At 53.2% G+C, this 57,671-nt stretch carries 49 protein-coding genes (1 of these 49 running past the window's edge); 30 read left to right on the plus strand and 19 right to left on the minus strand.

What is annotated here, in order from left to right; all coding sequences use genetic code 11:
* The 17 genes from LBO03_08840 to LBO03_08920 all read left to right on the plus strand — a co-directional run.
* The coding region (locus LBO03_08840) for a hypothetical protein (GenBank protein ID MDR3349678.1) at positions 1–709 on the plus strand (709 nt) is incomplete at its 5' end.
* A 23-nt stretch (positions 710–732) separates the two neighbouring features.
* A complete protein-coding gene (locus LBO03_08845) occupies positions 733–1,629 on the plus strand; it encodes a YicC family protein (protein ID MDR3349679.1) in 897 nt (298 codons plus the stop codon).
* Positions 1,630–1,660: 31 nt separating this feature from the next.
* Positions 1,661–1,930 (plus strand): DUF370 domain-containing protein, encoded by a 270-nt coding sequence (locus tag LBO03_08850; protein MDR3349680.1) that lies wholly within the window; start codon positions 1,661–1,663, stop codon positions 1,928–1,930.
* Between the two features lie 33 nt (positions 1,931–1,963).
* Positions 1,964–2,578, plus strand: a complete 615-nt coding sequence (gene gmk, locus LBO03_08855; GenBank protein ID MDR3349681.1) for a guanylate kinase — start codon at positions 1,964–1,966, stop codon at positions 2,576–2,578.
* Between the two features lie 49 nt (positions 2,579–2,627).
* A complete protein-coding gene (gene rpoZ, locus LBO03_08860; protein MDR3349682.1) occupies positions 2,628–2,834 on the plus strand; it encodes a DNA-directed RNA polymerase subunit omega in 207 nt (68 codons plus the stop codon).
* Positions 2,835–2,846: 12 nt separating this feature from the next.
* Positions 2,847–4,052, plus strand: a complete 1,206-nt coding sequence (gene coaBC, locus LBO03_08865; protein MDR3349683.1) for a bifunctional phosphopantothenoylcysteine decarboxylase/phosphopantothenate--cysteine ligase CoaBC — start codon at positions 2,847–2,849, stop codon at positions 4,050–4,052.
* 218 nt (positions 4,053–4,270) lie between these two features.
* The gene (locus tag LBO03_08870; protein MDR3349684.1) at positions 4,271–4,720 is read left to right on the plus strand and encodes a hypothetical protein; all 450 of its coding nucleotides are present in this window, start codon (positions 4,271–4,273) and stop codon (positions 4,718–4,720) included.
* Positions 4,721–4,748: 28 nt separating this feature from the next.
* The gene (locus tag LBO03_08875) at positions 4,749–5,966 is read left to right on the plus strand and encodes an MFS transporter (protein MDR3349685.1); all 1,218 of its coding nucleotides are present in this window, start codon (positions 4,749–4,751) and stop codon (positions 5,964–5,966) included.
* A gap of 32 nt (positions 5,967–5,998) precedes the next feature.
* Positions 5,999–7,513, plus strand: coding sequence for a polyphosphate:AMP phosphotransferase (pap, locus tag LBO03_08880; GenBank protein ID MDR3349686.1), 1,515 nt, complete (start codon positions 5,999–6,001; stop codon positions 7,511–7,513).
* A 16-nt stretch (positions 7,514–7,529) separates the two neighbouring features.
* Complete coding sequence (locus tag LBO03_08885) at positions 7,530–9,203, plus strand: radical SAM protein (GenBank protein ID MDR3349687.1); 1,674 nt, start codon at positions 7,530–7,532, stop codon at positions 9,201–9,203.
* On the plus strand, positions 9,200–10,015 hold the full coding sequence (gene pgeF / locus LBO03_08890) for a peptidoglycan editing factor PgeF (protein MDR3349688.1): 816 nt from the start codon (positions 9,200–9,202) through the stop codon (positions 10,013–10,015). The genes LBO03_08885 and pgeF overlap by 4 nt, the downstream gene beginning before the upstream one ends.
* Positions 10,016–10,167: 152 nt before the next feature.
* Positions 10,168–10,863, plus strand: coding sequence for a YggS family pyridoxal phosphate-dependent enzyme (locus tag LBO03_08895; protein MDR3349689.1), 696 nt, complete (start codon positions 10,168–10,170; stop codon positions 10,861–10,863).
* A 24-nt stretch (positions 10,864–10,887) separates the two neighbouring features.
* Positions 10,888–11,406, plus strand: a complete 519-nt coding sequence (locus tag LBO03_08900; GenBank protein ID MDR3349690.1) for a cell division protein SepF — start codon at positions 10,888–10,890, stop codon at positions 11,404–11,406.
* 4 nt (positions 11,407–11,410) lie between these two features.
* Positions 11,411–12,217 (plus strand): pyrroline-5-carboxylate reductase, encoded by an 807-nt coding sequence (proC, locus tag LBO03_08905; protein ID MDR3349691.1) that lies wholly within the window; start codon positions 11,411–11,413, stop codon positions 12,215–12,217.
* Complete coding sequence (locus LBO03_08910) at positions 12,214–13,002, plus strand: RNA-binding protein (GenBank protein MDR3349692.1); 789 nt, start codon at positions 12,214–12,216, stop codon at positions 13,000–13,002. Before proC ends, LBO03_08910 begins: the two co-directional genes overlap by 4 nt.
* 35 nt (positions 13,003–13,037) lie before the next feature.
* Positions 13,038–13,784, plus strand: a complete 747-nt coding sequence (locus LBO03_08915; GenBank protein ID MDR3349693.1) for a DivIVA domain-containing protein — start codon at positions 13,038–13,040, stop codon at positions 13,782–13,784.
* 14 nt (positions 13,785–13,798) lie between these two features.
* Entirely contained in the window at positions 13,799–14,425 is a 627-nt protein-coding gene (locus tag LBO03_08920; GenBank protein ID MDR3349694.1) for a histidine phosphatase family protein, read from the plus strand.
* A 715-nt stretch (positions 14,426–15,140) separates the two neighbouring features.
* Here LBO03_08920 and LBO03_08925 read toward each other — a convergent pair.
* The gene (locus tag LBO03_08925; protein ID MDR3349695.1) at positions 15,141–17,729 is read right to left on the minus strand and encodes a hypothetical protein; all 2,589 of its coding nucleotides are present in this window, start codon (positions 17,727–17,729) and stop codon (positions 15,141–15,143) included.
* A 273-nt stretch (positions 17,730–18,002) separates the two neighbouring features.
* Positions 18,003–18,377 carry a hypothetical protein gene (locus LBO03_08930; protein MDR3349696.1) on the minus strand — a complete coding sequence of 125 codons (375 nt, stop codon included), beginning with the start codon at positions 18,375–18,377 and terminating at the stop codon, positions 18,003–18,005.
* Between the two features lie 333 nt (positions 18,378–18,710).
* On the opposite strand from LBO03_08930, the gene LBO03_08935 reads away from it, so the two are divergent.
* The 12 genes from LBO03_08935 to LBO03_08990 all read left to right on the plus strand — a co-directional run bounded on the left by LBO03_08935 (position 18,711) and on the right by LBO03_08990 (position 37,649).
* Positions 18,711–20,372: a ribonuclease J gene (locus LBO03_08935; GenBank protein ID MDR3349697.1), complete on the plus strand. Its 1,662-nt coding sequence runs from the start codon at positions 18,711–18,713 to the stop codon at positions 20,370–20,372.
* A gap of 54 nt (positions 20,373–20,426) precedes the next feature.
* Entirely contained in the window at positions 20,427–22,895 is a 2,469-nt protein-coding gene (locus tag LBO03_08940) for a DNA translocase FtsK (protein MDR3349698.1), read from the plus strand.
* A gap of 175 nt (positions 22,896–23,070) precedes the next feature.
* Positions 23,071–23,952, plus strand: coding sequence for a helix-turn-helix domain-containing protein (locus LBO03_08945; protein ID MDR3349699.1), 882 nt, complete (start codon positions 23,071–23,073; stop codon positions 23,950–23,952).
* Between the two features lie 48 nt (positions 23,953–24,000).
* Entirely contained in the window at positions 24,001–25,845 is a 1,845-nt protein-coding gene (locus LBO03_08950; GenBank protein ID MDR3349700.1) for a YgiQ family radical SAM protein, read from the plus strand.
* A gap of 13 nt (positions 25,846–25,858) precedes the next feature.
* Positions 25,859–27,199 (plus strand): 30S ribosomal protein S12 methylthiotransferase RimO, encoded by a 1,341-nt coding sequence (gene rimO / locus LBO03_08955; protein MDR3349701.1) that lies wholly within the window; start codon positions 25,859–25,861, stop codon positions 27,197–27,199.
* Between the two features lie 89 nt (positions 27,200–27,288).
* A complete protein-coding gene (locus tag LBO03_08960) occupies positions 27,289–28,542 on the plus strand; it encodes a competence/damage-inducible protein A (GenBank protein MDR3349702.1) in 1,254 nt (417 codons plus the stop codon).
* An 8-nt stretch (positions 28,543–28,550) separates the two neighbouring features.
* The gene (locus LBO03_08965) at positions 28,551–30,131 is read left to right on the plus strand and encodes a DEAD/DEAH box helicase (protein ID MDR3349703.1); all 1,581 of its coding nucleotides are present in this window, start codon (positions 28,551–28,553) and stop codon (positions 30,129–30,131) included.
* Between the two features lie 2 nt (positions 30,132–30,133).
* Positions 30,134–31,924, plus strand: a complete 1,791-nt coding sequence (gene hflX, locus LBO03_08970) for a GTPase HflX (GenBank protein ID MDR3349704.1) — start codon at positions 30,134–30,136, stop codon at positions 31,922–31,924.
* 6 nt (positions 31,925–31,930) lie between these two features.
* Positions 31,931–33,163 carry a methionine gamma-lyase family protein gene (locus LBO03_08975; GenBank protein ID MDR3349705.1) on the plus strand — a complete coding sequence of 411 codons (1,233 nt, stop codon included), beginning with the start codon at positions 31,931–31,933 and terminating at the stop codon, positions 33,161–33,163.
* Positions 33,164–33,233: 70 nt separating this feature from the next.
* Positions 33,234–35,156 carry a hypothetical protein gene (locus LBO03_08980; GenBank protein MDR3349706.1) on the plus strand — a complete coding sequence of 641 codons (1,923 nt, stop codon included), beginning with the start codon at positions 33,234–33,236 and terminating at the stop codon, positions 35,154–35,156.
* Positions 35,157–35,210: 54 nt separating this feature from the next.
* Positions 35,211–36,017: a PRC-barrel domain-containing protein gene (locus LBO03_08985; GenBank protein ID MDR3349707.1), complete on the plus strand. Its 807-nt coding sequence runs from the start codon at positions 35,211–35,213 to the stop codon at positions 36,015–36,017.
* Between the two features lie 234 nt (positions 36,018–36,251).
* The gene (locus LBO03_08990; GenBank protein MDR3349708.1) at positions 36,252–37,649 is read left to right on the plus strand and encodes a VanW family protein; all 1,398 of its coding nucleotides are present in this window, start codon (positions 36,252–36,254) and stop codon (positions 37,647–37,649) included.
* A 261-nt stretch (positions 37,650–37,910) separates the two neighbouring features.
* Here LBO03_08990 and LBO03_08995 read toward each other — a convergent pair whose 3' ends face one another.
* From LBO03_08995 to cysK, 17 genes are all read right to left on the minus strand, one after another.
* The gene (locus LBO03_08995; protein MDR3349709.1) at positions 37,911–38,366 is read right to left on the minus strand and encodes a GNAT family N-acetyltransferase; all 456 of its coding nucleotides are present in this window, start codon (positions 38,364–38,366) and stop codon (positions 37,911–37,913) included.
* A gap of 8 nt (positions 38,367–38,374) precedes the next feature.
* Positions 38,375–39,523 carry a M20 family metallopeptidase gene (locus LBO03_09000; GenBank protein ID MDR3349710.1) on the minus strand — a complete coding sequence of 383 codons (1,149 nt, stop codon included), beginning with the start codon at positions 39,521–39,523 and terminating at the stop codon, positions 38,375–38,377.
* Between the two features lie 33 nt (positions 39,524–39,556).
* The gene (locus LBO03_09005; GenBank protein MDR3349711.1) at positions 39,557–40,276 is read right to left on the minus strand and encodes an ABC transporter ATP-binding protein; all 720 of its coding nucleotides are present in this window, start codon (positions 40,274–40,276) and stop codon (positions 39,557–39,559) included.
* Positions 40,276–41,055 (minus strand): ABC transporter ATP-binding protein, encoded by a 780-nt coding sequence (locus LBO03_09010; protein ID MDR3349712.1) that lies wholly within the window; start codon positions 41,053–41,055, stop codon positions 40,276–40,278. Before LBO03_09010 ends, LBO03_09005 begins: the two co-directional genes overlap by 1 nt.
* Positions 41,056–42,207: a branched-chain amino acid ABC transporter permease gene (locus LBO03_09015; protein MDR3349713.1), complete on the minus strand. Its 1,152-nt coding sequence runs from the start codon at positions 42,205–42,207 to the stop codon at positions 41,056–41,058.
* A 15-nt stretch (positions 42,208–42,222) separates the two neighbouring features.
* Positions 42,223–43,146 carry a branched-chain amino acid ABC transporter permease gene (locus LBO03_09020; protein ID MDR3349714.1) on the minus strand — a complete coding sequence of 308 codons (924 nt, stop codon included), beginning with the start codon at positions 43,144–43,146 and terminating at the stop codon, positions 42,223–42,225.
* A 31-nt stretch (positions 43,147–43,177) separates the two neighbouring features.
* A complete protein-coding gene (locus LBO03_09025; protein MDR3349715.1) occupies positions 43,178–44,344 on the minus strand; it encodes a branched-chain amino acid ABC transporter substrate-binding protein in 1,167 nt (388 codons plus the stop codon).
* Positions 44,345–44,711: 367 nt separating this feature from the next.
* A complete protein-coding gene (gene nifJ, locus LBO03_09030; protein MDR3349716.1) occupies positions 44,712–48,215 on the minus strand; it encodes a pyruvate:ferredoxin (flavodoxin) oxidoreductase in 3,504 nt (1,167 codons plus the stop codon).
* Between the two features lie 305 nt (positions 48,216–48,520).
* The gene (locus tag LBO03_09035) at positions 48,521–49,531 is read right to left on the minus strand and encodes an ABC transporter substrate-binding protein (GenBank protein ID MDR3349717.1); all 1,011 of its coding nucleotides are present in this window, start codon (positions 49,529–49,531) and stop codon (positions 48,521–48,523) included.
* 16 nt (positions 49,532–49,547) lie between these two features.
* A complete protein-coding gene (locus LBO03_09040; protein ID MDR3349718.1) occupies positions 49,548–50,417 on the minus strand; it encodes an ABC transporter ATP-binding protein in 870 nt (289 codons plus the stop codon).
* Entirely contained in the window at positions 50,411–51,352 is a 942-nt protein-coding gene (locus LBO03_09045) for an ABC transporter permease subunit (GenBank protein MDR3349719.1), read from the minus strand. Before LBO03_09045 ends, LBO03_09040 begins: the two co-directional genes overlap by 7 nt.
* Before the next feature lie 12 nt (positions 51,353–51,364).
* Positions 51,365–51,721: a hypothetical protein gene (locus LBO03_09050; GenBank protein ID MDR3349720.1), complete on the minus strand. Its 357-nt coding sequence runs from the start codon at positions 51,719–51,721 to the stop codon at positions 51,365–51,367.
* Between the two features lie 5 nt (positions 51,722–51,726).
* Positions 51,727–52,095, minus strand: coding sequence for a YezD family protein (locus tag LBO03_09055; protein ID MDR3349721.1), 369 nt, complete (start codon positions 52,093–52,095; stop codon positions 51,727–51,729).
* A gap of 21 nt (positions 52,096–52,116) precedes the next feature.
* Positions 52,117–53,628 carry a hypothetical protein gene (locus LBO03_09060; GenBank protein ID MDR3349722.1) on the minus strand — a complete coding sequence of 504 codons (1,512 nt, stop codon included), beginning with the start codon at positions 53,626–53,628 and terminating at the stop codon, positions 52,117–52,119.
* Between the two features lie 10 nt (positions 53,629–53,638).
* Positions 53,639–54,979 carry a hypothetical protein gene (locus tag LBO03_09065; protein ID MDR3349723.1) on the minus strand — a complete coding sequence of 447 codons (1,341 nt, stop codon included), beginning with the start codon at positions 54,977–54,979 and terminating at the stop codon, positions 53,639–53,641.
* Positions 54,980–55,152: 173 nt separating this feature from the next.
* A complete protein-coding gene (gene nifH / locus LBO03_09070; protein MDR3349724.1) occupies positions 55,153–56,010 on the minus strand; it encodes a nitrogenase iron protein in 858 nt (285 codons plus the stop codon).
* Positions 56,011–56,120: 110 nt separating this feature from the next.
* On the minus strand, positions 56,121–57,089 hold the full coding sequence (gene cysK / locus LBO03_09075) for a cysteine synthase A (protein ID MDR3349725.1): 969 nt from the start codon (positions 57,087–57,089) through the stop codon (positions 56,121–56,123).
* 381 nt (positions 57,090–57,470) lie between these two features.
* Between cysK and LBO03_09080 the strand changes: the two genes are divergently transcribed.
* Positions 57,471–57,671, plus strand: partial view of a type I restriction-modification system subunit M gene (locus LBO03_09080; GenBank protein ID MDR3349726.1) — the start only. Its footprint extends 1,371 nt past the window's final position; only the first 201 of its 1,572 coding nucleotides appear in the window; the start codon lies at positions 57,471–57,473; its stop codon lies off the right edge, out of view.

The following is a 57,671-nucleotide window of genomic DNA, read 5'->3' on the forward strand; positions in this document are numbered from 1 at the left end:
GGAGGATATTCCCGACTTTGCCAAACCTTGGTGCGTTTATGAGGAGACGAGCAAGGTTCTTGATCTTTTCGGCGAACGGGTGTATATTTATACCCCGTATTATCTTGTGGCGCTTAACGCCAGGGAACGCCTTCTGGCAAGCCAGACAATCAATATAGTCGACGGCGAGATGATCGCGCAGGAATTCAACGATATTCTGCCGGTATGTGTCGTCCTTTATACCGAAGATGTCGGCGGGCTGAAAAACAAAATCTTCGCTTTTATCCGGCAAGACGATAAAGTAATTGACGCTTATGAGATGGAACTCCAGGACACGGCGGTAGCCAAGACGAAAGTAGTCAGAGAAAAGCAAGCTCCCACCGAAAAGAAAAGCGAAGGCAATGTTTCGCGCCCGGCAGATGAGCCGATCGACAAAAAAGACCGGAAAAAACCTGAAAAAGGCAATATCGGCCAAGGCCGGCCGGACAAAGGTGGCGGCGACAAAGACAAGGAAAACCCCGCCAATACGGAAAAACAAGAGGATGCAGCCGCCGCGGCTGAACCTGAGCCGGTTTTCCTGGAAAAAACAATACCGCTGCTTTACCGGGTGCAATTGTTTTTTTATTTTGACATGCGGCGGATAAAACTGTCCGGGACGGCATCCTTGGCCGTAAACATACCAAAAGAGCGCGAACGCCGATTTAATTTCAATCTCAGCGCCATTGATTAGTTTGGGGAACTGGAGGCTATGATTTGTTGAAAAGCATGACAGGGTTCGGGCGCGGGGAGTATGTCAGCGAGAAACTTTCTTTGACGGTGGAAATCAAGACGGTGAACCATCGCTACAATGAGATAGCCCTCAGGATGCCGCGTGCGCTCAATCCCTTGGAGGACAGGGTAAGAAAACAGATAACTGACGTTATAAGCCGGGGACGGGTGGACGTCTTTGTAAATATGGCGGACAGTTCCGCCAATGCTTATGAAATGAGCGTTGATAAAGAGTTGGCGGCATCTTACAACAATGCTTTGAGTGAGCTGGCGCGGACACTGGAACTGGAAAGCGATATGAGCGGAGCAATGCGGCTTGCGTTTTTGCTGCGCTTCGCCAGCGTCATAAATGCTAAAGAAACGATAGGAGACGCTGATTTTTATCTGCCTTTTTTGTCCGGGGCAGTAGCCGCCGCGCTGGCAAATCTGATGAAAATGCGTCTGGCGGAAGGCGCCAATATATATAAAGACCTTCTGCCCAGGATAAAAACGATCAAGGATAAACTGGCCGAAGTGCAAGAGCGCGCGCCGGCGGTAACGGCGGAGTTCCACGCCAAAATACGCGAAAGGGTGGCGGAACTTTTAAAAGATTACGAACAAGCGGTTGACCAGGATAAAATCCTGCATGAAGTCGCGCTTTTTGCCGACAGGACAAATATTACCGAGGAAATTGTGCGGCTGGGAAGCCACATAAAGCAATTTGAAGAAACATTCGCGAAAAAAATCCCTGTCGGCCGCAAACTTGACTTCATTGTGCAGGAATTTAACCGGGAAGTAAATACTATTGCCTCCAAAGCCAACGATTTTGCGATTGCGCAGATGACGGTTGAAATGAAAAGTGAAATAGAAAAAATTCGCGAACAAATACAAAACATTGAATAATTTTTAATTTGCGCTTGACGCGGGGAGAAAAATGGATATAAAATTGATAAACATCGGTTTCGGCAATATTGTGGCCGCAAACAGGATCATTTCGATCATTAGCCCGGAATCCGCGCCCATCAAACGAATAGTCCAAGAAGCGCGCGAAAAGGGGAAATTGATTGACGCAACTTATGGGCGCAGGACGCGGGCGGTGATTGTAGCCGACAGCGGGCACATTATCCTTTCGGCGGTTCAGCCGGAAACGGTTGCCAACCGATTAGGCGGCAAAGACGCCGCCAAAGATGCGCCTGAATGTTGATTGCGCGCCTGAGTGGGGGGAAGGATCTGGCAGATGAAGAATAAAGGCATTCTATTAATTGTTTCCGGCCCGTCAGGGGCGGGAAAGGGGACTATTTGTTCAGCCCTTTTAAATAAATATCAAAATATTTATTATTCCGTTTCGTTGACCACGAGGGCGCCGCGTACGGGCGAAATGAACGGGCGCGAGTATTTTTTTATAACCGAAAGCGAATTCAAAAAAATGATCAGCAAGGATCAGTTGCTGGAATACGCCGTGGTTTATGGCAATTATTACGGTACGCCGCGCGAAAATATATTGGAACAATTAGAAATGGGCAACGATGTGCTTTTGGAAATAGAAATGGACGGGGCGGAACAAATACGCGCCAAATTTGCCGAAGGGGTGTTTGTTTTCATCCTGCCGCCTTCATTGGCCGATTTGGCCGCGAGGCTGAAGGGGCGGGACAAAGATGACGGGACTTCCATTAAGAGTCGGCTGGAAGCCGCCAAAAGTGAAATCTGCCGAGCGACGAAATACGATTATGTCATAGTGAACAACAAAGTGGAAGAAGCCCTGGAAAAACTGTCTTTTATACTGAACGCGGAAAAAAGCCGCGTTGCGCGCAATTTGCGAACGATAACGGATCTCTGCGGCAAAAATAAGTAAGGCGGGTGTTTTTGGCCTGCGGACAAAACCTGAAGGGGGAAATGTTCAGATGATTCAACCGTCTTTGGACAAATTGCTGGATCATGTTGACAGCAAATATACTTTAGTGGTGCTGGCGGCCAAACGCGCCAGGGAAATAGTCGATGCGGATTTGCCGCCATCCGCCGGCAAATCGAACAAACCGGTAACAATATCGCTTTACGAGGTATTCTCCGACAAGATCACTTATGAGCGTACCAAAACCGGTATAAAGTAGGGGGCCTTTATTGTGCTTGCCGCAAAAAAAATACTGCTGGGCGTTTGCGGGGGAATAGCCGTTTATAAGGCGGTGGAGCTTGTCAGCAGGCTGCGCAGGGAAGGCGCGGCGGTCAAAGTCATCATGACCGAATCGGCGCTTAAATTTGTTACGCAGCTTACCTTCCGCGAGATCAGCGGCAACCCGGTGGCGGCTTCTATGTGGGCCGATATTTCGTCATATAACGTGGAACATATAGCGTTGGCGGAATGGGCGGACGTCTTCGTCATCGCGCCCGCCACCGCCAATGCGCTGGCCAAGTTGTCTTGCGGCATAGCCGACGATATGCTTACAACTACGGCTTTGGCCGTAAAAGCGCCGATAATCCTTTGCCCGGCGATGAATACCAATATGTATGAAAACCCGATAACTCAGAGCAACCTGGGAAAGCTCGCGGCTCTTGGCATGAAAGTCGTCCGGCCCGCCTCCGGGCGCCTGGCCTGCGGCAGTTATGGCACCGGGCGGCTGCCGGAGCCGGTTGATATCGTGAAAGAGATCGATGGCTGTTTGCGCGGCGAAAGCATGTCCGGCCTGAAAGTTGTAGTTACGGCCGGGGGCACGATTGAGCCGATAGATCCTGTGCGCTATATAGGCAACCGCTCCAGCGGCAAGATGGGCTATGCCATAGCCGGGGAGGCCGCGCGCCGGGGCGCGGCTGCCATACTCATTTCCGCTCCGTCCCCTTTGCCTGTCCCGCCGGGCGTTACGGCGATTAAAGTCGAGACAGCCGAAGAGATGCAAGAGGCGGCCCTGTCGGAATACGGCGACGCCGACATATTGATAAAAGCCGCCGCCGTAGCCGACTATCGGGCAAAAGATATATGCGCCGCCAAAATAAAGAAAAAAGAGAAAACATTGACGCTTGAACTGGTGAAAAACCCCGATATCCTGAAAGAACTCGGCCGGCGGAAAACAAAGCAGTATCTGGTGGGATTTGCGGCCGAGACGGATAATTTGGTGGAAAACGCCATGATTAAGATCAAAGAAAAAAATCTCGACATGATCGTGGCCAATGACGTTTCAATGCCGGAAGCGGGGTTTAATCATGACACCAACATAGTGAAATTCATCTACCCTTCAGGGGAGATTGTAAGCATAGAGAAAGCATCCAAGCAGGAAATAGCGGGCAAACTGCTTGACCGGATCTGCGCCGGCATTTGTGCCCGCTTGGGGAACTGAGCGACAAATAGGACAAAATAAGTTATTTTGGCAGGGAGAAAGCAATGACGGCGGGTCAAACATAAGGGATCATCCGTCCGCATGAAATTTTTTCGCCGCAGTATCCGCAGGCAGTTAGCCGGAGGTTCCCGCAATCGTACGATTTTGCGCTTTAACGCCGCCGCGCCTTCAAACAGGCTGTTTAAGCGTCCGGCGGCGATCGGAGGGGGATTTGCCATATGAGGAAATTTCCGGCGGTAAATGCCGGCGGCAGCCGGGCAATGCTTGACGCGCTGTGCGAGGCGGGTTTCGTTGAGGTTTTGCCGGAGGATTTTGACGGCGAGGACAGGTTTTTTTGTATTGTAACAAAAACATCCGGGGACAATGACCGCTTGTGGGTGAAATGGCGTCCCAAACTGGTTTTTGCCTATGAACGCGAAGGAAACAACAGCCATCTTTACACTTGGCGGGAGATAATCCTTAACGGCGACAGGATACATATAGGGGCGCTCTTTGATCCTTTGGACATACCGGACGATTGGCATGTTGACTACGGCGCGCGGGCGGGCGATATGTCGCTTTACGCCAAAGTGGTCGCCGATTATAGCTACAGGCGCATACTGGACGAATTGATTGAAGAAACGGCGCAGTGGTGCGGCCACATGTCTTCCGTCGTGCACAGGCTTTAGTTGGACGGCTTTTAGGGATGAGTTGTTTATGCTGGAAAAATTAAAAAGAATTTTTGGGCGCAAAGAACCGCTGAAAGTCCTTTTGGCTTGCATGTTGTCCATGTCGGCGCTCGGATTTATATATATCTGGTCTGTTTTCATCATACCGTTGGAAAACGAGTTCGGTTGGACGCGGGCAGACATTTCGCTTGTCTATACTTGCGTCATGTTCTCTTTTGCGGTAGGGATGGCGGCGGGCGGTTTTTTGAACAGTTTTTTCAGCATGGACAAAACTATTTTTGCGGCCATGCTTATAATCGCCGCGTCTTTTATGATAGCTTCTTTCAGCGGCAGCTTGCTTTTGCTATTGGTGTCTTTCGGCATATTTGCCAGCGTGTTTATGGGGGTCATTTACAATACCATGCTTTATGCGGGCAACCTTTGGTTTAACGAAGACGGGCCTTCCGTTTCCGGTCTCCTGCAAACCTGCCTGGGCATAAGCACCGTAATTTTGGGCTTTTGCGCCGCCGAATTGCTGCGGATGTATGATTGGCGTTTTGTCTTTCGGTTAATGGGTTTAATTATCGCGCTAAGCCTGTTTATCGGCTCAAGGGTCATCAAGGTCCCTTCCGCCGGCGCCGGCCGGGCGGAAAAGGCGCGGGAAGAATATGGCGGCGTCAACTGGCGGCAAATGCTGGCTACGAAAAATTTCTGGTTTTTATGGACAATACGGCTCATCATCGTCGCGGGCGGCATAGGCCTTATCGGACACGCCGTGCCGGCGGCGCTGGAGCTTGGCGTAAGTTACGATACGGCCGTGTTGTCTTTGGGCATACTGTCTTTCGCGAACGCTTTTGGGCGGATGCTTTGCGGTTTGAGCTGGGAATATATGGGATTCAGGAAAACTATGGCCTTGAGCTGTTTGCTGTTCATCGCTTCATTTTCTATTCTGAGCGCGGCCTACAGCTTCAGCGGCGGCTTTGCGGTCGTTTTGGCCTGCGGGCTGTGCGGGCTTTCCTATGGCAGCGTGAACCTGATCGGCGTATCGTTTACGCGTGATTTTTTCGGCATGAAACATTTTTCCGAAAACTATGGGATCGTTACAACGCCCATGCTGCTTTCATCTTTTATCGGCCCTTACCTCATGGGGGAGATTAAGATGGGCACAGGGCATTATTATTCCTCTTTTGTTATTTTTATTTTTCTCGGGCTTGTGAGCCTTGTCTTGGTGATGCTCGTTAAAAAGCCGGCGGCGCGGCAAAAATAAATCTGTCGAATATTTTAAAAGGGGTGTTTTCTTTGCTTAATACACTTGATCTTAGCCTGAAAATGGACAAAAAAATTTTTTCCAAGGCGCGCGGCGCGCGGATGGAAAAACTGGGCGAACTGCAACGGTCTTTGCGCGCGGCGAACGTACCGGTGGTGATAACTTTTGAAGGATGGCACGGCGCCGGCAAAGGCGTCATCATCAACTCCCTGGTGCAGGCCATGGATCCGCGCGGCTTTAAAGTTTACACAGCCTACTATCCTAACGACGAAGAACGCCGCAAACCATTTTTTTGGCAATTCTGGAAAAAACTGCCCGCCAAAGGCAGCATTTCTATTTTTGACCGTAGTTGGTACGGACAAATAGTAAATAAAGCCGTCGGCGGGGAAATCAACTCGGAAGAAACCGAACGCGCTTTCAATGACGTCAATGCGTTTGAGCGCTTGCTGTTTGACGACAATCATGTCATCATCAAGTTTTTTGCGCATATATCCGAAAAAACGCATAAAAAGCGCATAAAGGACAATATACAAGTTCTGGATAAAAACATGCGGACAACTACCGAAGACTGGAAAGAGATAGGCCTCTACAAGCAGCTTTTTGCGGCCTATGAGGACATGTTCAGCAAGACGGACACCGCTTACGCCCCGTGGATCGCGGTAGAGGCAGAAGATGAAAATTACGCCCAGATAAAGGTTTTGGATTATATAATAAATGTTTTGGAGAAAAAACTCGCGCAGATAGGCTTCGCCGAAGAAAACAAAGGCGAAGCGGCGGAAAAAAACGATCCGACCGCCGTTTCCCCGGCGGGTTCCGCCGGCCAGGCCTTCGTTTCATCCGTGCTTAGCAAGGTCGATTTGAGCAAAACCATGGAAAAAAACGATTACAAAGACAAATTGGAAGAATACCAGAAAGAAATCAGGCACCTGCAATACAAGCTGTTCCGGCGCGAGGTAGCGACGGTAATAGTTTTTGAAGGTTGGGACGCGGCCGGCAAAGGCGGCGTAATCAAGCGCGTTACCGCAAACATGGATCCGCGGGGCTATTATGTGACGCCGATAGCGGCGCCGGGGGCGGTTGACAATTCTTATAACTATCTTTGGCGGTTTTGGAAAGAAATGCCCGTTAAAGGCATGGTGGCCATTTTTGACCGCAGCTGGTACGGCCGCCTCATGGTTGAGCGGGTGGAGGGGTTTGCGACCGAAGGGCAATGGCGGCGCGCCTACCGCGAAATTAATGAGATGGAAGAACAATTAATTAACAGCGGCAGCATAGTGCTTAAATTCTGGTTGCAAATAGATAAAGACGAACAGCTGAAAAGGTTCGAGGAAAGGCGCGACAACCCTTTGAAAAATTGGAAAATTACCGATGAGGACTGGCGCAACCGCGAAAAATGGGATAAATATGAACCGGCGATCAACGAAATGCTTTTCCGTACGTCCACCATACATGCGCCTTGGACGATTGTCGAGGCAAACTGCAAATTTTACGGCCGGATAAAGACAATGAAAACTATTATTGACGCAATGAATGGCCGGCTGAAGTGATTTTGAGGTATGCTCTTTGACTTGGAACGCGCGCAAAAAAAACATCGAAATATTGGAAAAAGAAAGCGGCGCTTTTGTTTTTGCGCCGGGCGCCCGGGCCGCGTGTGCGCTTGTGTATCCCAATGCCTATAGTGTGGGCATGTCAAACTTGGGATTTCATATTATTTACCGCCAGCTCAATCAGCGCGGCGATATAGCGTGCGAGCGGTTTTTCCTGCCGGAGGGCGAAGGCGGCGCGCCGCTTTTGAGCGTAGAAACGCAAAGGGAATTGGCCGATTTTCCGATTATCGGCGTCATGCTGTCATTTGAACTGGATTATTTTAATTTGCTGGCAATGCTTAAAGCGGGCGGCATACCGCCCGCCGCCGCCGAACGCGGCGGACAGGAGCCGCTGCTGTTTGCCGGCGGTCCTTGCGCTACTTTCAATCCCGAGCCGCTGGCGGAAGTCGTGGATGCTTTTGTCATAGGCGAAGGCGAGGAAGCGGCCGGGGCGGTTGTGGATTCCTGGCGGCAAAGCCGGGATTGGCCGGATAGGGCGGCCAGGCTGAAAGCCCTGGCGCAAATACCTGGGGTATACGTGCCGGCCTTTTACTATCCTGCTTACGGCGAAAGCGGAAAAATCGTTTCCATGCGCCATGATCCGTCAGTTCCCGCGAAAGTCCGGCGGCAGTGGATAAAGGACATCGACCGCTACGCCGGGCATTATCAAATAATAACCCCCTTGGCGGAGTTCGCCAATATGTTTGTAATCGAGGTAGCCCGCGGCTGCGGGCGCCACTGCCGGTTCTGCATGGCCGGATATTGTTTTCGCCGCCCGCGCAGCCGCGATCTCGAACTTATCTGGCAAGCGATAACCGAAAGGCCGCCGAGCGCCGCCAAAGTTGGACTGCTGGGCGCGGCCGTGTGCGACTATCCCTATATCAGGGAGCTGACCGGCCGGCTGGTTCAAGCTTCCATACCCTTTTCCATCGCTTCCCTGCGCGCCGACGCTTTTGACGGCGCATTGGCCAGGGCGCTGGCCGGCAGCGGCCAGAGGACTTTGACCATCGCCCCGGAGGCGGGCAGCGAAAGGCTGCGCAAAGTCATCAACAAAGGCGTAAGCGAAGACGACATACTGCGCGCCTTGTCCCTGGCGGCTGACGCGGGCATGACCGGCGGCAAGCTTTACTTTATGCTCGGGTTGCCGACCGAGACAGATCATGACGTTATAGAATTGGCAAACCTTGTTTTGAAAGCGAAAAAATATATTCCCGGCAAACTTTCTTTAAGCATCAATTATTTTGTCCCTAAGCCTTTTACGCCTTTTCAGTGGGATGAACCGGCGCATACCGGCGCGCGCCTGAAACAGTTGCGGGAATTGTTGCAAAAGGAAAAAAATATAGAAATAAAGGCGGAATCCCTGCGCGCCAGCATAGCGCAGCAAATTTTGTCCCGTGCCGGCCGCCGGGCGGGAGAATTTCTGCTTCATGCCACCCAAAACGGCGGGTTAAGCGAGTTTGTCCGCCGTTTTAAAAAAGAAAAACCAGAAATTTATGATCGGGCGGACTGCTTGCCATGGGATCATCTTGACATGGGTTTCAGCAAAGAATATTTGTCGGGCGAACGGGAAAAGGCCGAACGGATGGAGGACACGCCGCAGTGCTTTGCCGGTTGCGGACGCTGCGGCGTATGCGGGGGGGCAAAAGGTTGAAAAGTGAATTTGTTTTGAAAAACATTGACGGAATATGGTTCGGCCTCGTGCCTGCATTGTACGAACGCGGCATAAAACACGCCTTTACTTCCAAATTTTACGGGGAAAGCGTGCTTGAGGACAAAAGATTGAACATGTCTTTTAACGTAGGCGACAGCGAGGATTGCGTACTCGCCAACAGGCGGCGCGTCTGCGCCGCCCTGGGGATTGATTTTGAGCGGCTGACTGCGGCGCGCCAGGCGCACGGCGACAACAGGGTATATGTTGATGAAGGACTTTTGGGCCGCGGCAACAAAAATTTTGCGGGCGCCATAGCCGCCGCCGACGCGTTGGTTACCGACTTGCCCGGCGTGCCGCTGCTGCTGCTTTTCGCCGATTGCGTGCCGGTCGTCTTGGCCGATCCGGCAAAAAAGTTGGTTGCCGTGGTGCATGCCGGCTGGCGCGGCACGACGGCGAATGTTTTGCGCAAAACCGCCGAGGCCTTCCGCGACGAGTTTTCATCCAGGCCAAAAGATTGCGTGGCGGTTATCGGGCCGTCGATCGGTCCTGAATGTTATAAAGTAGGCCGGGAAGTATACCGAGCGGCCAGGGACAATTTGTCTGACTATCAAAAGTTCTTTCAGCCGGCCGGAGAAAACGAATGGCAGTTTGACTTGTGGCAGGCCAACAAAGCTCAGTTGGAAATGGCGGGAGTGAAAACGGAAAACATATTTATAAGCGGCATCTGCACAAAGTGCCATCGGGAGCTTTTTTTTTCGCACCGGGCGGAAAAAGGGCGCGCCGGCCGGTTTGCCGCCATAGCATGGTTGTGACGGGGCGCGCTGCGCGCGCGGACGCAATTGCGGCGTGGCCGTAGCCGCTGTTTTAAATTATTTTGCCCATTATTTGTTGCCGGAAGATGTATTTTCCCTTGCATAGATTATATAATATAGCTATGATTAAGATAATAACAGGGGAAGCTGCCATGATTGGGGAAAACATAGCGCAAGCGCGTGAGAAGATAAGCCGTGCGCTAAGAAGGCGCACGGCGGAAAAAATTACCGGCAATGACATTGCGATTGTAGCCGTTACAAAGACATATCCAGTTGCGGCGGTAAAAGAAGCGCTAAAAGCCGGCATAACTGTTTTTGGCGAAAACAAGGTGCAGGAAGCGGCGGGAAAAATACCTTGCGTCAATGGCTGCGCGTGGCATTTGATCGGGCATCTGCAGACAAACAAGGTAAAAAAGGCCGTGAATTTGTTTGATCTTATTTGTTCGGTCGACAGTCCGCGCCTTTTGGCGGCAATTGAGCGGGAAGCCGCAGAGCGCGGCAAGCGGCAGGACGTTCTTTTGCAGGTCAACGTTGCGGAGGAGGAGAGTAAATTCGGCATTTCGTCCGCAAATTTGCCTGACATGGCAAAACAGGCAAAGACATTTTCCCATGTCCGCCTGCGTGGGCTTATGGTCATAGCGCCGGAAACCGGCGATGCGGAATCTGTCCGGCCAGTATTCAAAAAAGGCTATGAATTGTTTTGCGCTTTGAAAAATTCTTGGGCGGCTAATAATGACATAGACACTCTTTCCATGGGCATGAGCGGCGATTTTGCGGTTGCCGTCGAAGAAGGCGCCAATAACGTAAGGCTTGGGACCTTAATATTCGGCAAACGCGATTATTTGTGAAACGATTTTTAAGGGGGGGCGGCTGTGAAGCTTTTTGAAAAGATTTGTAATTTCCTCGGGCTTTATGAGGAAGTTGAGATAAACGAAAACGAAGAAGCTGGACCGGAAAGAATAAAACCCAAAAAGCCCGAAGAAACGCGCCGGCCGACGGCGAAAAGAGATTCGGCGGAAGATGCGCCGCCTTGGCTGGCCAAACCAAGGCCGACGGCAAATGTTGCGGACGCAAATAAAGTTGTTTCTCTGCCGACGGCAAACAAGCAGATAAAAGTAATGTTAGTCGCTCCCAAAACCTTTGACGACGCGCAGATCATCGCCGATCACGTAAAAACAGGCAAGCCGGTGGTGGTCAATTTTGAGGAAACGGAAGAGAGCGTCATGAAACGCATAATGGATTTTATCAGCGGCACAGTCTACGCTTTGAACGGCAATATAAAAATGGTGGGCAGCAAAAGCAAAAGCATGGTTTGCGCGCCTAACAATGTTGACATTGACCTAAACAAGGAATTTTCATCTGGAAAAGATTTTGGCCCCTGGAGGCAATGAACCTATGCGCAAGGATTTGGTTTTTATCGGCGGCGGCGTTATGGCGGAAGCCATAATAAAAGGAATATTGGCAAAAGGCCTGGCCGCGCCGGAAAAAATTGCCGTTATTGAGCCTTTGGCCGGACGCCGCCTTTATCTTGAAGAAACATACGGCGTACGGACAAGCAATGAAAGCGCCACGCTGAAAAGCGCGGAAACCGTTGTGCTGGCGGTCAAACCGCAAATACTCGAAAGTGCCCTCAATGGCGCGGCAACTGCATCGATACCGGCTGACGCTCTTGTCGTGTCGATCGTGGCGGGCAAGCGCCTTGCCGATTTGCGCGCGCTTTTGCCTTGCCAGCGCCTCGTCAGGGTCATGCCCAATACGCCCCTGGCGATAGGGGAGGGCATGGCTGTTTTTGTGTGCGACAAGAGCGCGGGCGAGCGGGACGCGGAATTTGTCCGCGATATTTTCGCCTCCTGTGGGCTGGCCATGGAATTGCCGGAAAGCCAGTTGGACGCGGTTACGGGACTGTCCGGCAGCGGCCCTGGGTATATATTCGTTGTCATTGACGCTTTGGCGGACGCGGGGGTGATGGCCGGACTGCCGCGCGATACCGCGATAAAACTGGCCGCCCAGACGGTGGCGGGCAGCGGCCGGATGGTGTTGGAAACAGGAAAACACCCGGCGCAACTGCGCGATCAGGTAGCTTCCCCCGGCGGCACGACGATCGCCGGGATTGCCGCCATGGAAAAAGCCGGAGTGCGCGCGGGCATTATGGAAGCGGTATTGGCCGCAACGGAGAAATCGCGGAGTTTCAGCAAAAAATGAACAATGCGCGTGAAAAAATAATCAGATATTATAAAGCCGGCGGCGATGAAATGCTGGCGGCGCGCTTGTGCGATCTGGCCGAAGCGGCGGCTAAGAACCATAAATACAAAACAAGCGGTTTTCTTGATCCATACGGATTGAGCGTAGCGGAGACGGTGGCTGCGCATTTTGCCGTGTTGCGGCTGGAGTTTGAGGGAGGGTTTGCCGGCGCGGAACGGATGAAGGCCGCTTTTATCGACAATGAATATCAGGGCGCGGCCGTTTATGATATAATTGGCTTGGATATAAAATGGGACGGGCGTTTTTGCTCGCTCTCGCACCGCGATGTTTTAGGCGCCGTGATAGGGCTCGGCTGTGAACGCGAAGCAATCGGCGACATCGTCGTTGGCGGTGGATGGGCGCAGTTGGCGGCCAATCAAGCGGCGGCGGATTTCTTGCTCGGCAGTTTGTCCACGGTAGGCGCGGCCAGCGTTACGGTGTCGAAGATTGACCTTTCCGCGCTTAAACAAAAAGAAGAAAAAATCAAAGACATAAAGGCGACGGTCGCGGCTTTGCGGCTTGATGCCGTGGCGGCCGCCGGGTACGGCGTGTCGCGCTCATATATGGCGGAAGAAATAAAGGCGCAAAGAGTCAAAATAAACTGGAAAGCGGCGAAAAACGCGGCTCAACCGGTACGCGCCGGCGACGTGGTTTCCTTTCGCGGCCGTGGCCGGGTAGAAGTCGCCGAAATAGGCGGGACGACCAAAAAAGGCCGAATAAGCGTTTGTTTGCGCAGGTACACGTAAAAATTCGCTTGTTTAAAATAAGGGGGAAGGGTAAAATGTCGAAACCTTTTGTTGTAGTGGGCAAAAAATTTAACAAGGAATTTCGAGGGTACAGCTCGGCAGAAGTTGACAATCATTTGCAAAACGCGCAAAAATATATTGACGAACTGTATTCGGAAAATACCCGGCTGACAGAAACCGCCGCCGATGCCCAAAGCAAACTGGAACAATACCAGCAGATGGAAAAAACCATGCAGAGCACGCTTTTTGTCGCGCAGGAGACGGCAGAGGAAATAAAGGTGAGCGCCCAGAAAGAAAAAGAACTCATTCTTGACGAAGCCAGGGAAAGCGCGCGCCAAACAGTTTCCGGGGCGGAAGCGGAAGCCGCCCGGCTCAAAGCGCGGCTGCAGGCTGATTTAGAAGAAGCGCGGGAAGAACACGCGCGGGTAAAACTGAGAACGGAGCAGATCATTGAGAAAACGCGCGGCCTCTTAGAAGATGGGCTAAAACTCTTAAACGGCAATGCGCTTGCTCAGGAAACGGCCGAAGAAAGCGTGGCGAAGGCGGTCTTGGCAGAAGCGGCCGACAAAGAAGCAAACGGCGGCCAAACGGCTGGGCAAGAGGCAGCTGTTCCCGGTCCCGAAACCTTGCCCGCGACTGATTTGGCGGCTTTGCCGGAAGTTGAACCGAGCAGCGAAGAATCTGGCGAACAGGCGGAAATCAGAAAAAGAATGGAAGAAGTCTTGCGGCAATCGAAAGAAATAAAGGAACTGCTCAAGAAGAAAAGCAAAGTTTCGTCTTGAGCGCGGAGATGGCCGTGATTATTTTGATACGCCACGGGGAAGCAGGGCATCACGTCGATGGCTTGACCGGCGGCTGGACGGATTCATCCCTCACGGCAAAAGGCATAGCGCAGATTGAGCGGGCGGCCGGTTGGGTGGAGGAGCTTTGTTTTGGCCAAAAACCGCAGGTTGTAACAAGCGATCTTCTGCGGGCAAGACAATCTGCCCGGATCATCGCCGAGCGCATAGGGGCAGAAGTCGCGAGCCGCGCGTTTTTGCGCGAGAAAAACAACGGGCAGGCCGCCGGCAAAACTGTGCGGGAGGCTACGGCCATAAGACTTCGACGGCAGGCCGAGGAGCCTGACAACAGAAATTATCCGGGCGGCGAGACCAGGCGCGAATTTTTCGACCGGGTAGCTATAGGCATGGAAAGGCTGTCTTTGGCTGACGGACCCTTTGTTATCGTCGCGCACAAAGGCACAATCCAAAACATTTTGTTTTGGTGGCTGGGCTTTTCAATTGACGAAGTCTGCCGCCGCGCGGTGTCTTTCGCGGTCAGCGTTGCCGGCATGTCGGTGTTGACGGTCAATGCCTGGAAAGAACGGGAGATATCCGTGCTTAATTATGGCGGGATTGTTGCCGGTTTCGGACGGACTTGTTGAAAAACATTTGCTTAAATAAAGCAGCGGCAGCCGCAAGAAGCGCAAAGGCGAGAAAGTGGCCGTCCGGCCCGGGCGGGTTGCGTTGCCGCAGTACCCGCTTGCTTGTTGGGAAAAACCGTTCAAACAAATGGCGTCCCTTGCAAGCGCGTTTGCCGTAGCGCCGAGGCTTTTTCATGTCCGGGCGCGGTAAAGACACCTGCCGTCCGCCGCTTGGACGCGGCCGTGATTTGGCCTCGAAGTATTGGAGTAGGATGAGTTTTCAACCGGCCGGGGAAAGGATCGGCATATATGTCATTAGAAAAGACCTGGGCAAACATGAAGCAGGAAACGGCTGAAATTTTGCTGGGAACGGACGACTTGGTGTCCGCCATATCGCAATATTTTTTGCGTTATACCTGATTTTATAATTATTAGACTGAATTACTATATTTAGCCGATGCATAAAACCGGACGTTAAGCCCGAACATTAAACCCGCCCCGCCAGGCTGGAAACAGTCTCGCGGGGCGGGTTTGGCGCGCTGTGCCTTTTGGCCGCAAAGGAAGCGGCGCGTTTAGCGCAAGCTTATGACGGAGGTTGTTCCGATGGCCGCATTTCGCGTTTGGCTGCTTGCGCTCTGTGCGCCAAGCGGTCGGCGCGCTGGCCGGTGGCGTCATTGGTTTTCAAAAAGCGGGGATTGCCGCGCCTTTGTGTTTTGCCGCAGGGGGCTGTCCGCCTTCAGAAGAACCATTTGAACTGCGCGGCGAAGCCCACGCCTTTGCGCTTGCCGGCGTAGCCTTCCGCTTTGAGGTTAACCAAGCTGTTCTTTCCTTTGAAGATCACCCCGATTTCCCCTATGCCGGTGCCGCCTTTCATGCCCGGCGCGTCTATCGCCATGCCGTTGCCTACGGCTTTGGCCTTGCCGTCAAATTCGTGGTCGTAGGCAAGGCCGGCGTAAAATTCTTTCTTTTCCCCTGACGCCTTGGCGTACCTTAGCCCCGCCCGCCAGCGCAGGGAGTTCACGGCGTCAAATTCCAACGGGTCGTTGCCCAGCACGGCCGTCGATTCGCTGCCGGTGCGCGTGTAGAGAATTTTGCTGTAAAGATCGAGCGAGCCGCCGCCCTTCAGTTCCTTTATCCAGCCCGCGCCGACATGCAGGCCGCAGTAGACGGATTTGGCGTCGTAGCGGGCGTTCTGGCCGGAAATTTTGAGGTCGGCGCTATTAAAGTTGGTCTTGACCTGCCCTAAGCGCAGGGAGCCTTCGGCGTAGAAGCGGCCGGAGCCGCGCTTGGCGTTTTCCCGCCGCGCCAAAAAGCCGAGGCCGCGGTAGGTGGTGTCGCCGTTGCCCCTTGCTTCGTCCGCGCCGCCGAAGTTGTTGTAGCTGTCATAGCTGCCCCAGCCGGCTTCGAGGAAGGCGCCGTAGGTGAGGTGGGCGCCGCTCCCGGTTTCTTTGGCAAAAGACAGCCCGGCGACCAGGGAGGGGCCCTTGACGTCGACGTGGGAGCCGGTGTCGTGGCGCACGTCGCTGTAGCTTAAGGCGGCGAAGACGGCCGGGCCTTTTTCCGCCCAGGCCCTGGCGGCGGCTTCCCGGAAGCCTTCGCCGGCGAGCAGGTCCGCGCCTTGGTTGAGGAAGGCGGGGCCGGCCAGCCAACCTTCGGAGACGGCCTTGGCCTTCGGGTTGGCGCGGGCGGAGGCAACCTCGGCGACCAGCTCGTTGGAGCTTCTTTTCTTGACGTTAAAGTCGTACAGGACAAAGATGCCCTGGCTGCCGTCCATGGGCACGCCGCCATCGTATTGGCCAGCGTCCGAGAAGGTGGACGCTGCTTTAATCAGGCCTACCTCGTCGCCGACGTTTAGCTTGCCGCTGCCGGTGATTTCGATGCCCGGAAGGACCACGGCAGCGCCAAAGTCCACGGTGTTGGCTTCAAGGGCGAAGGCGTCGCCGCGGATGACTTTGAATTCATAGGTGTCGAAGCGTTCAACGGTGGCGAAAGCGCCATCTTGGTCAAGGCTGTAAAGGCGCAGGGCATTGCCAGTGCCGCCGGAGCTTTCGTAGCCGCGCAAGGAGCCTCCCCCAAAAGCAATGGCGCCGGCCAAGGTAACGGTATTGTTGTTGGCTGTGCCGCTTCTTACGTAGCCGCCAGCGATATCTCCCCCCACCGAGCCGCCGTCGATCAGTACTTCGTTGTTGGAAGCTTCACCACTGCTGCCAACATAGCCGCCGTAGACGTTGCCGACAATCTCCGAGTTTTTAATGGTTACTTTGTTGCCGGTAACGGTGCCGTTATAGCCAATCCAGCTGCCGTAGACAATAGAGGCAACGCGGCCGCCGATTATCACTACGCGGTGGTCGGTGGCGGTGCCGCTCATATCAATTTCTCCGCCCGCAACCCGGCTGCCAATCGCGACATTCTCAAGATAGATATCCGGCCGGCGGTCGTCGCCACCGCCGACAGTTGTTCCCGCGTAGGCATAGTTAGCGTAGACATCGCCGTCGGTAGAAATGCTGCCGCCGCCTTTGTTGACAATGCTGATGCGGTTGCCTTGGGATGTGCCGCTGGTGCTTCTAAACCAGCCGCCGACGACAGTGCCGGCAAAGGTGAGGTGGCCGGCGCCGGTATTGACGATCGCAACCGCGTTGCCGGAGCCGACGACGCTGGCGCCGACGTCGCCCGAGGCAAGTATCATGGCGCCGCCGGCGACGTTGCCGCCGATGGTATAGTCGGCGCCATCGTCAAGGGCGATATTGACGACGTTTCCATTGACAGTTCCGCCGCTCTCGGAGACCGCGCCGCCGAAGATGCCTATCTTTTCGCCATCGTCGCCGCCGGGCGTCTCGTATGTTACGATGCCTGAAATGTTTCCGCCCCGGTAGTTTACGGTGTTGCCTTCGGCGATGCCGTGCTGGACGAAGCCGCCGATGATGCCGCCTGTGCCGTCGCCGCTTATGTAGTTGACTTCGTTGCCGCGGACGGCGTTGGAAAGGACATCAGACGTGATACCGCCGAAGACGAAGTGCGGCGCCAAAGCCGTATTGCTGCCGAAGTCGATAGTCAGCCGGTTGCCGTCAGATGCGCCCGATGGGTTCCAAATGCCTTGGCTGCCGATGGGGAAGGCGCCGTCGGGGTGGGGGTAGTTGCTGTACGTTGTGTAAAACCATTCGCTGCCGGTTACAGGCGCCAGATCAATGTAACCGGGCCCGGATGAGGCGCCGTCATAGGTGTAATCCGCCGCCCGCGCCGGCGGCACGCCGAGGAAGAGGGACGCTATTCCCGCCCCCAGCGCGAGGGTTTTCATTTTACGCGGCATTTTGCCAAGTTTTCTCATGTGATGAGTCCTCCCTTTGTTTTGCGTTTTTTGCTGTATATTTTGCTATTGTTATGGATGCGGGGAGGAGGGCCGTTCCGGCCAAGGTAACGGAATTGGGTAAAGTGTTACCTGCATTGGGAGCGAAATTTGGCCTGCAAAGCCGCTTGACCATTGTGGGCAGCAATGCCCGCCCGCCCCGAGGCAAAATTAAAAATGCCGGAAACCCGGCATTTGACGCGAAAACAAAAAAACGGCAGGTAACACTTCACCCAATTCTGTTACCCACACGGCTCATCGCCGGCCAAACCCTTTGCGGATATGGCCAAATCGGCGATAAATCCAGCGGGTAACACAATTGTAGAAAATGTTACCTGACGTACGCTCGCAAGCCGCCTGTAAAGCTGTCCGGCTTCTTTCAAGGGGAAAGGGGCCCCGCGCAAACAAGCAAAATAAAAATACTGTAACGCCCGTATTTGCTGGCGAAAGGAAAAGACAGCAGGTAACATTTTCTACAATTTTGTTACCTGCTGCCGCCCGCCGGCCGTTTTCGTTTTGCCGTTTTACATTCACTCTATTATCAGCGGCATTTTCACCATAATACATACAAATTACGCCGTTGTCAAGTAAAAATGGCATAGCCAATACGTCAATTGCCACGTTTTCCATAAAGCCCCCTCGCCCAATGGCCATCCGGCCTCGGACGGTCCTTTCAGCGCTTGCGGTCTTGGGCAATTAAACCGACGATTTGCGCGAACGGCGTCCAGCCAATTATTTTGTTGCAAATCCCGGCAAAACGGAGTATACTTAATTTCGAAGTTTGCGAGCGGCGTATTTTTCCGTCAAGTGTAAAATTGTGCGGCGAACAAGATACTTTTTTGGTATCCTGGCTGATGTGGGCCGGGAAATTTGTGTTGATTTCATGCTTTGAATATGGGGCGCATATTTTATGTTTGCAAAATTAGGAAAGGCAAATAAAAAATTAAAAACGGAGGTGTAATTTTGTCCGACAACGGAAAACTTCAGATAATTCCCTTGGGCGGCTTGGGGGAAATTGGGAAGAACATGACGGTAATAAGATTCCAGGACAATATTCTTATTATCGACGCCGGCTTGATGTTCCCGGAAGACGATATGCTCGGCGTGGATCTGGTCATTCCCGATTTGACTTACATTTTTGAAAACAGCGATAAAATCAAAGCCGTTGTCCTCACTCACGGCCATGAGGACCATATCGGGGCTTTGCCTTATTTGCTCAAAAAGATTGACGTGCCGGTGTACGGAACGCCCCTTACGCTCGGCATATTGGAGGGCAGGCTGAAAGAAAACGGTGTTTCTTCTTCCAAATTGAAGACTATCGAGGCTGGGCACAAATTGCGATTGGGCTGCTTTAATCTTGAGTTTTTGCGGGTCAATCACAGCATCGCCGATTCCGTGGCGGTCGCCGTCCACACGCCGGCCGGCGTCATTGTCCATACCGGCGACTTTAAGATCGACCAGACGCCGGTGGACGGGCAGATAACCGATTTTACCAGGTTCGCGGAATTAGGCGACAAGGGCGTCCTAGTAATGATGTCCGACAGCACGAACGCCGAGAGGCCGGGCTATACGCAAAGCGAGAAGACCGTCGGCGTAAAGTTTGACGAAGTTTTCCGTACCGTGCAAAGCAGGATAATCATCGCTACCTTTTCTTCCAATGTGCATCGCATACAGCAGGCGGTCGACAGCGCCGCCAGATACAAGCGCAAAGTCGCGGTAATCGGGCGCAGCATGGTGAATGTCGTCAGCATAGCGATGGAACTTGGGTATCTGAAAATGCCTGAGGGCACTTTAATCGATATAGAGGATATCAATAAATATCCCGCTTCCCAGCTTGTCATAATAACCACCGGCAGCCAGGGCGAGCCGATGTCCGCCCTTACCAGGATGGCGATGGCCGATCATAAGAAGATAAGCATATTGCCAAGCGACACGGTCATAATTTCCGCGACCCCCATCCCCGGCAACGAAAAGCTTGTGTCAAGGACGGTCGATTTGCTTTTCCGGCTGGGCGCGGACGTGATTTACGACCGCTCGTCCGGCATACATGTTTCCGGGCACGCCAGCCAGGAAGAATTGAAGCTGATGCACAATCTTATAAAACCGCAATTTTTCATTCCCGTTCACGGCGAGTACCGGCATCTTATCCAGCACAAAAAAATCGCCATGGAACTTGGCATGCCCAAAGAAAATATTTTCGTGGCGGAAAACGGCTCGATAATCGAAATAAATAAAAACAAGGGCGCCATTACGGGCAAGGTTACGGCCGGCAAAGTTTTGGTGGACGGGCTTGGCGTAGGGGACGTCGGCAATATCGTGCTGCGCGACCGCCGGCAGCTGTCACAGGACGGTATATTGATTGTCGTGGTTACCATCGACAAACAGGATTGGATCGTGGTAGCGGGGCCGGACATTGTTTCGCGCGGCTTTGTTTATATCCGCGAGGCGGAAGAGCTGATGGACGAGGCGAAAGATAGGGTCCAGGTGGCGCTTGACCGTTGCAAGGAAAATTGCGTTTCCGAGTGGTCGGCGATAAAGTCGGCGGTGCGCGATGCGCTGGGACGGTTTTTGTATGAGAAAACGCGCCGTCGGCCGATGATTTTGCCGATTATCATGGAAATTTGAAAAACTGCCCGTCAGCGTCTTTTTCTTTTGCGTTTGGCTTGGCGGAAAGGATTTTTGGCCATTAAGGTAGAATATCAACAGGCAGAGGTTTCCGATAATTCAGAGGTGATCCGTTTGTCCAATCGGCAGGTAAAAGCCGAAGGAATGTTAAAAAATGAGATATACGGCGTATTGTCCATCGGCGCGGCCATACTGTGTTCTTTCAGCATAGCCGGCGTTGGCTTGGGCGTTTTGGGTGGCTTGATAGCGAAGGCGCTCGCTTACGCTTTGGGGAGAGGCGCTTTTTTGCTGCCGGCATTGCTCCTTGGCAGCGGCGTGAAACACATATTGCGGCCCGAGGGCAAGCTATGCACGCGGGAGTCTTTGGCCGTCAGCGGTTTTTTCCTTGATTTGTTGGTTATTTTCCATCATTGGGCGGCGCCCGCCGGCAGCGAGCTTATGCCGGAATATTTGCTTTCCGGCGGCGGCGCGGCCAGCGGCTTGGTTCTGTTTTTGTGCAGGAAGGCGCTAGGTTTGGCCGGCACGTGGGTTTTGCTGGTGGCCGCCGCCCTTTGCCTGGCCATACTGGCTTTTAAGCTGTCCTTGAAAAAAGTCGCCGTAAATACCGGAAAAACTGTCGGCGCGGCCGCCGCCGTGATGACGAATCCCGGCAAGCGGGCGAGGAAAGATTCTTTTTTCGATTATGAAGATGTTTTGAGCAAAGATGTTTTTTCCCAAGCGGAAGGCAAAAGCGCACGGAAGGAGCCGACCGGTACGGTTGGCGCGGAAGTAGCCGGCGAGCCGGACGATATTTATAAGGCGGAGCGCCCGGAAAGCCCGGCGCCGCTCCTTGAGGCGGATGCCGGCCGGGATGCGCCGGACGGGCGCGCCGAACGCGCCGAAATGGAAATGGGGCAAAGCGCGCCGATTTCGCAATGCCCTGCCGAAGCGGAAAACGGCGCTATGGTTTTTGCGCTGGATCTGGGCGATCCGGCGGACGCGCCGACGATCAACGCGGCCGGCGGCGGGGAAAAGGCGGCGCCGGCGGACGGGATTTTTGCTGCGGCGGATGGCGGGGAGAGCTTTTATAAATTTCCGCACCTTGGCCTTTTGCAACACACGGAAAGCGCGGGCGGGAAAAATTTCGCCGAAGAATCGGACAAGCAGGCGGCTGTTTTGGAACAGACGCTGGCCGATTTTAAAGTGGCGGCCAAAATTGTCAATATCGTTACCGGCCCTTCCGTAACCAGGTTCGAGCTGGAGCCCGCGCCCGGGGTGAAGGTAAGCAGGATTACGAGTTTGACGGATGACTTGACTTTGCGCCTTGCGGTTTCCGGGATAAGGATCGAAACTTCCGTGCCGGGCAAATCCGTGATGGGCATCGAAGTGCCCAGGGCAACCGCCGATCCAGTGCTGTTTTATGACGTTGTCGCCTCCGGCGAATTCAAAAATGCCCATTCCAGGCTGGCAATGGCTTTGGGCAAGGATATCGCCGGCAGGACGGTTGTGGCGGATATCGGGAAAATGCCGCATCTTTTGGTGGCAGGTTCGACCGGTTCGGGCAAAAGCGTTTGCATCAATACCATCATAAATAGCATTTTGTTCAAAGCGTCGCCCACAGAAGTGAAATTTATCATGATCGATCCCAAAGTGGTTGAACTAAACACTTATAACGGCATACCGCACCTTTTGACGCCGGTCGTTACCAACGCGAAAAAAGCGGCTTCGGCCCTTTGCTGGGCGGTCGAGGAAATGGAGAGGCGCTATGGGCTGTTTGCCGAAACCGGCGCGCGCCAAATTTCCGGCTATAACGATATCAGCGCGGAGAAGCTTCCCTATATTGTCGTTATAATCGATGAATTGGCCGATCTTATGATGGCGGCGCCCAGCGACGTGGAAAACGCCATCTGCCGTCTGGCCCAGAAGGCCAGGGCTGCCGGGCTGCATCTTATTTTGGCTACGCAGAGGCCGTCGGTCGATGTCATAACGGGCATAATCAAGGCCAATATACCGTCGCGCATCGCTTTTGCCGTTTCCTCGCAAATTGATTCGCGGACAATATTGGACGCCGGCGGCGCGGAGAAGCTTTTGGGCAGGGGGGACATGCTGTATTACCCGTCCGGCGCCGGCAAGCCTTTGCGTTTGCAGGGGGCTTTTATTTCCGACCGGGAAATAGAAAATATTGTCAGCTGCATAAAAGAGCAGTCTATTCCCGTGGAGTACAGCGACGATGTGACGGAATTTTCCCTGCCCAGCGATAAGGCCGCCGATTCTCCCCTTAGATATCAGGACAATATGGGCGCGCAGGATGAGCTGTTGAAAGAAGCCGTGGATTTGGTCATGCAGACAGGACAGGCGTCCGCTTCTTTGTTGCAGCGGCGTCTGCGCATCGGCTACGCAAGGGCCGGGCGGCTGGTGGACATTATGGAAGAGATGGGCATAGCCGGCCCGGCTACGGGCAACAGCAAACCGCGGGACCTGCTGATGACGCATGAGGAGGCAATAAGAGCCATAGGCGCTTGCGGCGGCGATGCGGACAAATGATGCGGCTTTAAGGTTAAAATCATAAGGCCTTCGCGGTCGGTTTATCGCCTTGCTTTCCTAAAGCCTCGCCGATGCGAGCCCGCGTTTTGCGCCGCGCCGGACGGTAAATTATCGCGCTCCTATCCGTGTTTTAATCTGAGAACAGTATAAATTGCGACAAGAAGGAGGGGCAGGGTTGCCTAAAGTTGGAGAATTACTTCGTGACGAGCGTGAACGCCAGGGGATTACGCTGCGCGATATTGAGACGGCGACGAGCATAAGGCTGCGCTATCTTCAGGCTATCGAAGGCAGCGATTATTCGGCTTTGCCCGGCAATGTCTATGCCAAAGGATTTGTGCGCAATTACGCGATAACTTTAGGCTTGGACGAGACGGAATTTGTAAATATGTATAAATTGGAATTGGACGCTTCTTCGCAAAAACAGGGAGATGCCGCCGCGATAAATGAGGCGCCATCGGCCAAGAAGGCGCGCGCGGCTAAAAAGGCGCCGCCGGACAAAGACGGGGACGGCTCGGAGTTGGAAAAGCTGTATCTTGTGCCCAAGGAACAAATACAAAGCAAAAAACCTGTTGCGGCGCAAAAAAAGAGGATTTGGCCTTTTTTGACGCTGCTGCTGCTTTTTTTCTCGCTCGCCGGCATGGTGGCTTACGTCCTTTCGACTTTTTCCGGCAGCGGCATGCCGCCCGTTGCGCGACCTGCGCCCAATAATCAGCCTGCCGCGCCGCCGCCGGCTGAGCCGCCGCGAAGGGTGCCGGTGCGCCTTTCTTATGAAGAGAGCGGCAGGATAACGATTGTGCCCGGCGACAATGTAGTTGACGCCATTACGGCGGTCGTGGAAAGCGCCGGCAACTGCTGGGCGATGGTGGTCGCCGATCGCGCCCAAGTTTACGAGGGAATTTTAAGCGGCGGACAAAAGATGAATTGGCATGCCAAAGAAGAATTATACGTCAAGTTCGGCAATGCCGGCGTGATAAAAATGTCCGTAAACGGCATGCCGGTCGCTTTGCCCGGCGCAACCGGGCCGGTGACGGAGCTGACCGTCAGCATAGCAAGGTAAGAAAGCAAGAGGCGCTGTCAGGATAAGATGTGTCGCGATTTTTTGGTTATGGACAAAGAGGATATGGAAAAAAGAGGCTGGCGGCAGTTGGACTTTCTTTTTGTAAGCGGGGATGCTTATGTTGACCATCCGGCTTTTTCTACTGCGGTAATCGGCCGGGTATTGGAAAGGGAAGGGTACAAGGTCGGCTTGATCTGCCAGCCCGACTGGCGCTTTGTCCAAGACTTTAAAAGTCTGGGCAGGCCGCGCCTGGGGGTACTAGTATCGGCGGGCAACCTTGATTCCATGCTGAACAAGTACACGGCGGCCAAAAAAAAGCGCGCCGCAGACGATTATTCGCCCGGCGGACAGCCTAACCGCCGCCCGGATCGGGCAACTATTGTTTATTGCAACAGGATAAGGCAAATCTGGAAAAACATCCCTTTGGTCGTTGGCGGCATAGAAGCCAGCCTGCGGCGGTTCACGCATTACGATCACTGGTCGGACAGCATCAGGCGTTCGATCCTGATTGATTGCAAGGCGGACCTTCTGGTTTACGGCATGGGCGAAAGGCAGGTCGCCGCTATTGCCGATTGCTTGGCGGGCGGCATGGCGCCGGATCAGATCAGGCATATCGACGGGACGGCTTTTGTGGAAAGCGACATTGCGGCGCTTGACGGCGACCATGTGCAACTGCCTTCGCACGAGGCGATTGTCAATGACAAGGCCGCTTTCGCGGAAGCTTTTCGGTTGCAGGACGGGCAGCAGGATCCCATCAGGGGGAAAATGCTGGCGCAGAAAACCGGCGGCGTTTACGTTGTGCAAAGAAAGCCGGCTTATCCGCTTAACGCCGCGGAACTTGACGCCATATACGATCTGCCTTATCGAAGGGCTTGTCATCCTTCTTACGAAATATACGGCGGCGTTCCGGCCATACAAGAAGTTTCTTGCGGCATAGTAAGCCATCGCGGCTGTTTTGGCGGCTGCGCGTTTTGCGCCATCCACGCCCATCAGGGGCGGATAGTTCAGGCAAGGAGCCACGGCTCTATTTTGCGGGAAGCGCGGGCGATTGCCAAATTGCCTTGCTTCAAAGGCTATATCAACGATTTGGGAGGGCCGACCGCCAATTTCCGGCACGCTGCCTGCAAAAAGCAAATGCAACAGGGCAGCTGCCTCAACCGGCAATGCCTTTTCCCGAGGCCATGCGCGAACCTTGACGCCGACCATAGCGATTATCTGTCGCTTTTGCGAAAATTGAGGGAAATTGACGGGGTCAGGAAGGTATTCATCCGTTCCGGTGTCCGGTACGATTATCTTTTGGCGGATAAAAACGAGGATTTTTTGCGTGAGCTTTGTCAGCATCATATCAGCGGGCAGTTGAAAATAGCGCCTGAACATGCCAGCAAAAAGGTTTTGGCGGCCATGCGCAAGCCGGGAAGGGAAAAATATCTCCAGTTTGCCGAAAAATACGAAAAGGTGAACACAGAACTCGGCAAGCGTCAATATCTCGTGCCTTATTATATGTCCGGGCATCCCGGCGCCACTTTGGAACACGCGGTGGAATTGGCCGAATTTATCAGGGATACGGGACAATTCCCCAAACAGGTGCAAGAGTTCATTCCTACGCCGGGCAGTTGCGCGACGGCCATGTACTATGCGGAGGCGGATCCATTCACCGGTCAGGAGCTTTATGTCGCAAAAGACGCCATAGACAAGGCTATGCAGAGGGCGCTTTTGCAGTACAAAAATCCGAAAAATTACTCTTTGGTTTTGCGGGCCTTGGAAAAAACGGGGCGGCTTGATTTGGCCGGGCCGGGCAAAAATTGTTTGATCGGTCCGCCGCCAAAGAAAACGAGGCAAAAACCGGCTTCGGCAAAAAAGAAAGCGCCATCGCGGCGGATAATGGATAAATGAGGTATTTTGCTCAATGCGCGTAAAAGTAGGGCTGATAAGCCTTGGCTGCCCCAAAAACCTCGCCGATTCCGAGAATATGCTGGGAATACTTGAGGAGAGCGGCTTTGGCATTACAGGCAACCCGGACGAGGCCGATGTTATAATAGTAAACACCTGCGGTTTTATTGAACAGGCCAAAGAAGAGTCGATTGAAGCGATTTTGCAGATGGCCGCCTGCAAAAAAACCGGAAAATGCCGCGCCCTTGTCGTTGCCGGCTGCTTGGGGGAACGGTACGCCGATGAGCTGTGGGCGCAAATGCCGGAAATTGACGCGATAACGCGCGCTCACGGCTGGGTAGACATAGCCGGCGTGATCGCGCGGGTTTTAAAGGGGGAAAGGGTCCTGCTCAACCCGGCGGCGGCGGTTACCGTCCGCCAGCCCAGAAAACTTACCGCGCCGGGCGTGTCGGCTTATCTTAAAATTGCCGAAGGCTGCGACAACGCTTGTTCCTATTGCGTCATCCCGCGCATACGCGGGCCTTACGCCAGCAAACGGATGGAGGCGGTACTGGCGGAAGCCCGGGATTTGGCGGCGGCCGGCGTCAAAGAGATAATTGTAGTTGCGCAGGACGTAACAAGATATGGCGAAGATTTATATGGCAAGCCGCTTTTGCCGGATCTGCTTTCGGAAATAGCGAAATTGCCGGAAATTGAATGGATACGGATATTATACGCCTATCCCCGGCATATTACCGATGATTTGCTCGACGTTATGGCTGGCGAGAAGAAGATTTGTAAATATATTGATATTCCTTTGCAGCACGCCAGCGATTCGGTACTGGCGAGAATGAACCGCAAGGACAGGAAAAGCGACATAAGGCGTATTCTGGCGAAAATGCGCGAGAAAATGCCGGAGATTGCCGTAAGGACGACTTTTATCGCCGGGTTTCCGGGCGAAACCGCCGCAGAGTACGCCGAATTAAAAGATTTTCTGCTGGAACAGAGGTTTGACAGAGTGGGAATATTTGCTTATTCGCGGGAAGAGGGAACCGCCGCCGCCGCGATGCCGCAGGTGAAGAAGAAGGTCATGGGCAGGCGCTATGATGAATTAATGTCTTTGCAGGCGGAAATATCCGAAAAAATTAATAAAGGCGCGGAAGGCAGGGAGTTGACTGTATTGGTGGAAACCGCCGGGCAAGCCGGCGGACAAAGGGTGGCTGAAGGGCGCTCTTACCGTGAGGCGCCGGAAATAGACGGGGTGGTTTATTTGGAAAAAGCCGGCGGATGCCAGCCGGGAACGTTTGTCAGGGCAAAAATAACGCAGGGATTTGCCTATGACGTTTTGGCGGAAGTTGTTCGCGGTGCCCCCGGCTAAAACACGGATAATGTTCAAGGGCCGATTGGCCGCAAGGTCGGGGGGGCTTTGACCGGGGAGGGTAGAGTCTTGGATAGAAAGGATTGTTTATGCGAGTAGAAATCGTAAGTACGGGCACGGAGCTCTTGCTGGGGGAAATAGTCAACGCTAACTTTCGATATCTGGCTGAACGCTTAAACGCGCTGGGCTTTGACGTGCTTTATGAAACCACGGTCGGCGACAATTGGGAAAGGATGAAGGAGGTCATAAGCCGCGCCGCAGAACGGGCCGACATAGTTGTAACCACCGGCGGATTAGGCCCTACGCCGGGAGATATTACCAAAGAAGTTACGGCGGAAGTGCTGCAAAAAAAACTTGTTCTCAATAAAGGGGTTGAGGATAAAATCAGGGGCATATTTGCCGCCCGACAAATGGAAATGACCGCCAACAACATTAAGCAGGCCATGGTTCCCGAAGGTTGCGAGGTCATTGACAATGAGCGGGGGACCGCGCCGGGAATTTTCGCGGCGGACGGTGCGCGTGTTATAATAAATTTGCCGGGGCCGCCGGGCGAGTTGGCTTATATGTTTGAAAACAAGGCCGCGCCTTTATTGCTGGAGAAATATGGGGCGCAGGGCGTCAACTATTCGCGTGTCCTGCGGCTGGCGGGCATGGGGGAGTCTATGGCCGCGGAAAAGCTCCATGACCTGATAACGGGCCAGAGCAACCCGACGATAGCTTTGTACGCGCGCCAGGGCGAATTGATAGTAAGGCTTACCGCTAAAGCCGCCGATACCGCTAAGGCCGATCTGCTGCTTGACGGCATGGAACGGGAGGTGCGCAAAAGGGTAGATGCTGTTTACGGCGTAAACGATGAAAGCCTGCCTGCCGTTTTGGGCAAATGGCTGAGTGAGCGCCGCCTGACAATCGCTTTGGCCGAATCTTGCACCGGCGGGCTCGCCAGCAGCATGTTGACGGACATACCGGGCAGTTCGGGGTATTTCCTGGGGTCGGTAGTCAGTTACAGCAACCAGGCGAAAACCGGCGTAATTGACGTAGACGGCGGCGCCATAGCCGCAGAAGGCGCGGTGAGCGAAATTGTGGCCAAGCAGATGGCCGAAGGCGCCGCCCGTTTGTTTGCCGCCGACGTTGGCGTGGGAATAACGGGCATAGCCGGACCTGGCGGCGCCAGCGCGGAAAAGCCGGTGGGAACCGTGTATGTGTCCGTGTTTTTTCAGGGGACTGCCGCCGCGAAGAAATTTTTGTTTGGCGGCGGCCGCTTGGAGATAAAATTAAGGACAGCAAAATCCGCTATTTTTTATGTATTGGCTGAATTAAAAAAATATAATTTTGAAAGGAAATGAATAAATAAATGTCTACAAATCAAACCGGGGTTTTTGGGGATATTACCCTTGACCGCAAAATTGTGGCGGCTTTGACCGAAATGGGTTTCGAGGAGCCCTCGCCCATACAGACGCAAACGATACCGCTGGTCCTGTCAGGGGTCGACGTGATCGGCCAGGCGCAGACCGGCACAGGGAAAACTGCGGCCTTTGGCATACCAATAATCCAAAATCTTATTGATACGCGCAAGATACAGGCTTTGATCATGACGCCTACCCGTGAGCTGGCCATCCAAGTAGCGGAAGAATTGGGGAAAATAGGGCGCTTGCGCCGAGTCAAGGTTTTGCCGGTTTACGGCGGGCAGCCGATTGAGCGGCAAATACGTGCGCTGCGCCTGGGAGTGCAGATAGTCATCGGTACGCCGGGCCGTCTGCTGGATCACATCCGGCGGGATACGATAAAAATTGACAGCATAAGGCATCTCGTGCTGGACGAAGCCGACGAGATGCTGGACATGGGTTTTATCGACGACATTGAGTCAATCATCAAAAATACGCCCGAAGACAGGCAGACCCTGCTTTTTTCCGCCACCATGCCAAAACCTATCGTGCGCCTAGCGGAAAAGTACATGCACAAGCCCCAGCTTGTTACGGTAAGCAAGGAGGAACTTACCGTTCCTTTAATTGATCAATTTTATTATGAGACCAATGACAAGCTGGACGGGCTTTGCCGGGTTCTGGACGTTGAAAACACGGTAAAAACAATTATTTTCTGCCGCACGAAAAAAGGCGTGGATGAATTGGCGGTCGCGCTTGGCAACAGGGGATACTTGGCGGAAGCGCTGCACGGCGATCTTAGCCAGAACCAGCGCGACCGGGTAATGAAAAAATTTCGCGAAGGCCGTTCGGATATCCTGATTGCCACCGACGTCGCCGCCCGCGGCTTGGACATAGACAACATAACTCATTCCATTAATTATGACATACCGCAGGACCCGGAAAGTTACGTGCACCGGATCGGCCGGACCGGGCGCGCCGGCAACAAGGGCACTGCCCTGACTTTTATCACGTCGCGCGAGTTTCGCCAGTTGAAAATAATCGAAAAGGTCATCAATACCCGCATTACGCGGAAAAACCTTCCTACGGCCGTAAATGTGCTGGAACGGCAGCGGGAGACGATCTTGTCGCGTATGTTCGCCGTCCTGGAACAGGGCAAATTGGAAAACTATAAACCCATACTCGAGGAACTGCTTGATTCGTATGCGGCCGAGGACATAGCGGCCGCCGCCCTGAAACTGATGCAGGAAGGGGCAAAGGCCCTGGTGCCGGAGGACAAGCCGTCTTTCGCCGGTACCGGCGCCCGGGGCGGGATGGTGCGCCTGTTTATGAATGTGGGGCGCCAGCAGAAAATAGCGCCGGAGGACATTGTCCGCACGATCGCGAGCGAAGCCGATATCCCGGGCAGCGTCATCGGCCTGATAAACATTTACGATAAATTCACTTTTGTCGAGATACCGGAAAACATGGCGGAAAAAGTGATAAACGTCATGCACAGGGGAAACATCAAAGGCTACAAGGTCAATGTCGAACTGGCGCGCGGACGCGATTGACCATGCCCGAAGTCGCCGGAAATGTCAAAGGCCTGAAAAACGGCATAATCGATGAATTGGGCAAACTGTATGAACAGCCGATAAGCGAAGGCAATTTTGCCGACAGGGCGTTGCTGGACAAACTGGCCGCGTTGACGGGAAAGATCAACCGGGAAATTGCCGTGTACGTAAACAGGCGGGGGAAAGTGGAAAGCGTTTCCGTGGGGGATTTTGCCACGGTAGAATTGCCGCCCGTCGATAAACGGCGCGCGGCTAACCGTTTAAGCGGCGTAACCTGCATACATACGCACCCGTCAGCCGACAGCGCGCTTAGTGAGCTCGATATTGCTTCTTTGAAAAAAAACCGTTATGACATGATGATTGCCGTTGGCGTTTGCGCTTGCGCTTTCAGCGATTTCAGTATAGGCGTGATCGCCGGCATTGGCGAGGGTGGCGAATACTTGCATGAAACATTCGGCCCTTTTGCCGCTGCGGACGTTTTCGATTTCACGCAAGCGGTAAAACAGGCGGAGAAGGCCATTTCCGGCGCCGGCGCGGACAAAAATACCGATAAGAGCGAAGAAATAGCGTACATCGCCGGCATAGACCGTCCGGACGCCGACCTGCCGGCGGATGAATCTTTGGCGGAGTTGGCGCGGCTGGTTGAGTCCGCCGGCGCTGCCGTTGCCGGGAGCGTTACGCAAAAGCGCGGCAAGGCGGATGCCGGCTGGTACCTGGGCAGCGGGCGGATAATGGAGATGGCTATGGCCTGCCAGGAGAAAGCCGCCACAATGGCAGTCTTTGACGATGAGCTTTCACCCGCCCAACAAAGGAACATAGAAGAAGCCCTGGGGATAAAAGTCATTGACCGCGCCGCGCTTATATTGGATATTTTCGCGCAAAGGGCCAATACTTACGAGGGAAAGCTGCAAGTGGAGCTTGCGCAGTTGAAATATACCCTGCCGCGGCTGGCCGGGCAGGGGCTTGTCCTTTCGCGTACCGGCGGAGGGATTGGGACAAGAGGGCCGGGGGAGACCAAGCTGGAAACTGACCGGCGGCATGTACGAAACAGGATTGCCGAAATAGAAAAAAGCCTCATAAAAGTGAAAAATGTGCGTCAATTGCATATAAAAAACCGAGTTGCGGGCGGCCAGCGGCTGGTTGCCCTTATCGGCTATACCAACGCCGGAAAGTCAACCTTGCTCAATGCCCTGACCAACGCCGGCGCATACGTGGAGGACAAACTTTTTGCCACGCTTGATACTGCTACCCGCAGGTTGTCCCTGCCCTCGGGCAGGGAGGCGCTGCTGACGGATACGGTCGGGTTTATCCGCAAACTACCGCATCAATTGGTCGCGGCTTTCCGGGCTACCTTGGAAGAGGTTGTCCAGGCCGACTTGCTCCTTCACGTGGTCGATGCCGCCAATCCTTTTTATCGGGAACAGAGCGACGCTGTTTATAAAGTGCTTGAAGAGCTTGGCGCGCACGGAAAAAAAATCATTACCGTATTCAATAAAGCGGACAAGCTGACGGACGGCAACGTGTCCGCCCGACTGGCGAGGGAAGAGGCGAGCGTTGCCGTTTCGGCCGTCAACGGGGACGGCCTGGCGGAATTGTCGTGCCTTATTGACAAAACCTTGGAAAATTTCGCCGTGGAAGCGGAGTTTCTTGTTCCCTACGACCAAAGCGCCGTAGCCGCACATTTGCATGAATGTGCGCAAGTGCTGGCGAAAAAATATACGGTGGGCGGCGTTTTGCTCAAAGTTTCCGGCGCGCCGGAAATATTGGACGCTTTTATAGAGTACAGGAGATAAAATTATTTGGATCTGGAAAAATTGGACAGGCAAATACGGGACGGCCTTTCTGAGACTTTCGCCGGGCAGGAAAAAAAGAGCATCGCAAATACCCGCAAAATATTGCGGGAGTTCAAAAAAAATCGAGTTTCCGCCCATTGTTTTCATCCGGCCGGCGGTTATGGATACTCTGATTTGGGACGCGACCTGCTTGACAATATCTACGCCGGCGTTTTCGGGGCGCAAAAAGCGATCGCGCGCGCCCAGTTTGTTTCCGGCACACACGCTTTGTCTACCGTGTTGTTCGGCGTGCTGCGCCCGGGCGACGAAATGCTGTCGGTAACCGGGGATCCCTACGACACTTTGCGCACGGTAATTGGCGCTCGCGTACCGCAAAAAGGTTCGCTTGCCGAACATGGGATAATTTATCGGCAAGTGGATTTTAAGGAAAACGGCGAGGTTGACTTTGAGCAGATAAAGCGCGCGGTCGGCGCCAAGACAAAAATAGCGCACATACAGCGCTCCTGCGGCTATTCCCTGCGCAAAACTTTGCTGGTGGAAGAAATTGGCCGTATTTGCGAGACGGTGAAAAAAGCAAAGCCTGACTGTATTTGTTTTGTGGACAATTGCTATGGCGAATTCGTGGAAGAAACGGAGCCGACCGAAGCCGGCGCCGACATAATGGCCGGTTCGCTGATAAAAAATCCAGGCGGCGGTCTTGCGCCTTCCGGCGGCTATATAGCGGGGCGGGAAGAACTGGTGGAAATGGCCGGCTACCACTATACGGCGCCCGGCCTTGGCAGCGCGATGGGGTCGGTGGGCGGCGACGCCCAAAAACTCTTGTACCAGGGACTTTTCCTTGCCCCGCATATAACTTTGCAGGCTCTTAAAACAGCCGTATACGCGGCGGCCCTTTTTTCGCGGCTGGGCTACGATGTGTCGCCGGGCGAGCGCGCGGCGCGCGGGGACATAATACAAAGAATCAGCTTGAAGACGCGCGCGGCGCTTATAGCTTTTTGCCAGGCCGTACAGGAAAATTCCCCCGTCGATTCTTACGTGTTGCCGATGCCGGGGAGGATGCCGGGCTATCAGGACGACGTGATAATGGCGGCAGGGACGTTTGTGCAGGGCGCTTCGATCGAACTTAGCGCCGACGGGCCGTTGCGCCCGCCCTATACCGTCTATTTTCAGGGCGGCCTGACTTTTGAACACGGCGTTCTGGCTCTTTTGGCCTGCGCAAAAAATATTGCTGAATCTTAATTGAATAAAGGATATTTTACTTTTTTCGAGAAATAACAACATTATTCATGTAACGGCAGGGGAAAGGGCTATGTATTTAGGATTGCCATTGACGGCTGTTATGGCGGTAATAATAATAGTATATTTTTTGATCAACAAACTTGGAATCGCGATCAAGTTCCTCCCGCTTTTGATATGCGGGGTAATGGGGCTTTTTTTGGGTCTTGTGCTGCCGAGGTTTCTTGTGCCGCAGCTGAGCATGGCGGGGACTATTTTGTTGGTTCTTTTTTCCATGTTTTTACTGTCGGTTGTTTTGGCGTGGATTTTTGGCAAGGAAGAATATTCCGGGCGGCAGGACAAATCTTGCCGCGCCGCTTATAAGCCTGATGGCGCGGACGCTGTTTTGTTGCCGGAGGAAGATAGCGCTATGCAGCCTACGGCGGCAGGGCCGGAATTGTCGGCAACGGCGGCCGTCTCTGCCTTTTTTGCGGACGCCGACGAGAAGCGGGACAAAGATGATGGCGTGGCAAATGACTGCTTTGAGCCCGCTTTGTTGAACGCGCCCAGTTTCAACGTCCTGCGGTATGCCGAACCGGCGATCGAAAAAATCGCGGCGAAAGTTTTTCCCGCCCAAGGTAAAATACGGCCTTCCGGCTTCGTCAAGAGTTTCAAGGAAGACGAAGCCGCGATTGGCGCCGTCTGTAAGTACGATCTGGCCTGCGACGGCGTGGCGGCGTCCGGCAAGGAGGCATCCGCCTATGGCGGCGGTTATGGGGATGGTTGGTTTTCGCGCGCCGGCGAAAAGATCGCAACCGTTTTGGGCGATTGGAAGTTGCCTGTGGCCGTTGGGCGTGAAATCAGCCCGGCAAGCGCAGAAGAACCGAAGCCGGCGAACGGCGGCAATCGCGGGGGAGAAAAGTTGCCCGGGCATTGTAATCTGCCGCCGCAAAGCGCTGTTATAAACAGCGGACCGTTCACGGACGAATGTTTTGCGGCTGACAACGGCGTTTGCGTATACGCCGGTTGTTTTGCCGATGTCCCTGTCCCTTCTTCCCGGGCGGCGGATGATGCAGTGGCCGTCGGCTGCCGGGAACGGTACGATATTGACGGACAGCTTGCTTTTGCCGGCTGCTCTGACGGGCAATCGGATTGTTTCGGTATCGGCGAGACGTATTTCAACCAAGATGCCGGCGCTTGGAACGATTATGCGGAAAAAACAGAGGACGCAGTTATGGGCGCTGCGCCAATTTATCCTTGTTTGGCGGCAGACGGGGATGAACAAGGGTCAATCCCGGCGGCCGACGAGACCTGCGGCAGGGCAAGCGCCGAAGAAATTTTTGCGCAAGGCGGGCAGGAATCTTCGCCCGCCGCTGAAACACATCGGGTTTCACTTGCCGGCGAAGCGCGCCGTTTGGCGCCGGAGAAAGAACCCGGCTCTGCTTTGGCTGAAAAGGCTTTCGCGGGCGGGGCGGGACAAGAAGGCGCATTGATTTACGAACCGCGCTGCGCATATGCGCAAAAACATTGCGAGGAAGATGAATTGCCTTACAGGCGGCAGGAGGATGAAAAAATAAAAGTGGTGGAAAAAAAGGCGCAATGGCCATTGCCGGCTGAACAAATACCCAAGTCCGATTCCTTTGACGACCTTTTGGATTTTGCCTTTACGCAGAAAGAACAGGGCAATTGGGCAAAAGCTTTACATTCTTTGCAGATGGCCTATGCTATGTATCCCATGAATGATTTCGCTTTGCTCATAATAGTGGAAACGGCGAACATATACAAGCAAATGGGCAATTATGACATGGCTATTGCCGAATTGCAAAAAGGCATCGAAAAAACGACCGTTGCCAACATGCGGCATGACTTCATTCTTAATATAGGTTATTTGCGCATAATCAAAAATATTTTAAAAACTCACAACATTGCCTTATTGCCTTATAATCAAATACCTGATAAAGTAAAAGAGGACATTGAAAAGGAGTATCTTGACTGGAAAAATTCATCGCAGCAATAGCGGCCGGTATTTTATTGACAATAATATATCAATTATGCGGGAGGGAATTTTTAAATGAAAGAATCTGCTAAAATAATCGGCTTGCCGATTGTCAGCCTGGTAGACGGCAAAGAAGTCGGCACTGTAAAATCGTTGTTGATTGACGCCGCGGAAGCTGCCATTGCCGCGATTGCCGTTGAGGACGGCACATCCTACAAAGGCGCGAAACTGGTCCGTTTCGGCGATATTTTGGGTATTGGCGAAAGGGCTTTGACCATTGAGGATAAAAGCATCGTTAATGAATGGTCAAAAGTTCCCGAACTGGAAAAGTTTTTGGAAGCGAACGTCAATGTCATCAATACAGAAGTGTTGAGCAAAAAAGGCCATATAAAAGGTAAGATCGTCGAGGTATATTTTGATCTGGAAACAGGTAAAATCGTCGAATGTCACGCTAAAACCGCAAAAGGCAATGATTTTACCATAACCGCAGATCGGATTTATACGCTCGCCGCCAAAAGAACCATCATTGCGGAAGAAGATGAGGACATTGGCAGCAAGCCCGTATCCGCGCCGGTCCCTGCGGCGAAACCGGCCGCCGCATTGTCCGCTTTTGGCGTCCCTGACGCTCCGCCCGATGTCTCGCCGGCAACGCCGCCGGCCGCTGCTGACGAGGAAAACTCCGGCGATGCCGCTGTTAAAGATGCCACAAAGAAATTTGAAGATCGCCAAAGGACGTTTATGATCGGCAAAAAGGCCAATCGGAAAATTGTAACAGATAACGGCGTTGAAATAATTAACCCGGGCGAAGAAGTTACCGACGAAGTCATTCAAAGGGCAAAAGCCGCCGGTAAATTCGTGGAGCTTTCGATGAGTTTGCAATAATAAAGCGGTTTTTGCTTTTCAATATGGATAACCTCTGATAACTGTTCGCGGCACTATGCCGGATATTTTCCCCTTGGGAAAGCGGCCGGTTTTTTGCCTGTCAGGGCAAATTTGCCGCTCGCCCTCCATTGGCCGCGTTGCCGGAAGGCGCGGGCGGCATTGGTTTCTATGTCTTTGCCGTGCGAAAAATCTCCTGCCGCGTTATTCGCCGGCAATTATTAGAGGTTGCCGAGGATGAGAAAATTGCCGAAGCTTGCGAAAATAAACCTCAAATTTTTCGCCATAATATTTTTGTCTTTGTTTTTGGTAGCCGTTACAGGCATAGTTGCTTTAAACAGCAGCTATGCCTTGAGTAATTCTATATGCGGCGGCGTAAGGGCGGCCGGCGTCGAGTTGGGCGGCCTTGCGCCGCCGGAAGCGGAAACGGCCGTTGCCGCAAAAATCAAAAAAATGTATTCGCAGCCCGTCCTCACGCTTAGATATGACGAACAAGCCTGGCCGATTATGGCGCCGGACATTGATTGCCGGGTCGATGTCAAAGGCATTGTCGGCAAAGCCTACTTGGCCGGGCGGGAAGGAACCGTCATGGAAAGGTTGCGGCAGCGTTTTTACATCTACAACAACGGCAAAGACATAGCTTTTGAATTTTTATATGACCGGGGGAAATTAAAAAAGATAATTTCCGACATTGTCAGGGCTTGCAACAAGAAGCCCCAAGACGCCGCAGTAAAGATTGTTGACGGCAAGCAGGAAATCACTCCGGAAATAAAAGGCGTTGCGATAAACGAAGCGGAGGTTTTTGCCCTGGCGGCCAAAGCTGTTTCCGAAAAAAAGCCTTTTGTTTCCTTGCCCGCCGTTGTTACGCAACCGAACGTTACGCAAGATGACCTCGCCAATATTCGCGATGTTTTGGCTTCATATACTACCTATTTTGAACCGTCGGCCGCCGACCGCACGCATAATGTCCGTCTGGCGACCAGCTACCTTGACGGCGCGTTGGTGCGCCCGGGCGACATATATTCTTTCAATAAGGGGATAGGGCCGCGTACCCTTGAGCGGGGCTACCGTGACGCGCCTGTGTATATCGGCGAAGATATTGTGCCGGGGGTCGGCGGCGGAATATGCCAGGTAAGCAGCACTTTATATAATGCGATATTATTGGCCGATCTGGAACTGACCGAGCGCGAGAACCATTACCGTCCGGTGCCTTATGCGCCCTTGGGACGGGACGCTACCATTGCCGGCGATATAATTGACCTCAAGTTCAAAAACACCTCGCCCGGCAATATTTACATTCGCGGCATTGTGGCGGATAATAACATGACGATAGAAATATTGGGGGAAAAAGCCGCCGTGGTCCCTTCAATTAAAATAGTTACGGACAACATTCGGGTAATCAAATACAAGACGATTGTCCGGAAAAACACCAAAATGGACCCTGACGAAGTCAGGGTGGAAAGAACAGGGGCAAATGGTTACCATGTAACGACATACCGGCTGAAGTACCGGGACAATAAAATGATTGCCCGCGAGAAACTTTATGACGATTATTACCCGGTTGTAGATGAAATTGTGCAGGTAGGCGACAAAGGGACGGACAACGATTTAATTGCCGCCAGGCCCAATCTGTGAGGGTTTTGTGGCGGCTATGCGATTGTTTCAAGTGAAAAACGGACTTGCCGGCAAAACAATACTGTTCATATGATTAAAACGCCCCTTAAGATTTACGGGATGATTTGCCGCCCTTAGCGGCGCAAAACGCAGGACAACCTCTATGTTCGGCGAGGCTTTAGCGCAAATCGGGGCGATAAATCGGCCGCAAGGAAAGACAGCATGATTTTAATCTGAGAACAGCTATGACTGCTTGAACCTTTTTCAGCCGGGAGCAAGCAGTCATATTTTTTTTTGCAAAACGACAAGATTGGTTTTTTGCCAGTTTGTTTTATGATAAAAGGCTAGGGCGTCCGCGTTGCCCTTGTCTGCCGCCAAGTCAAGCCTTCTGGCGCCGGCGGCCTTCGCCCAATCGCCGGCGGCGGCCAGCAGCTTGCGCCCCCATTGTTTGCCCCGATGCCCGGGCGCGACCGCGACATCTTCAACGAGCGCCTTGTAACCGCCTTCCGCAGTTGAAATTATGAGTTGGGCGGTACACATTCCGACCGGCAAATTGCTGTGCCTGAGTACGAAAACGCGGGAGTTGCTGTCCGCAAGGAGCATTTTCAGCCCTGCGGTTTGTTTTTGCCTGTCGGCGCGAAAATCCTTTTCCAAAGAAAAAACAAGGGCGACCAAGTCCGCCAGCGCTTCTATATCGTCAGGTGCGGCCGCGTTTATGCTGTATCCGTCTTTTGGCATATTGGCAATCAGATTTTAAAGTTGCGGACGAAATTTTTGTAAACTTCTATCGCGTCGAAATACTTTTCCAGTTCTATGTGTTCGTCAGGCTGATGCGCCTGTTTGTCGTCGCCCGGCCCGTAGATGGCCAAGGGAAGGACTTTGTCGCCGAGCAGGGTGGACGCGTCGGTATAATAATTCACGCCGCGTTTAAGCAATGGTTTGCCGGCGGCCGCCTCCAGCGCCTGAATGATATGGTGCCCTTTGGCGCCTTCCACCGGCAGGGCATTGGTCAAAAACTCATACTGCGCACAGAAACCGTCGTCGCCTTCCGCCGCTTTTGACAAGGCGGCATCAATGAAATCCCGGATATCTTTTTCCGTTTGCCCGGGAATTATCCTTATGTCAATTGTACACACGCAGGAATCGGGCACAACATTTATCGCCACGCCGCCCTGAATGGTGTTGACGCTGAGTGTCGGGACGCCCAGCAGCGGATTGGGCTGGCAGGCGAAAGTTTGCGCGTTCAGCATGTTAATGAATTTGGCCATGCCGCTGACGGCGTTAACGCCCAAATGCGGCATGGAGCCGTGGGCCGTTTTCCCGCGCGTGGTAACTTTCAGCCACATGGCGCCTTTATGGGCGAGTAAAATATCGCCGTTGCTCGGTTCTCCCACCAATATGGCGCCGATGTCGGACATGCCGCCGCTTTTGACAAAAGCTGCCGCTCCCCGGCGTGAAACCTCTTCGTCGGCCGTTCCCAGAAAAACAACGTCCTGTTTGGGGGGCAAGCCTTCCCGTCGCAAAAGTATCAGGGCGTACAGCATGGCGGCCACGGAACTTTTCATATCGGCAATGCCCCGCCCGTACACCAAGCCGTTTTCGCTTTCGCAGGCAAACGGGTCATGCTGCCATTTAACTTCGCCAACTGGAACCGTATCAAGGTGCCCGGTCAGCAAGAGGGCAGGGGAGGCCGTTTCGCCCTTGATGCGCAGTACCAAATTGGCGCGCCCGGGGGCGAATTCATCGACCGCCGCGTCTATTTTGTTTTCCGCCAAGAAAATTTGCAGTTGTTTAGCCAAGGCAACTTCGTTGCCCGGGGGATTAACCGTATTGCATTTTACTGTTTGCCTAAGCAGACCAAAAGCCTCGTTTTCATCAAATTTATAATTGCCCATGCCGGTCAATCCTTTCACCTATAGATTATATAGCTATTGCGTTTGTTCGGTTGATTTTAAATAAATATCTTTTAGCCTGGCTTTGGCTTCCGGCGTATTTTCCGTACAGGAGGCCAGTACCTGGCCTTTTTGCAACAGATACGCCCTATCCGCCATAGCGAGCGCTTTGAAAGCGTTCTGCTCAATCAGCAGAATGGTAGTTCCGTCTTTGTTGATTTGTTTGATTGTCGCGAAAATATCATTTACGATCAAAGGCGCCAGTCCCAGGGACGGTTCATCCATAAGGACTATTTGCGGGTCGCTCATTAAGGCGCGGCTGATGGAAAGCATTTGCTGCTCGCCGCCGCTCAAGGTCCCGGCGTTTTGCGAGCGGCGCTCGGCGAGGCGCGGGAAGGTCGTATAAGCGCGTTCAAGGTTGCGGGCTATGCGGGTTTTGTTCTTGTTGCAGGACGCGCCTACCAAGAGATTCTCCTCCACCGTCATTTTCGGGAACACCCGCCGTCCTTCAGGCACCACGCCAATGCCGCGGCTTACGATTGTTTCCGTCGGCAAAGCGCGGATGCTGGCATCATTAAAGAGAATGTCGCCTGCGGACGGCTTGACAAAGCCCAAAACCGTATTGATGGTTGTAGTTTTGCCGGCGCCGTTGCTGCCAAGCAGGCAGGTTATGCTGCCCTTGGGTATTTCGATGATCACGTTTTTAAGAACAGGCACGGAACCGTAAAAAGTGGAAACATCAATGAGCGTCAGCATCAGCGACCGTCCTCCTGTCCCAGGTAGGCGTTGATCACCTGTTCGTTGCCGGCGATATCGGCAAAAGTGCCGTAGGCGATGTTTTCCCCGTAATTTAAAACCATTACCTTGTCTACCAGCCCTTTGATAAAGCCCATATCGTGTTCAACGACAATTATTGACAAATCCGGCAGGGATTTTTTTACTTTCAGCAAGTCGTTCATCAGGCGTTCCGTTTCCAGGCTGTCCATACCGGCGGACGGCTCGTCCAAAAGCAGCACTTTCGGCCCGGAAGCTATGGCCCGGCAGATTTCCAGCCGCCTGCGGTCGGCGTAGGGCAGATCTTTGGCCAGTTTGTCGGCCTGGCTTACCAACAGGGAGCCAAAAATGCCCATTATTTCCATAGCTTTCTGTATGGCCTGCGTTTGCAAAGCTTTTTCTCTGGCGGGAGCGAAAATCGCGCCGAAAATGGAAGCCGCCCGGGATTCTTCCAGGCCTATGATAATGTTTTCCACCACGTTTAAGTTCCAGAACAGCCGGCCGTTTTGAAAGGTCCTGGAGATGCCGAGATTAAAAATTTTATTGGCAGGCAACCCTTGGATAGGCGCCCCGTTTAAGGCGATGGTCCCGGCGGACGGCTGATATATGCCTGACAGCAAATTGAACAGGGTAGTCTTGCCGGAACCGTTCGGGCCAATGATGCCGAGCATTTCGCCGGCGGCAAGCGAAAAGCTGACCTTGCTGACCGCAGTTACGCCGCCGAAATTTATCGTGAGATCCTTTACTGACAAAAGTTCCATTTATCCGGCCTCCCGCGGGAAGGCTTTAAAAATGCGGCGCTTAAAGGGGACAAGGCCTTCGCGCATAAACAACAGGCACAAAACAATTATCAGGCCGTAAAAAAGCACCCGGTAATCCTCAAAAGCCCGAAATTTTTCAGGGAAAATAGAAAGGGCAAAGGCGCCGAGCAAAGCGCCTGGAATAGAATCCAGCCCTCCTAAGATGATCATGCTGATAATGATGATCGACAAAGAATAACCAAAATTTTCCGGCGCGATGAAATTGATCATGGCGGCGTATAACCCGCCCGCCAAGCCGCCAAAAAAGGCGCTGATGGCAAAAGCGTACAATTTGTAGCTGATAAGGTTCATGCCGTAACATTGCACGGCCAATTGGTCTTCGCGCATCGCGTTCAGCGACAGCCCTAAAAAAGAGTTGCTGAGTTTATACAAAACGACTGTGGAGAAAATCAAAACTGCCAGGCACAAATAATAGAAATTGGCCAAATAACTCATGGAAACAAACCCGAGATCCATTGCCGTACCCAGATCATAACCGAAAATAACCGGCGACGGTATGTCGATCAAGCCGTTTGTCCCGCCGGTAACGCTTTCGGTATTCAGGATAAGTTCCTGGACGATAAGGCCGAAAGCAATGGTTACCAAAGCCAAGTAATGGCCTTTGACCCTTAGCGCCGGCAAACCCAAGATAATGCCGAACAGACAGGCCATGACGCCGGACAGGGGCAGGGCGAGCCAAAAACTTACGCCAAGTTTCAAAGTGAGAAGGCCGACGGTATAAGCGCCTACCGCCTCAAAAGCGGCGTATCCCAAGCATATAAGCCCGGCGCGCCCGGTCATGAAGTTAAGGCCAACGGCCATTATGGCGTGCAGCATGGCAAAATTGATGACCTGCAGCCAATAGGGATCGCCATTGACTACGAAGGGAAAAGTCAGGGCGAGCAAAACGGCGGTCAGGCCAACCTGTTTGATGTTGTCGGCGTAAAGGGATGACAGGCTGCGGACGTGCAAAGGGAATTTCTTTTTATAAACAATCGCGCCAAGGAAAAGCGCCAATAAATAACCGGCTACCGCCAAAGGATCTTCGATAACTACAAAAGCAAGAAAAAGTGCGTAAACGAAAAGTTCCGACAATAGTATATAAACATTCACCGCTCAATTTGCCCCCTACACTTTTTCATAAGCGCGTTCGCCGAACAGTCCCGCCGGACGGAAAACAAGGCAGATTATCACGATCAGGAAACTGATGAGGTCCTGATAGCTTGAGCCGTCGGGAACGACGCTTACCACTAATATTTCCAGAAAACCCAGCAGGAGGCCGCCCACGATCGCGCCGTAAATATTGCCCAAACCGCCTACGACTGCGGAAGCGAAGCCTTTGATACTGGCGGCGAAACCCATGTTGAACTTTATAATGCCGTACGCCATGCCGTTCATCAGCCCGGCTACCGCGCCCAGCGCCGAGCCGAGAACAAGCGTTACAACGAAAACAAGCTTGACGTTGACGCCCATCATCATGGCGGCCTCCCGGTCTTGGGCGGTAGCGCGGATATATCGGCCAAACACGGTTTTTTCGATAAAATAATACATGCCGCTTATGAGCAGCGCGGACAAGAAGATGCACAGCAAGGTCTCCGCCTTGATCAATACCCCGCCGGCCGTAAAGCTGCCCATAAAAATCAATTGCGGAAAGGGCTGGGGATTTCTTCCGTTCGGAACAAAAAGCATTACCGCTTCGCGCACTACTATGGACGCGCCCAAAGTTATGAGCAAAGTCATAATGTCGGGCGTGCCGCGCATCGGCCTGACGATGAATTTTTCCAGCGCGGCGCCGAACAAGGCCCCGACGATCAGCACTACGGCCAAAACGAGCAATACAAACAAGAACGTGCCGGGGGCAAAGCCGGCGGCGGCGAAAACGCCGCCGCCGATCATTGCCGCGAAAGCTCCCAGCATGAACACTTCGCCGTGGGCGAAGTTTACTACTTCAATGACGCCGAAAAACAACGTAAACCCGACGGCGATCAACGCGTACATGATGCCTAAGCTCAAAGCGTTAAAAAACTGCTGGACAATTACTTCTCCCGCCATTTTTACCCCCGAAAATTTTAAAAGGACCTTTTTATTTCTTTATCTTTTTATCAACCACTTTAATAGTTGCCTTGTCATAAGAAACCCATTTGCCGCCATCGGAAATAAAGGTCGTGATCAATTTGGTGGTAGTTTGCCCGTTTTCGTCAAAAGTGGTGTCGCCGATTACGCCTTTGTAGTTTTTGGTCGTCCTTATGGCCTCAATTACCTTGGCGTGGTCGGTGGACTTCGCCCTGGAAATAGCGTCCATGATCACGCCCATAGTATCATAAGCGAACTGTCCGTAAGCCTCGTAAGGCTCGGCGTACTTGGCCGCTTCATAGTCGGCTTTGAACTGTTTGCCGCCGGGCAGCTCTTCCAAAGGTTTGCCGATATTGAAAGCGATCATGCCGGCGGCGGCATCGCCCGCGATTTTATTGAAAGTATCGGAAATTATGCCGGAATCGCTTAGAAACAGGCAATCCATCTTCAGATCGGCCATCTGGCGTTTAAGCAGGGCCGCTTCCGTCGCCACGCCGCCAAAATAAACGGCATCGGGGTTTTTGGCTTTTATGTTGGTCAAAAGGGCTGAAAAATCCTGCTGCCCGACCGCTATGCCGTCTTCCGACAAAATCGTCGCGCCGTTTTTCTTGGCCGCCTCGCCGAACTGCGTGGCGTTTGTCTTGCCGTAATCGGTACGGTCGTTGATAAGGCAAATAGTCTTTACGCCCCATTCTTTGGTCGCCAGTTCGCCGGCATATTCGTTTTGCACGTTGGCGGCCGTCATGACGCGGGTGACTTCTTTGAAGCCTTTGCCGGTGATGTCGGGATGAATCGCGGCCGTGATTACTATCGGCACTTTGCTTCTGTGGAAAATAGGCACGGTGGCCAGAGCGCATCCGCTGTTAAAATGCCCGCCGACAGCGACAATATTTTTATCGGCGATCAATTTGTTCGCGGCCGATACGGCGGTGGAAGGATCCCCTGCGTCATCGGCGAAGACCACTTCAAATTTGTAAGGATATTTGCCTGATTCGTTCGCTTTTTTAACTGCCAAGTCAGCGGAATTTTTCAGGCCGACCCCGGTTGCGGCATTGCCGCCCGTGAGCGGCGCCAGAAAGCCAATCTTGACCACCTCGGCTTTTTTCTCCCCGCCGCATCCTGCTACCAGCAGCATTGCCATAGCTAACAAAAGTAACCGCGAAAACAATTTTTTCATTTTCATCCTCCATGCATATTAAAATTTAACACAAATGACGAAAATATAATAGCATATAACTTTCTATTTTGCAACAGATTAATTATAAATAAAAATATTAAATTAATAACTATCCATTGATTAGAGGAAATATATTAGCCCGCCACATTGATTGCGCAAAGAAAACCGCTGGCGAAGGAATGCATTGCCATGGATAATTATTCTAAACACGAACAGCTGCGGGAACAAAATTTCATCCGGCGGGAGCTTTTGCTCCCGCCGGATGTCGGTTGCGCATTTGTTGCAGTCATGAAGGACAAGGGTTGGCGCCTCTCAGCCAACCCTTGCGGCGAACATAGTCCGCCCAAGGCGGTCGAACAATGCCGCCCTATGCGTTGGCCAAACGCTTGTATGTTTCAAGGCGCAGCTTGGCATCGTTTTCCGTTTTCTGAAAAAGCGCTTCCGCCTGCATAGGATATTGCTGCAAAAGCGAGGAATATCTGACTTCGCCCATGAGAAAATCGCGGAAATTGGCGGTTGGCTCTTTGGAGTCAAGGACAAAGGGATTTTTGCCTTCGTCCGCCAAAGCGGGATTGTATCGGTACATAGCCCAATAACCGCAGTCAACGGCCCGTTTGGCTTCCAACTGGCTTTTGCCCATGCCGTCCCTCAAGCCGTGATTGATACAAGGGGCGTAGGCGATGACAAGCGAGGGGCCGCGGTACGCCTCGGCTTCGCGGATCGCTTTCAGCGTCTGGGCTTTATCCGCGCCCATGGAAATTTGCGCTACATAGACATAGCCGTAGCTAATGGCCATCATGCCGAGATCTTTTTTGCGGGTGCGCTTGCCGCTGGCGGCAAATTTGGCGATCGCGGCGGCCGGCGTGGCTTTTGACGACTGCCCGCCGGTATTTGAATAAACTTCCGTATCGAATACAAGGACATTGACGTCCTCGCCGGAGGCAAGCACGTGATCAAGGCCGCCGTAGCCGATGTCGTAGGCCCAGCCATCGCCGCCGAATATCCATTGCGATCTCTTCACAAGATAATCACGGCCTTCGTATATCTCGTTGAGCAGTTTGTCGCCGCCTCTTTCCTTTTCCAAAAGGCTGATCAATTTTTCGGCCCGTTCGTGCGTTCCCGCGCTCTCATCCTTTTTTTCCAGCCATTCGGCAAGGGCGGCTTTAAGTTCCCCCGCCGCGCCGGGCAGCGCTTTTTCAACTTTTAAAGTCAAGAGGCCGCGAACTTGCGTTGCGCCCGTATACATGCCGAGGCCAAATTCGGCGTTGTCTTCAAAGAGCGAATTTGCCCAGGCCGGGCCGCGCCCGCGATGGTTGACGGTATAGGGCATGGAAGGCGCGCTGGCGCCCCAAATCGAAGAACAGCCGGTGGCGTTGCTTATAACCATACGGTCGCCGAAAAGCTGGGTAACCAGTTTGGCGTAGGGCGTTTCGCCGCAGCCGGCGCAAGCGCCGGAAAATTCCAGCAAGGGCGTTTCAAATTGCACGCCTTTGACGGTTGACGTATTCATGGGGTTTGGCTTGGGCGCAAGGCTTCTGGAATAGTTCCAGGCATCGGCCTTGTCCAATTGGCTCTCCAGCGGCTTCATGACCAGCGCCTTTTCCTTGGATGGGCAAACTTGCGCGCAATTGCCGCAGCCGGTACAATCCAGCACTGATATTACTATGCTGAAATTAAGGCCTTTAGCGCCGACGGCCGGTTTTGAGCGGAAAACATCGGGGGCTTTGGCGGCTTCGCCGGCATCGGAAAGGGCAGGGCGCACGGCGGCGTGGGGGCAGACAAAAGCGCATTGATTGCACTGGATGCATTTGTCCGGCTGCCATTCCGGCACGTCAACGGCTATGCCGCGCTTTTCATAGGCAGAAGTCCCAACGGGGAAGGTGCCGTCTTCCGCGCCGTCAAAAATGCTGACCGGCAACAAATCGCCTTCCATCTTGTTGACGGGGACAAGCAGCCGCTCGATAAAAGCGGGGACTGCTGCCCCGCCGGCCTTTTCCTCGTCCTGCGCGCGCTTCCAGTCCGCCGGCGCGTCTACCTTTGATATGGCGTCAATGCCCCGGTCGATCGCGGCGTAGTTCATGTCAAGCACGGCTTGCCCCTTGAGGCCGTAAGATTCATCGACCGCTTCTTTCAGATACTTAACGGCGTCGCCAAGCGGTATGATGTCGGCCAGTTTGAAGAAAGCGGCCTGCATGATCATATTGATGCGCCCGCCGAGGCCCAATTGGGCGGCAATGCCTATGGCGTCAATAATGTAGAAATTAATCTCGTTTTCGGCAATATAGCGCTTCACTTTGGCCGGAAGGCGCTGGCCGGCTTCTTCCGGGCGCCAGAGGCAATTCAGGAGGAAAACCCCTTTTTTCTTCAACCCGTTCAATATGTCATACTGATTAATGTAAGATTGTTTGTGGCAGGCGATGAAGTCGGCCTTTTCAATAAGGTACGGCTGCTTGATCGGGCTGCTGCCGAATCTTAAATGCGACACGGTGATGCCGCCGGACTTTTTGGAATCGTAAAAGAAATACCCTTGGGCGTTCATGTCGGTGTGGTCGCCGATAATTTTAATGGCGCTCTTGTTGGCGCCGACCGTGCCGTCGGAGCCAAGCCCCCAGAACTTGCAGTTTTTGGTGCCGGGGGCGGTAGCGTCGATATCTTCGCCCGGGGCGAGCGACAAATGGGTAACGTCGTCAACAATGCCGACGGTGAAGCCGTTCATCGGGTCGGGCTTTTTTAGTTCGTCAAATATGCCGAGCACATGCGACGGTAAAAATTCTTTGGAACCTAACGCATAGCGTCCTCCCACAATGACCGGGCTCAAGCCGCAATTGTAAAAAGCGGCGCGCACGTCGGTATAAAGCGGCTCGCCCACCGCGCCCGATTCTTTGGTGCGGTCAAGCACGGCTACTTTTTGCACGCTTTTCGGGATAGCCGCGAAAAAGTGTTTGACCGAGAAAGGACGGAAAAGATGGACGTTGACCATGCCGACCTTTTCGCCTTTGCCGTTTAGATAATCAACCGCGCTCTCAATGGTTTCGCAGCCGGAGCCAATGGCGACGACAATCCGTTCGGCGTCCGGCGCGCCGTAATAATTGAACGGTTTGTAATCTTTTCCGGTCAGCTTGTTGATCGCCCGCATGTTCTTTTCCACGATGTCCGGCAAGGCCATATAAAATTTATTGATAGACTCGCGCATCTGAAAATATATATCGGAGTTTTGCGCCGTGCCGCGCATAACCGGCCGGTTGGGGCTGAGCGCGCGGCTGCGGAAAGCCGCGAGGGCTTTGTAGTCGATGATCTTTGCCAGATCGTCGTAATCCAGCAGCTTTATTTTCTGCACTTCGTGCGAAGTGCGGAAACCGTCAAAAAAATTAAGAAAAGGCAAACGGCCTTCAATGGCCGACAAATGCGCCACCGCGCTCAGATCCATCACTTCCTGTACGCTGCTTTCGGCCAGAAGGGCAAAGCCTGTCTGTCGCGTGGCCATAACGTCCTGATGATCGCCGAAGATACTGAGCGCGTTCGCCGCCAAAGCGCGCGCCGAAACGTGAAATACTGCGGGCAACAATTCGCCCGCGATTTTATACATATCGGGTATCATAAGCAGCAGGCCTTGCGAGGCGGTATAAGTGGACGTCAACGCGCCTGATTGCAAAGAACCGTGCACCGCGCCGACCGCGCCGCCTTCCGACTGCATTTCGACGACCTTCACTTTTTGCCCGAAAATATTGGTTTTTCCCTCTGCCGACCATTCGTCGACCGCTTCCGCCATGGGCGACGACGGCGTGATCGGAAAAATGGCCGCCACTTCGGTAAAGGCATATGACGTGTATGCCGCCGCAGTATTTCCATCCATAGTTTTGGTTTTTGCCATTATAAAATCCCCCTAATAAAATTTATTTAAACTTTCTATGCAGCGCGGCAATAAATTATCCCGCAAACAAAGCATCGCCCAACTGTTTGTCCTTGCAGGCAGTTTCCGCCGGCGGCGGCAACGCAATAACGTGAACTGACGGCAACAATTCTTATTGAATACTATACAATAAAATCATCTTTTTGTAAAATCGCAAAAGTGCAAAAAGCAGGAAAAAAACGGCCGCCCCATTTTGAGGTAGCCGTTCGGCCCGTAAGCGTTGCCGGAAACATAAAAGTCATTGCCGGCCTTGCCAAAACAAGAATTTATTTATATTTGGCGTCAATTCCGGATAAAATAAGGAAGCTGTTGTTATGCAGCGCGTCAACGTCAGTATTTTTGTTGAGCATGCCGACGGCCTGCAGTTGCCGGGCGGTAATGCCAAAAGCATTGTAGGCGCCGGAAGACGACGGTATATAATTGAGCGTTTTGAGGACGCCGGCGTTGGTTTGCGCGTCGCCCGGAACCCATTTGTTCTCCACCTGAATCCTGGCCGTTTCGTCCTGGTTGGCCTGTACCCAGGCGCTGGCCTTTTGCATGGCCCTTGTGTATTTGAGCGCCAGATCGGGGGAATCGGCGGCTATGCTGTCCCGCACATAGGCTACGCAGCAATACTGCGAATTGAAAGGGGCGTCTTTGGCGGAGTCAAACAGCGTTTTGTAGTTGTAAGCGTTGGCGGCGATGGTGGCAGTCGGCTCGTTCATGCCGATGGCGTCGACCGCGCCTTTGTCTAGGGCGATGGCCAGATCGGATGTGTTGTAGACGACAAATTCCACCTCGGAGTCTTCCATGCCTACGCCGACGCCGCCTGCGGCCAAGGAGCGTTTAGCAAAGATGATCGGGCTGCTGCTCATGCTGGGCACGCCGATTTTTTTGCCTCTGAGCCCGGCGGCGCTAGTTATGCCGGAGTCGGCTTTTACCAATACTTTGTCGCAGCCCGTGTGCAATCCGGTGGTTATTTTGACGGGCAACCCGTTGGAAAGCGGCTGGATGGTACTGGCCAAAAGCGAAAAACCGGCTTCGGTCTGCCCGGATGTTACGGCGTCAAAAGCCGTGCCGGGCGCAAGTTTGACTAATTCCACCTCAAGCCCTTCTTCTTGGAAAAACCCTTTTTCCACCGCCATGTGCAGCGGAGCTTCGCAAAGGCTGCCCGACCAGCCTATTTTCAGCGCCTTTGCGTGAACGGCGCCGACTGCGTAACCGGCGCAGAACATCGCTGTAACGGCGGCCGCGAAAACGATTTTGACGACGGAAGCACCCTTTTTGTTTTTTGTCATGGTAATCTCCTCCTTGTTATATATAGTATTGAATTTCTTCAACCTTGCCGGCAAAATCAAGCAATTGCAGTATTTTTGACCGCAACTCCAGAAAATAGGCGTGGCTGCGGGCACGCGGGCGTCCCATCTCCACTTCGATCACGCTTTCGATCCTGGCCGGGCGCGCTTTCATGACCAGTATGCGATCGCTCAGATAGATGGCCTCGTCCACGTCGTGCGTAACCATAATCATGGTAGTGCCGCGTTCCCGCCAAATCTTTATCAGTTCGTCCTGCATGTTCATGCGCGTGAAGGCGTCCAGCGCCCCAAACGGCTCGTCAAGGAGCAGCACGCTGGGGTGGTTAACCAAGGCCCTGGCCAGCGACGCCCTTTGCGCCATGCCGCCCGACAGTTGGTGGGGATAGACGTTTTCAAAACCGGCCAGCCCCACTAACCTGATGAATTCGCTTACATCTTTTTGTTTTTCTTCGTATATTTTGCGTACCCGCAAGCCGAAAGCGACATTTTCATAGACGGTAAGCCAAGGGAACAGGGTAGGGTCTTGAAAAACCAGGCCGCGTTCAAAACTCGGGCCGTCGATCGCCTCCCCGTCCAAAGAAACGCGTCCTTTGCTGGCCGGCAAAAGGCCGGCGACTATCCGCAAAAAGGTGGACTTGCCGCAGCCGGAAGGTCCGATAAGCGACACAAACTGCCCTGCTTCCACGTTTACATTGACATCGCTTAGAGCCGTTACCGTTTGCCCGTCCGGGCGGACGAAGATTTTTTGCAGGTTTTCCGCGCTGATGCTGCCTGACCTTTTCTCCTCTGCCATTTGCCCATCCGGGCGGACAAAGATTTTTTGCAGGTCTTCCATGCTTGTGCCGCCTGACCTTTTCGCCGCTACCATTTGATTATCCCTTTCTGCCAACCCAAGGTTTTGTCGCGCACTTTGAACATGACAGTAATAATGAAGGAAAAACTGACGGCGATGGTTATAAGCCCGGCATATACATTGGCGTAAGACATCATTTCCCTTTGCCAGTTGATGTACCAGCCTATGCCGAATTTCACCCCCATCATTTCGGCGGTCATGAGCGTGAGGAAAGAGGCACAGGTTCCGTTGAAAATGCCTACGAAGATGCTGGGCATGGCGTCCGGCAGGGCGATCTTGAATATTTTCTGGAAGGAATTGGCGCCGAGCGTGCTGGCGACCTCAAAATAGGCGTTCTTTACATTGTAAATGCCGGAGCTGGTGAGTACGGTAGTGGGAAACCATACCGCCAAAGCGATCAGGAAGATGCTGGCCTGAAAGGAGTTGGCAAAACTGACGAGCGCGATAGGTATCCAGGCGGTGGAAGGGATGGGGCCGATCAACCGGATCAAAGGGTGGATCCAATAACTCCATTGTTTGCTCCAACCGACCATGATGCCTGTCGCTATGCCGGTGCTGGCGCCGAGCACAAAGCCGATGAGCAAAAGCCGGAAAGAATAGGCGAGGCATTTAAGCAAAAACGCCCATTCCTCAACGAACACGCGCAATATCACGTCAATGGCCGGAAAGTAAATAGCCGGCAAAAGCATGAGCTTGACGGTTATGACGTTGTAAAGGCAGACAAACAAGAGCGCCGCCCCGACAAATCGCGACTTGTAGGCGTATTTTTCGCCAAACTGCGGATTGAAGCGCGACAAAATTATGCTGATGACAGTTGCGGCGAGAATGACAAGCAGCAGTATTTTAAGGTATGGCAACTTGCCGTGCATGTATTTCGCGCTGTTGGGCACGCCGGCGTGTATGATTAGCGTCAGCGCCGCGCTCGCGGCGGGAATGAATTTAGCGTACAAGCCGCTTCCTCCTTATTGTTGTTTGCCTGTCTGCCGCAGCGCAAGGTACTTGGCCAGCCGGCGCAGGTTTTGGTCGATCCGGCCTTCCTGCTCAAATACCAGCAGCCCGGCCGCCTCCAACATGGCCCTGGCCCCCGGGCCGACCTTTGCCGCCAGCAGGGCGCCGCAGTCGGCAAAGATGTCCATGCGCTCCGACAGGTTCTCATGTCCGCAATCGGAGCAAAATTGATTGAAGGCGCGTTCTTCGGCCAATTCGTAAGCGCCGCCGGGTTTTAAGTCAAAGATGAAAAAGGACGATGCCTGGCCAAAGTGCCTGTTTATCTCCAAACCGTTTGAACTGGCGGCGGCGATACGCCAACTTATTTGCATATTCATCATATCCCCTCGCCGTCAAGCCCCGTAAAATCGGAAAATCTTTGTTTTTCAATGCGTTCTATGCGTACAACGATGCCATTGTTTACCACTATGACGATCTGTCCGTACTCCAAACCGCGAAACTGCTGCTGTATTTTCCGGCAAATTCCGGCATGGTTGGGAAAAACTTCATTTTTGTCCTTTTCTTTGGCTTTGCTTTGCTCGCCAATGCGGATCTTTTCATTGCGTTCAATTTGAATAAGGCGAAAATTCTGGCTTATCAGCGTAATATGACCAAAATTAATCGTTTGCGCCATGTCAATTATTTGATCCATTAATTCCGGATTGACAGGCGCATCTTCGTTAACTCCCGGTTTCCCCCGATTCACCGAAAATCCCCCTTTTAACCCTCATTTTCCTGCCGTGTCCTTGATATAGGCGGATGGGTCTTTTGCGTACCATTCGCTGCGATAAGGCGCGGGACGGTATTTTTGCATGTTCCGGTTGAACTGGTTGTTGGCGATTATGCGGCGGAGACGGCGCGCAATCTCGAAAACGCCCGAATAGCCTATATAATTGTAGCCGGGCCCAAAAAGCGGCAATACCGGCAGGCCGTGTTTGGCGGTTATGTTGCCGCTGCCCGTGTGGATGACCAGCAAATCCGGTTTCAGCCTTTTGACGATGTTTGCCTGTTCAAAAGGATGTTGGGAGGCAATATTGATGTAAATGTTCTCTATGCCGGGCAGCCCTTCCATTACCGGCCATGCGAACTCATCGATGTGGTGGCCTTTGAAGCCGGCTATTTCCATGCCGAGATCGGTCAAGACCTCGGCGGTAACGAAAATGCGGACCTCGCCGCCGCTGACATAGGCGCGCTTGCCTTTTAAAACCGCCCGGAAACCTTCCAACGCCCGCTCAAGTTCTTCTTCCTCCTTTTGAATTAAAAGCCGCGCCCGTTCGGCTACGCCAAAATGATCCGCTATTTTCAACAGCCAGCGCGCGGTGGCTTTTTTGCCGATTGGCATGGTGTCGATGATGTAAGGTATGTTAAATTCTTTATGTATATATTTAAGGTAATAGTCGTCATGCGTCCCGCAAACGCTGATGTTAAGCGCGGCGTCAAGGGCGGCGCGAAAGTCGTCCGGCCGGGAAAAACAGGGCAGGAAGTTAACTTTTAGCTCCAAAGCGGAAAGCAGCCTTTTTATCTCCAACTCGTCCGCCCTGCTCATGGAGCCAACATTAAAGACGTTTACCGTCCTTCCTTTCTCATATTCCCACAACTTGTCGGACAGTTCGTTTTCCGTAAAGTATTTGTCGCGTTCCCGGTATTTGGTGAGTTTTTTCAATACGCCGTTATATACGGCGTCATAAGCCGTGGCCATCAGCTTGGTCTTGAAGCCCTCGCAGTTCACCGGCACAAGTTCGGCGGCGGTTTCCCGCTCAAGATTTTCCAATATGCTGTCAACGTCGTCCCCGATCAGGGCAGGCACGCAGGAACTGGCCACTATGATCGCCTCGGGGCGAAATTCCCTGTCGGCGTACAGCACGGCGGCCCGAAGTTTCTTCTCGCCGCCTTCGATGACATCTGATTCGTCAAGGTTGGTGCTTAACCAGACTATCCCGCCGGCGGCCGGGTCGCGCAATTTCTTGAAATTCTTGTTGGTCCCTATATTGGCCGTGCTGCAAAAACCGCAACCGACCGGACCGTGCATAATTACCACGGCATTGCGCAATGAGTTCAATATGCCGAGGCTCAAAGTAAACTGGCAGCCGTGCGCCTGCGAAAAACTGCGGTTGGCGGCGTACAGGCAGCCGTTGTCCTTTTGCCCGAGGCGGCTTTGCAACTGAGCGCAAGTGCCGCAAAAGGCGATGCCTGCTTTCAGGCGCTCTTCCCGCGCCGGGGCGGAGTTTTCTATGATCATGATTTCCTCCTTACCGGCCTGCCACAAGCAAGCCGAAAGTATCTTCGGCAAACGCCAGCCCGCCGGTTGTGCCGGCGTAGCCGCGATTGAAGACTACGCGGTTGGTTACGGGAAAGGACACCGTCAGAAGCGGCGCCGACAGTTCTTCGGCAAGATCGCGCTCAAATACGCTGCCAAACACTACGGCGGGGCTGAAAGAATCGTAGTAGCGGTGATTGCGGTTCCTTTCCCAACTGCCGCTCAAATGCCGGCGCACCGAGGCGGCATTGGGGTCGTAGCGTACTTGGGGCTTTACGCCCGATGCATAATTTTCAAACCTCTTGCTTAAAAGCTCTTGCTGGCGTTCGGTCAGTTCATCGGTTACAACGGTAAGATGCGGCAGCCAGCCTAATTCGTCGGCGATAAATTCCGTGATGGCGGGCGCGTAATTGGCATCGGCAACGACCAGGCCGTAACGCTGGAAATCAATGTCGTTATAACTGTCGGAAATGCGCTCAAAATAATCAAAATATACAGCCTGTTCGCTTTTCAGGGCTTTGCCGATAAATTTCCCCTCTATGCCCAAATGCCCGCCGACAAGATGCAGGAACCTTTCCGTTTGCAGATAGCCTATCGGCAGGGGAACCCTGACACAGGGGATGTGATGTGCGCTTTCATAAGCGGCGGCCGCGAGCGGGGCATATACGTCCGACAATACTACGTTGAGTGCCGCATCGCCGGAATTTTTAATGTCGGCAAGCGTTTCCCCTTCTCCGATCAGAGTGTTGGCTTCAAGGCCGATAAGGTTCAGCAGGCGCTTTATTTCCCGGAGGTTGCCTTTGTAGAAAACGTCCCCGCCCGGCATGAGGCCGAAAACATTGACCTTATTGGCTTTTTTTCGTTTGCGGGGCGTTACGTATTCTTTGGCCAGGGCCTCCAGCACAACGTCATAGCCGTAAGCGGAATTGCCCTTGAAGCCGGGAGTGGATACGGATATTACCGGTTTCAGGGCGTTTTTGAATTTGCCCGCGACCGATTGCGCGTCATCGCCGATCATTTCCACCATGCAGCCGGACAATACCACATAAAGGTCGCCGTCCATGATTTCAAGGGTAGTCGCTATCTGCTCGCGCAGCCTTTCCTCGCCGCCGAACACTATCTCCTTTTCGACTACGTTGCTGCTGGGCGTCGAGGTTGCGCCGCAGTAGCCGCCGCCCAAATAGCCGGCGCCGGAGTTCATGCCCACATAAATGTTATAGGCGCAGCCGGTGGAAGCATGGACGATCGGCACCGTGCGCGGCAGCGCCCTGATCATTCCCAATGCGCCGCCGAGCGGACAGCCAAAGCGTGGCCTGTCGATAATCGCGCTCATGAAAAATACCCCCTTAACAATACTTATGCCGCTTACCGTTTAAGACATGGACAAGGCTTGCGATATAGCGTCTCGCCCTGCGAGAGGCGAAAAGCGCGCGGACACGGAAGGCGCAGCGCGGCCAATTGGCCGCGCAGTCGCCGCTAATTTGGCCAGGGGACATATTGCGCCACTCAAATACGGTAATCGTCTTTAAGCGAATCCATCAGGCCAAATTCCATCAGTATCTCCTCTAACCGGTCGGCTGACATGGGCGTAGGGATGGTGAAATAATCGTTTTCGGCAACCTCTTGCGCCAAAGTCCTGTATTCGTTGGCCTGTCCCGAATCGGGTTTATACGCGATTACGGTCTTGCGGCGTATTTCCGCGTGCTGGACGATGTTGTCCCGCGGCAGGAAGTGCAACAACTGCGTGCCGAGTTCTTTGGCGAAAGCCTTTAAAAGCTCCGATTCGCGGTCGACGTTGCGGCTGTTGCAAATAATCCCGCCAAGCCTAACGCCGCCTTTGGCCGCGTATTTCTGTACTCCCTTTGAGATGTTGTTGGCGGCGTAAAGAGACATCATTTCGCCGCTGGCAACTATGTATATCTCTTTGGCTTTCCCTTCTCTTATGGGCATCGCGAAACCACCGCAGACGACATCCCCCAAAACGTCGTAAAAGACATAGTCAAGATCCTCGGTGTAAGCGCCCAAACGCTCCAAAAGGCCGATTGACGTGATAATGCCGCGCCCCGCGCAGCCTACGCCGGGTTCCGGGCCGCCGGATTCCACGCAGCGCACCCCGTTGAATCCTTCCTTCATTATGAGGTCAAGCCCTATATCGTCGCCGGATTCGCGCAAAGTGTCCAATACGGTCTTTTGCGCCAAGCCGCCCAACAGCAGCCTGGTCGAGTCCGCTTTCGGATCGCAGCCAACGATCATTATGTTGTTGCCAAGTTCCGACAAACCTGCCGCAAGATTTTGCGTAGTGGTGGACTTGCCGATGCCTCCTTTGCCGTAAATGGCGATTTGCCGCAATTTTTTCTCTGCCATAAATCAAACTCATTCCTTTTCCGTTAAAATTTCGCTGCCCTAATCCGTCATGCGGTTCCCCGGTTAAAAACCAACTCGCAAAGCTGCTTTGGTTTAGCCGGGGAAAAGCGTCAGTACCAGATGTTGCTCTTTTCGCGCGGCAAATCTTTGAACAAGGCGGTAGACAGATAACGCTCGCCGGTGTCGGGCAAAATGGCGACGACCGTTTTGCCCGCGTTTTCCGATCTTCTGGCGACTTTAGCGGCGGCAAAAGCCGCCGCGCCCGAAGATATGCCGACAAGCAGCCCTTCTTCCCTCGCCAGCACGCGCGCCGTGTCTATAGCCTCTTCGTTGCGCACCCTGTATATCTCATCGACAGCGCCAAGATCCAAAACATCAGGCACGAAACCCGCGCCAATGCCTTGGATAACATGCGGGCCCGCTTTCCCGCCGGACAGTACGGGCGAGGCATCGGGCTCTACCGCCACAATCTTTATTGCCGGGTTTTTCCCTTTAAGTGCCTGGCTGATGCCGGTTACGGTCCCGCCCGTGCCGACGCCGGCAACGACCACGTCGACTTTGCCGCCGGTGGCCTCCCAGATCTCCTCGCCGGTAGTCCGCCTGTGTATTTCAGGGTTGGCGGGGTTGGCGAACTGCTGCAAAATGACGCTGCCGGGAATCTGCGTGTTAAGTTCTTCCGCCTTGCTTATCGCGCCTTTCATTCCTTCCGCGCCGGGCGTCAGAACAAGCTCGGCGCCTAATGCCAAAAGCAGTGTCCGGCGCTCTATGCTCATGGAATCGGGCATCGTAACGATCAGCTTATATCCCTTGGCCGCCGCCACAAAGGCCAGCCCCACGCCGGTGTTGCCGCTGCTTGGCTCAATAAGCGCGGAATCTTTAGTCAAAATACCCCTTTTTTCCGCATCTTCGATCATCGCGTTGGCAATCCGGTCTTTTACGCTGGAGAGGGGATTGAAATACTCCAATTTCAGCAAAAGGTCGCCATCTGCGATTTTGGCCAGCCGGCGAAAAGCGTGCGGGCGCAAAATGGGCGTATTGCCGATAAGCTCCGTCAGATTGTCGACGATAATATTTGCCATTGCGACATCTCCTTGAATTGTTTTGCAAACCGTCGGGGAATGCTGCGCGAGGAAAATCGTCCGCCAGTTCGCGTCCGCTGGCAAGGGAAACAATTGCCTAATACATATTAATCATATAGTTTATATATGATTAATATAGACTATAATACAAAATTGTCCGCTTGTCAACAAAGCATCTTAAATGGATTTTTATGCATAGGCTGTTGAGCCTGATTTTTTGTTGGATTGGCCGGATGCGCCTTTAATTTATCTAACTGCTGATTAATTGCCGCCCCTTCCACAAAATGGCATGATATAATAATCAAAAAGGGAAACGGACGCAAAACGAATGGGCGAAAGCCGCAGGCGCTCAAACTTTCAAACAAGGAGCGGGAACAATTAATGGCTGACAATCGAAAAGAAGCAGAACGCACGGAACTTCACCGTGTCATATGGAGCATAGCCAACGACCTGCGCGGTTCTGTGGATGGGTGGGATTTTAAGCAATACGTCCTCGGCATATTGTTCTACCGATATATCTCGGAGAATTTGTCGGGGTACATCAATGCGGGGGAGCGCGAAGCGGGCAACCCCTCTTTTGAG

This window comes from Acidaminococcales bacterium (assembly GCA_031290885.1).
Classification (GTDB): domain Bacteria; phylum Bacillota; class Negativicutes; order Acidaminococcales; family JAISLQ01; genus JAISLQ01.

Coding starts and splice junctions, on each gene's coding strand:
- LBO03_08965 (MDR3349703.1), top strand. CDS start 28,551: ATGTCTACAAATCAAACCGGGGTTTTTGGGGATATTACCCTTGACCGC.
- rpoZ (MDR3349682.1), top strand. CDS start 2,628: ATGATTCAACCGTCTTTGGACAAATTGCTGGATCATGTTGACAGCAAA.
- LBO03_08950 (MDR3349700.1), top strand. CDS start 24,001: ATGGACAAAGAGGATATGGAAAAAAGAGGCTGGCGGCAGTTGGACTTT.
- LBO03_08925 (MDR3349695.1), bottom strand. CDS start 17,729: ATGAGAAAACTTGGCAAAATGCCGCGTAAAATGAAAACCCTCGCGCTG.
- rimO (MDR3349701.1), top strand. CDS start 25,859: ATGCGCGTAAAAGTAGGGCTGATAAGCCTTGGCTGCCCCAAAAACCTC.
- LBO03_08995 (MDR3349709.1), bottom strand. CDS start 38,366: ATGCCAAAAGACGGATACAGCATAAACGCGGCCGCACCTGACGATATA.
- hflX (MDR3349704.1), top strand. CDS start 30,134: ATGCCCGAAGTCGCCGGAAATGTCAAAGGCCTGAAAAACGGCATAATC.
- LBO03_08850 (MDR3349680.1), top strand. CDS start 1,661: ATGGATATAAAATTGATAAACATCGGTTTCGGCAATATTGTGGCCGCA.
- LBO03_09040 (MDR3349718.1), bottom strand. CDS start 50,417: ATGGTAGCGGCGAAAAGGTCAGGCGGCACAAGCATGGAAGACCTGCAA.
- cysK (MDR3349725.1), bottom strand. CDS start 57,089: ATGGCAAATATTATCGTCGACAATCTGACGGAGCTTATCGGCAATACG.
- LBO03_08875 (MDR3349685.1), top strand. CDS start 4,749: ATGCTGGAAAAATTAAAAAGAATTTTTGGGCGCAAAGAACCGCTGAAA.
- LBO03_09020 (MDR3349714.1), bottom strand. CDS start 43,146: ATGGCGGGAGAAGTAATTGTCCAGCAGTTTTTTAACGCTTTGAGCTTA.
- LBO03_08915 (MDR3349693.1), top strand. CDS start 13,038: ATGTCGAAACCTTTTGTTGTAGTGGGCAAAAAATTTAACAAGGAATTT.
- LBO03_08930 (MDR3349696.1), bottom strand. CDS start 18,377: ATGGAAAACGTGGCAATTGACGTATTGGCTATGCCATTTTTACTTGAC.
- proC (MDR3349691.1), top strand. CDS start 11,411: ATGCGCAAGGATTTGGTTTTTATCGGCGGCGGCGTTATGGCGGAAGCC.
- LBO03_08960 (MDR3349702.1), top strand. CDS start 27,289: ATGCGAGTAGAAATCGTAAGTACGGGCACGGAGCTCTTGCTGGGGGAA.
- LBO03_09035 (MDR3349717.1), bottom strand. CDS start 49,531: ATGACAAAAAACAAAAAGGGTGCTTCCGTCGTCAAAATCGTTTTCGCG.
- nifJ (MDR3349716.1), bottom strand. CDS start 48,215: ATGGCAAAAACCAAAACTATGGATGGAAATACTGCGGCGGCATACACG.
- LBO03_09025 (MDR3349715.1), bottom strand. CDS start 44,344: ATGAAAAAATTGTTTTCGCGGTTACTTTTGTTAGCTATGGCAATGCTG.
- LBO03_08895 (MDR3349689.1), top strand. CDS start 10,168: ATGATTGGGGAAAACATAGCGCAAGCGCGTGAGAAGATAAGCCGTGCG.
- gmk (MDR3349681.1), top strand. CDS start 1,964: ATGAAGAATAAAGGCATTCTATTAATTGTTTCCGGCCCGTCAGGGGCG.
- LBO03_09005 (MDR3349711.1), bottom strand. CDS start 40,276: ATGCTGACGCTCATTGATGTTTCCACTTTTTACGGTTCCGTGCCTGTT.
- LBO03_08870 (MDR3349684.1), top strand. CDS start 4,271: ATGAGGAAATTTCCGGCGGTAAATGCCGGCGGCAGCCGGGCAATGCTT.
- LBO03_09065 (MDR3349723.1), bottom strand. CDS start 54,979: ATGAGCGCGATTATCGACAGGCCACGCTTTGGCTGTCCGCTCGGCGGC.
- LBO03_09000 (MDR3349710.1), bottom strand. CDS start 39,523: ATGGGCAATTATAAATTTGATGAAAACGAGGCTTTTGGTCTGCTTAGG.
- nifH (MDR3349724.1), bottom strand. CDS start 56,010: ATGGCAGAGAAAAAATTGCGGCAAATCGCCATTTACGGCAAAGGAGGC.
- LBO03_08910 (MDR3349692.1), top strand. CDS start 12,214: ATGAACAATGCGCGTGAAAAAATAATCAGATATTATAAAGCCGGCGGC.
- LBO03_08990 (MDR3349708.1), top strand. CDS start 36,252: ATGAGAAAATTGCCGAAGCTTGCGAAAATAAACCTCAAATTTTTCGCC.
- LBO03_08985 (MDR3349707.1), top strand. CDS start 35,211: ATGAAAGAATCTGCTAAAATAATCGGCTTGCCGATTGTCAGCCTGGTA.
- LBO03_08980 (MDR3349706.1), top strand. CDS start 33,234: ATGTATTTAGGATTGCCATTGACGGCTGTTATGGCGGTAATAATAATA.
- LBO03_09060 (MDR3349722.1), bottom strand. CDS start 53,628: ATGATCATAGAAAACTCCGCCCCGGCGCGGGAAGAGCGCCTGAAAGCA.
- LBO03_09050 (MDR3349720.1), bottom strand. CDS start 51,721: ATGCAAATAAGTTGGCGTATCGCCGCCGCCAGTTCAAACGGTTTGGAG.
- LBO03_09010 (MDR3349712.1), bottom strand. CDS start 41,055: ATGGAACTTTTGTCAGTAAAGGATCTCACGATAAATTTCGGCGGCGTA.